Raw genomic sequence first — 57,671 nt, 5'->3', positions numbered from 1 at the left:
GTCGGCGCTGACGAATAGCGCGACCTTCGGCGTCACCCGTGCCACCAGCCCCAAACCCAGGTCCACGGTGGTGGAGTAGCGAGAGCTGGAGATCTTGTCCACCTGGTCCAGCTTCACTGTGTCGGCATTGCTGAAGTCGTACCAGACGTTGGTCCGCACATAGGGTTCGATCGGCATCCCGCGCACTTCGTAGCGACCCGACAGCTTGGCGCCGACCCGGCCGCTCCAGCTCGGCTGGCTGTCGAAGGCCTGCAAAGTCTCTTCCTGCGCCCGGTTGCTGGGGAAGAACTGCTGGTTGATCAACTGCGCCTGGGGCTCGATCACCCAACCGCCTCCCAGGCCGATGGGGTAGCCGCCTTCGACCGAGAAGGTCACCGCGTGGCCGCTGTCGTCCAAACGCTGGCCGTTCTCGCCGCGGCCATTGACGTCGATACGCGTGCCCATGGCCACGGCATCGACGTGCCAACCCTGTTCATGGGTCATGCTCCAGTACACCCCCAGGCTCTCGCCGCTGAGGTTGACGGCGTTCTTCTGTTTGTCGCCGAGCAGCCGGCGCATGCCGTTGAAGCTGGTCTGCAGGTTGTTGTGGCCGACGAAGAACCCGGCGCGGTGCACATGGCCTTCGCCGGTCTCACGCACGAACAGGTCCGGGCCGATCACCAATTGCTGGCTGGGCGCCTCCAATTGTGCCGGTACCTGGGCGCCGGGCCGGGTAGGCCCAGGGAAGAACTGCGCCCATTGGCTGGCAACCAGATCCGGAGCCGGTTGCCGGTGGCGTTCGCCCATGCGCTCGGAAAACGCGTTCAGTGTGCCCAGGCCCAGGCCGCCAACGGTCACTGGGTCCAGGGACAGCTGAGGTACCGCCGGCGGTTGCAGAAAACTGTCGAAAGGCATGCCCTCCTGCAGTTCGAGCGCGAAGGTTTCCACCGGGGTTGCCAGGAGCAGCGACGTGGAAACCGCGCAGAAAATCGCGTCGAAGCGCAAAGGGTTCGAGGGTCTTTTCATGGCGGATCTCCTTTTGTTGTTGTGTGGGTGTGTTGGGCTGCCCTAGCAATCCGGCCCGATTACCCTGTACGACACAAAACAGAAGGCGACCGAGGCCATCGCGCCCGCCATCACGCGTGCGCACAAAGGCGCGTGCTAGAGGGCCGGCACGAGTTTTTACGTCTTGTTATAGAGTTCAGCTAAGGAGAGGTCGCAGCTTGCGTCAAGAAACGGTGAAAGATCCGTGAAGACGATATCGCACGATCTAATGCATTGATTCGCAGGGAAATACTTGGGGGTATATCAGGCATTCTTCTTTCCCGGCGACCGGCTATGCCGAATCATTGCTAGAGCCGCACCTCCACGGCCAGTGGCAGGTGGTCCGACAGATGCGTCCACGGTTTGTGCCCAAGGATCCTGGGCGCATGGCTTTCGGCGTTGCGCAGGTAGATGCGGTCCAGGCGTAGCAAGGGCAGGCGCGCCGGGTAGGTGCGGGCGAGCAGGCCATGGTGGCGCTCGAAGGCCTCGTGCAGGTCGCGGTGGCGGCCCAGGGTACGGTTGCCACGCAACTGCCAGTCATTGAAGTCGCCGGCGATGATCACCGGTTCATCGGCCGGCAGGCTATCGAGCAGCCGGCGCAACAAGTGCAGCTGTTTCTGCCGGTGGCTTTCGAGCAGCGACAGGTGCACGCAGATGGCATGCACCGGGCGCTGGCCCGGCACATCGAGGATGCAGTGCAACAGGCCACGGCGCTCGGGGCCAGTGATCGACACGTCGAGGTTGCGGTGTTCGAGGATCGGGTATTTCGACAGCAGGGCGTTGCCATGGTGGCCGTCGGGGTACACCGCGTTGCGACCGTAGGCGAAGTCACTCCACATGCTGTCGGCGAGGAATTCGTATTGGGAGGTCTGCGGCCAGCCGGGGTAGCGGGCGGCGTGACGGTCGTGGCTGCCGAGCACTTCCTGGAGGAAGACGATATCGGCCTGGGTGCTGCGCACCGCCTCGCGCAACTCCGGCAGGATGAAGCGCCGGTTGAAGGCGGTGAAGCCTTTGTGGGTGTTCACGGTCAGCACCCGCACCCGATTCACGGTGGGGGCCTGGCTGACACTGACGAAACCTGGACCGCCGGCTTCGGGGTTCACGGCGTCTCCTGAAAAAATGCCTACCTTCGGATCACCACCGAACCCTGTGGGAGCGGGCTTGTCCCGCGATCGCGTCAGACCAGGCACCGAGGTTGCCCCTGTTGATGCAACCGCGGGACAAGCCCACAGGGTGGGTGATGGCTGTTCTAGAGTCTAGGACCGAACGGCGCGCTTGGGGTTCACTCTTCGTCGCGTTGCAACGCCATCAGCAACACCGAGCGCCCCTTGACCTCGAACACCGTGTCGAATGCCAGGTGCTGCGGCTTGCGCATCTGCGGCCGGTCGGTGTCGACCAGGCAGCTCCAGTAGTCGCCTTCGGGCACCGACGGCAGGTGGAACGGCACGGTGTCATGGTAGGCGTTGACGATCAGCAGCAAGGTCGCCTCGGCCCCTGGCCTGGCGATGCCGCTGACCTGGGCGCGGCCATCCATGAGCATGCCCAGGCAGCGGCCGTGGGGATCTTCCCATTGCGCCACGCTCATTTCGCTGCCGTCCGGAGCCAGCCAGGTGACATCCTTGACCCCGATCGCTTCGTTGTAGTCGCCGACCAGGAAGCGTGAGCGGCGCAGCACCGGGTAGGCCAGGCGCAGGCGGGTCAGGCGCTTGACGAAGGCCAGCAGCTCGGCGCCGTCCTGGTCCAGGTCCCAGTTGATCCAGCCGATCTCGCTGTCCTGGCAGTAGGCGTTGTTGTTGCCATGCTGGGTGCGGCTGAATTCGTCGCCGGCAACGATCATCGGCGTGCCCTGGGCCAGCAGCAGGGTAGCGAAGAAGTTGCGCATCTGGCGCATGCGCAGGGCATTGATGCCGGGGTCGTCGGTGGGCCCTTCGACGCCGCAGTTCCACGACAGGTTGTTGTCGGTACCGTCCTGGTTGTTCTCGTCGTTGTCTTCGTTGTGCTTGTCGTTGTACGAGACCAGGTCGCGCAGGGTGAAGCCGTCATGGGCGGTGACGAAGTTGACCGAGGCGTAGGGCCGCCTGCCGCGGTTGTTGAACAGGTCGCCCGAGGCGGTCATGCGTGCGGCGAAGTCGGCCAGCTGGCCCTCGTCGCCTTTCCAGAACGCCCGTACGGTGTCGCGGAAGCGGTCGTTCCATTCGGCCCAGCCCGGTGCGAAGTTGCCCACCTGGTAGCCGCCGGGGCCGCAGTCCCAGGGCTCGGCGATCAGCTTGACCTGGCGCAGCAGCGGGTCCTGGCGGCAGGCCACGAGGAAGCTGTGTCGCTCGCTGTAGCCCTCGTGGTAGCGGCCGAGGATGGTGGCCAGGTCGAAGCGGAAGCCGTCGACATGCATTTCCCCGGCCCAGTAGCGCAGCGAGTCGGTGACCAGCTGCAGCACGCAGGGGTGGCTCAGGTCCAGGGTGTTGCCGGTGCCGGAATCGTTGATGTAGTAGCGTTTGTCATCGGGCATCAGCCGGTAGTAGGAGGCGTTATCGATGCCGCGCATCGACAGGGTCGGGCCCAGTTCGTTGCCTTCGGCGGTGTGGTTGTAGACCACGTCCAGGATCAGCTCCAGGCCCGCGTCGTGCAGGTGCGCGACCATCTCCTTGAACTCGGCGATCTTGCCGCTGGCCAGGTACTTGGGGTGCGGTGCGAAAAAGGCGATGCTGTTGTAGCCCCAGTAGTTGTTCAGGCCTTTTTGCAACAGGTGCTGGTCGTTGACGAAGGCGTGTATCGGCAACAGCTCGATGGACGAGACACCGAGGTCCTTGATGTGCTTGAGCAATTCATCGTTGGCCAGGCCTGCGAAGGTCCCTCGGTGTGCTTCGGGCACGGCCGGGTGGCGCATGCTGATGCCACGGGTGTGGGCCTCGTAGAGGATGGTGCGCTCCCAGGGGATCTGCACGCGCTGGTCGCGGCCCCAGGTGAAGGCCGGGTCGATGACCTTGCATTTGGGCACGAACGGCGCGCTGTCGCGTTCATCGAACGAGAGGTCGCCATCGGGGTGGCCGATGGTGTAGCCGAACAGCGCCTCGGACCATTTCAGGCTGCCCACCAGTTGCTTGGCGTAGGGGTCGATCAACAGCTTGTTGGGGTTGAAGCGGTGGCCGTTTTCCGGCTCGTAGGGGCCGTGTACCCGGTAGCCGTAGACCAGCCCGGGGTGCGCGTCGGGCAGGTAGCCATGGTAGATCTCGTCGGTGTATTCGGGCAGCTCGATGCGTTCGAGTTCCTGTTCGCCGCTGGAGTCGAACAGGCACAGCTCGACCTTGGTGGCGTTGGCCGAGAACAGGGCGAAGTTGACGCCCAGGCCGTCCCAGTTCGCGCCCAGGGGGAAGGGTAGGCCTTCGCGGATGCGCGATGGGGCGACGGAGCGGGATTTCTTCGGAGTGCGGGGGCTCATGGCGGTCCTCTTCAAGCCGGGTGGACGGGCATCCTTCCTGATCTGGCCCGATCGCCGGCATGCCGGCTCCCACAGGTACGGTGGCCGGTGGGAGCCGGCTTGCCGGCGATTGGCCGGGGCAGATACTTCGGGTCGCAGGTCAACCCGCCGCCGGCTTCTTCACTGCCCGAGGTTTCTTTGCCGCCGCCGGCTTCTGCACCGGCGCCGTGCTCTTGGCCAGCTCGTCCTTGGGCTTGGCCGCCGCCTTCTTGCGCGGTGCGGCCTTGGGTGCCAGGGCTTCGGCCTCGGCGAGCTTGCGCGCCATGTCCCAATGGCGCTCCTCCTGGCCTGCAGGTTTACCCTCCGATTCCCAGATTTGGTAGGCGAATTCGCGGATACGTTTTTCATCGACGCTCATCATGACGCTCCTGGTGCTCAAGATTGTTGTATCAACAGGTTGACCGGAAACTCTGCCAGCACGGTGCTCAAACTCAGCTCCTTTGAAGGGCTGACAGCGGTGCTGGAAAAAAGTCCCGAGCAAGTGGCAGGTGACAAGGCGAACGGCAAGATCACCCGGGTGTCGTCCCAGTTCTGCGCCGGGATCAGCGGGAGGGAGGCGTTGCCCAGTAGCGTGCAGGTCAGGCGCGGCACCACTACGACGGCCTGGGCGTCTTCGCCCAGGCGGGCGAAGGCCAGGATCTTGTCGGCATGCCGGCCCTGCACGGCCAGTGGTAGGTAGGCGCCACGCTGGAACAGGTCGGAGTGGGCCTGGCGGCAGTCCAGCACCCGCGCGATCAGTGCCTGCTTGATGCGCCCGTCGCGCCAGTGCATCAGCAACTCGGCCAAGGACAGGCTGTCGCCCAGGCTGGCCCGTCGCGCGGCGTAGTCCACTGGGCGGCGGTTGTCCGGGTCGACCAGGCTCAGGTCCCAGAACTCGTTGCCCTGGTACAGGTCCGGCACGCCCGGGGTGGTCATACGCAGCAGGCACTGGGCCAGGCCATTGAGCGCACCTGGGCAGGCGATGCGTTGTGCGGCCTCGTGCAGGGCGTGGCGCAGTTGCTGGTTTTCAGGTGCCAGCAACAGGCCGTCGACATAGGCTGCACAGGCCTGTTCGTAGGCGTCGTTCGGCGCGCTCCAGCTGCTGCGCAGCTTGGCTTCGCGCAGGGCCTTCTGCTGCCACTGGCGCAGGCGTTCGGCGTATTGCTGCAGGGCTGTGGTGTCATGCAGGTCCAGGCCCAGGGGCCAGCTGCCTAGCAGGGTCTGGAACAGCAGCAGCTCGTCCGCCGGGCTCGGCGCCGGGCCATCGCCCAGGGCCTGGCGCAGCGGTGTGGCCAGCTCGCGCCAATGCTCGACCCGGCTGGCCAGCCAGGGCCCGAGTTCGCTGAGCACCGCCAGCCGCGCGCGACAGTCCTCGCCGCGCTTGTGGTCATGGGTGGCGGTGGCCAGCAGGTTGTCCGGGAAGTCCCGCAGGCGCCGTTGTGCCTCGTTGTGGAAGGCCTGCGGTGGTGCGCTGAAACGCTCGGCCTCGAAGCCCACGTCGTTGCGCGACAACAGCCGGCCGGAGCGGTAGAAGGCGGTGTCCTCCACGGCCTTGGCGGCGCTGGGGGCGGTCAGTTGCTGGAAGCGTACGCAGGCATGGCGCAGGTGCTTGCGTGGACGACCCGGCGGCAGCTGGCGCCAGGGTTGGCCGCCGAGCCAGCGCTCGAGGTGCTCGAGCAGCGGCCAGTCCGCCTCGGCCAGGCTTTGCCGGGCACCGGCCAGGGCCTGCTGGAAGAAGGCCTCGTCTTCGCTGGGGCGGCCGCAGGCATTGATGTAGGTCCGGTACACCGGGTAGTGCTCGACCAAGGCCTGCAAGGCCCGGCGGATGGCGCCCAGGGTCAGGTCGCGGGTCATCAGGTCGTCGCGCGCCACCTGCAGCAGGGCCTGGGCCACCGACTCGCAGTCGCCGGCCAGGCTGGCGTTGAGCACCAGGTGCCGGGCCTGGCGGACTTCCTCGGCAAAGTCCGGGCGTTCGCTCACCGTGCTCCACAGCTCGGTCAGGGGCGCTTCACCGGCCGGGTCGTGCTGCAGCAGCGAGACCTGGTTCATGAATTCGTAGCCGGTGGTGCCGTCGGTGCGCCAGTCGCGGTGCAGGTGTTCGCCGGCGCCGAGGATCTTCTCCACGTAGATCGGGAAGTGCTCGACGTCCGCTTGCAAGGGCCGGCGTGCCAGCAGGCTGTCGACCCGGCGGCGCAGCTTGCGGCAATACTGGCGCGGGTCGGCCAGGCCGTCGATATGGTCGATGCGCAGGCCGTCCACCAAGCCGCGCTCGATCAGCTCGAACAGCTTGGCGTGGGTGGCTTCGAACACCACCGCCCGTTCCACCCGCAGGCCGCCGAGCTCGTTGATGTCGAAGAAGCGCCGCCAGTTGATGTCGTCGGCAGCAGTGCGCCAACTGGCCAGGCGGTAGGTCTGGCGCTCCAATAGCAGGTGCAGGCGCTTGAAGCCCGCCTCGGTGCGGCTGTCGAAGGCGGCCAGGGCGCCGTCCAGGCTATCGCCCTGGCGTACCCGCCGCGCCAGTTCCGCCTGCAGGGGCAGGGCGTCGGCCAACGGGTCGGCGGCTTCGTGCAGGGCCGTGAAATGCTGCGCCAGGGCTTGCACCTGCGGGTGCTCGCTGTGGGCCAGGATGCGCCCGTAGTCCAGCGGGCAGATGGGGAAACGGTGCTCATAGTGCGCCACCTGCAACAGGCCCTGCTCGGGCTCGAAGGTCAGGGGCAGTTCGCCGTTCTGCAGGGCCACGCCATAGTCGCTGCCCAAAAATGGCAGCAGCAGTTGGCCGGCCAGCAACGGGTCGCTGGAGTGCCACTGGATATCGAAGAATTCGGCATAGGGGCTGCGTCGGCCCCAGGCCAGCAGGCTCTGCCACCAGGGGTTGTCGGCACCGCCCACGGCCATATGGTTGGATACCGTGTCCAGAATCAAGCCCATGCCGTGCTGGCGCAGGGCGGCGACCAGGCGCTCAAGCGCTGCCTCGCCGCCAAGCTCGGGGTTGACCTGGGTCGGGTCGACCACATCGTAGCCATGGCGTGAGCCGGCCCGGGCCTTGAGAATCGGCGAGGCGTACACATGGCTGATGCCCAGTTGGGCAAAGTAGGGCACCAGCGGCACGGCATCATCGAGGGTGAAGTCACTGTGCAGTTGCAGACGTACCGTGGCGGTCAACGGCTTCATCGGTCACGCTCCCAGGCTTGTTCGCGGGCCTGGGCCAGCAGCTCCAGGCGACGTGCGGCGTCTTCGTCGTCCAGCAGCTCGCGCACCGGGCGGGCGAAGCGGCGGCGCCAGTTGGGGTGGCCGTCGGTGGTGCCGGGCAGGTTGGGTTGCTCGTCGCAACCGAGCAGGTCCTCCAGCGGCACCAGCACCAGCGGGGCACGGGTATGGCCGACGTAGCGGATGGCGGCGTCGATCAGGGCATCGTCGTCAGCCAGTGCACCATAGTTCTGTTCCAGTGTACGGCGCAGGCCATCGCGCTCCAGCTGGCGGGTGTGCCGCCAGCGTAGTTCGGCGGCAGCATCGACCAGCTGCAAGCGGTGGCTCCAGTCGATGTCGCGGGCTTGCAGCCAGCCGGCCAGCGGCGCCAAATCATGGGTACCGGTGGTGGCCAGGGCATTGTCCGGCCAATCGAGGATGGGCTTGAAGTGCCCGGGCGGCTCCTGCTCGAACGGCAGTACGCGCATACCCAACACCGCCTTGGCAGCCAGGGTCTCGCGCAGGCCTTCCGGTACCGTGCCCAGGTCTTCGCCGAGGATCACCGCCTGGTGGCGTACCGATTCCAGGGCCAGCAGGCGCAGCAGGTCGTTCAGCGGGTAGTTCAGGTAGGCCCCTTCGCTGGGCCGGGAGCCGCGAGGGATCAACCACAACCGGCGCAGCCCCATGACATGGTCGATGCGCAGGCCGCCGGCGTGGGCCAGGTTGGCCCGCAACATCTCGATGAAGGCGCGGTAGCCGTTGCGCTTGAGGCCCTCCGGGGAGAATGCGCAGATGCCCCAGTCCTGGCCCAGGCGGTTGAGGATATCCGGGGGTGCGCCGACCTTGAGGTCGGCCAGCAATTCATCCTGGCGGCTCCAGGCCTGGCTGCCGGCGCCGTCGGCTCCCACGGCCAGGTCGGCGATCAGGCCCACGGCCATGCCGTTGCCGCGGGCGGCTTCCTGGGCACGCTGCAGGCCGCGCTCGGTGAGCCACTGGCAGAAGGCATGGAAATTCACCTGCTCGCGGTGGCTGTCGGCGAACGCCTCCACTTCGGGGTGGTAGGGGTCATGCCAGGCAGCTGGCCAGTTGCGCCAGTCGGCGCCCAGGCCGCGTGCGGCCGCCTCGGCCTGCAGTACCTGGAAACGGCAATGGTGCGCCAGGGCCTGGCCGCCGGCTTCGCGGAAGCTGTCGAAATCGCTATGCAGCGGGTGGTTGCCCTGGCTGAAGTCCCGGTACAGGGCTTGCAGCAGGCGGTGTCGGGCATCGGCCGCGCGGGGCCAATCCACCAAGGGCTGGCTTTGCAGCTCGTCCAGGGTCTGTTGCAGGTCGCAGGCCTCGATGGCCATGCGCACCTCGCGCTCTCCGAGCAGGGCTGCCGGGCTGGCATAGAGTTCGTTGAGCAGCAGGCGGCTGGAAGGGGAGTAGGGGCTGTAGTGACGCTGGTCCACTGCCGAGAGGGCGTGTATCGGGCTGATGGCCAGGGCGTCGGCGCCCCGTTCGGCGGCCGCGCGTGCCAGCTGCTCCAAGGCCATGCAGTCGCCATAGCCGCCGTCACCCGGGCGGCGCAGGCTGTACAGCTGCACCGATAGGCCCCAACAACGTGGTGGCGGCTGGTCGACGGCGTCTTCCAGGGCATGGCAGCGCGGTGGTGCCACGGCGAGGGTGAAGCGGTGCTCGCCTTGGCTGAGTTGGTGATAACCGATGGGGAGCTCGCCCGGCAGGCGGGCCTGGCTGTCCAGGGAGAGGGATCGCGTGCTCCCGTCTTCCAAGGTGCAGTTCAATGTGCTGCCTGGGTCGAAATAGCGTGCCAAGTCCAGGGGCTGGCCGAGGTCGGCGGTGAGCAGCGGTGGCAAGTGGTCGCGGTCTTCGGCCTGATCCAGGGCCAGCAGGCTGGCGGCGATGTCGGCTTCGTCGTCGGCCGGGTGGCCAAGGCCGGCGAGCACCTTGCGCAGCACGTCGTCGCTGACCTGTTGCGGGCGGGCGTTGGCGTCGATCCAGTCGCGGGCCAGGCCCACCCGGGCGGCCAGTCGATGCAGGGGTATGTCGCTCATGGCGTCTCCTGGCCGGGGGGCAGCAGGCTGGCCACGCAACTGTGCGCGGGCAGGGTGGTGTCGTGGTGCGCGGTGTCGCTGCTGTCGAACAGCCAATGCTGGACGGGCGGCAGGGCCACCGGTTGCGCCTGGGCGGCGAGGTTGAGGTCGATGCGCAGCTCGCTGCCATCGCCCAGCCGCCAGCGCGCGGTCAGGGCGTACTCGCCCAGCACCTCGGCACCCAGGGCGCGGCTGCCGGGCAGGTGCGGGACGATATGCCGATGGCGCAGGGCCAGCAGGCGCTGGTACAGCCCGTGCCAGCCGGCCAGCACGTCCTGTGCGGTGGGCCGCGAGGCGTCGAAGGTGGCCTTGGCGTTGGGGTCGGGAATGCGTGCGCGTGCTTGCGGGTCGGCGAAGGCGGCGAAGTGGGCGAACTCGGCACGGCGGCCTTCGCGTACGGCGTCGGCCAGTTCGTCGTGGTGGTCGGTGAAGAACAGGAACGGTTGCCGACTGCCTTCTTCGTCGCCCATGAACAGCAGCGGAATCATCGGCGCCAGCAGCAACAGGCCAGTGGCCGCGCGCAGGGCCTGGGGTGGGCACAAGCGGGTGAGGCGCTCGCCCAGGGCGCGGTTGCCCACCTGGTCGTGGTTCTGCAGGAACAGCACGAAAGCGCTGGGCGCCAGGTGGGTGCTGGGCTCGCCCCGGGGCGTACCATGACGGTTGGCCTGGCCCTGGAACACGAAGCCTTCGCTCAAGGCACGGGCGAGCTGTTCGATGGGGCGGTCTTTGTAGTCGGCGTAGTAGCCTTCGGTTTCGCCGGTCAGCAGGACGTGCAGGGCGTTGTGGCCGTCATCGTTCCACTGGGCGTCGAAGCCGTGCGTCAGGAGCGAGGCTTGGTTGTGCTCATTCTCGAGGACCAGCCAGGTATGGCGGGTGTCGGCCCCTGTCGCTGCCCGGACACGCGCCGCCAGCTCCACCAGGAAATCGGGCTGGTCGATGGCATGCACCGCATCCAGCCGCAGGCCGTCGAAGCGGTAGTCGCACAGCCACATCAATGCATTCTGGATGAAGTATTCGCGCACTTGGGGCCTGCGGAAATCGATGGCTGCGCCCCAGGGCGTGTGGCGGTCCTCGCGGAAGAATCCGCTGGCATATTCATGCAGGTAGTTGCCGTCGGGCCCGAAGTGGTTGTAGACCACATCGAGGATCACCATCAGGCCAAGGCCGTGGGCCTGGTCGATCAACGCGCACAGTTCGGCCGGGCTGCCATAGGTGTGCTGCGGAGCGAACGGCAGCACGCCGTCATAACCCCAGTTGCGTTCGCCCGGGAACTGCCCCACAGGCATCAGCTCGATGGCCGTGATGCCCAGTTCGGCCAGGCGCGGCAGTTGTCGGGCGACGCCGGCGTAGCCGCCGAGCAGGCCGACATGCAGCTCCTGGATCACCGCCTCGTGCCAGGGGCGCCCCTGCCAAGGGTGTTGCCAGGGGTAGCTGGCCACGTCCACCACCTGGCTGGGCCCATGGACCCCTTCGGGTTGGTAGCGCGACGCCGGGTCGGCTACTTCCAGTCGGTCGTCGATTCGATAGCGATAGCGGCTGCCCGCCTGGCAGGGGGCCAGGCCGGTGAACCAGCCATCCCCCTCCGGCAGCAGCTCGATCGCCGGTTGTCGTTCCAGCTGCAAGCTCACGCTGCGCGCATCCGGCGCCCAGAGGGCGAAGCGCGCCGACGTGGCGTCCAGCAAGTGTGCGCCATGCCTGTGCATCTTCGGTGCCCCCGCTCAGTAGTGGCCGACGTGGGCCTGGCAGACCAGCTCCTCGTACAGCCGGGCGTAGGGTTCCACCGCCTGGCACCAGTTGAACGGCTGGGTCATGGCCAGGCAGCGCATGGCGTTGAGCAGGTCCTTCTTGGCATATACATAGAAGGCCCGGGCCAGCGCCTCGCGGTAGCTGTCCACCGTGGACTCGTCGAACAAGAAGCCCGTGACGCCATTCTCGATGGTGTCCGCCAGGCCGCCGGTGTTGCGCGCCACCGGCAGCGAGCCGAAGCGCTGCGCATACATCTGGCTCAGGCCGCACGGCTCGTAGCGCGACGGCATGAGCAGGAAGTCGCTGCCAGCGAACATGCGCCGGGCGTCGGTTTCGTTGAAACCGATGCGTACGCCCACACGGCCCGGGTAGCGCAGGGCCAGCTCGCGCATGGCTTGTTCTTCTTCCGGTTCGCCACGGCCGATGATCGCGATCTGGCCTCCTTGGCTGACGATGTAGTCGGCCACGCCCAAGGTCAGGTCCAGGCCTTTCTGGTAGACCAGGCGCGAGACCACGGCGAACAACGGCCCTTCGGATGCCTCAAGTTGGAACAGCTCGCGCACTTGTTGTGCATTGCGCGCCTTGCCGTCCCAGTCGTTGAGGCTGAAGTTGTGCTCCAGATGCTTGTCGGTGGCCGAGTCCCAGCTCTCGTCGATACCGTTGGGGATGCCGCCTAGCAGGCCTTGCTGGGCCTTGCTGGCCAGGAAACCGTCCAGCCCGCAGCCGAATGCCGGGGTGGTGATCTCACGGGCGTAGGTGGCACTCACCGTGGTGATATGGCTGGAGTAGGCCAGGCCCGCCTTGAGGAACGACAGCTTGCCGTAGAACTCCATGCCTTCCTGTTGCAAGGCATGGTCGGGAATGGCCAGTTCCGGGCAGCAGCCGCGGCTGAACACGCCCTGGTAGGCCAGGTTGTGAATGGTGAACAGGGTCGGGGTGTTCAGGCCGCGCCAGTGCATGTAGGCCGGTGCCAGGCCTGCTGGCCAATCGTGGGCGTGCACCAGGTCGGGGCGCCAGTGGATCATGCCTTCGCCGGCGGCGATTTCCGCGGCGGCCAGGCCCAGGCGGGCGAAGCGGATGTGGTTGTCGGGCCAGTCACGGCCATTGTTGGCGCCATAGGGCGTGCCGTCGCGCTGGTACAGCTCGGGGCAGAGCAATACATAGATGACCAGGCCATCGGGCAGATCCATGCGCCCGATCTTGCACGGCGGCAGGGCCGCATGGCCGCCGAGTTCGCCGACGATATGGATGGGGTTGTCGCTTTCCACCACCTGGCGGTAGCCAGGGATCAGTACGCGCACGTCATGCAGGTGGGAGAGGGCCCGTGGCAGGGCCGAAGACACATCGCCAAGCCCACCGGTCTTGACCAGGTCGGCGATTTCCGAGGTTACGAACAGGATCTTGCGTTTGTGCAGGTTATGACGCCGCTGGGTACCAGGTGCCTTGGCTGTCGTGGCGAAGTCCGGCAGAAGCGGTTCGCGGTTGTCCGGGTTGAATGTGTCTACGTGAGGCTCGACAGCGGCACTGATCATACTTCTCTCCGTCCCTTGTGTCGGGTGGCTGGGCACCCTTTGCGTTATGTCGTGTTGGTTCTCTCTGGTTCGTACGTCTTCGTAGTGCGTTCCTTGCCCCGGAGCCGTGCGCGCAAGCACACCGTGCAATCGGCATTCCAGCCGAAGGCAGTTGGACTGTTTGGGGTGGGTGGGCCGAGGCTGGGGTCGTCCCGTTGCTCTGGCCTACTTAATTCCTGACCTGCCGCTTTATTGGAAAGTTTCGATTTTTTTCCATCCGGTTACCCAGACGGTTTGGCAGGCGGAATCCCGAGTGTAGGAGAGGTTGCGTTACAAATGTGACCCGCTGGTCACTTCAGTGACGACCGTAGGTCTGCGCAAACGTTGGCGGGTTGTTACGAGATGTGAATAGCTTGAGAGGGGGTTGCCTGGGAGATCGAGCGCCGCCCGCGCGGCGCATCGCGAGCTGCGCTCGCTCCTACGTTTGTTTCGGGCCAATTATTCCTGTGAGATTTTCGCGCGGACGCTTTGGCGTATGACGCAATATCGTGTCGTACCAACCAGGCGGTCGCGCGCGCCTGTCACAGGCGTTACTGGCCGTAAACAAATGTAGGAGCGAGCGCAGCTCGCGATGCGCCGCGCGGGCGGCGCTGGATCTCACCAACGCCGAAGCTGTTACGGTGGAAGAACCGTACTAGAAGTGGGAGCCCGAAAAGCCCCCACGCCAAGGGAGGGGATGACTCAGAGGCTGATGGCTTTGTCTTCGCAGCGCGCCTGCTCAAGCAGCAGGTTCAACTGGGCGACCTGCTGGCGCAGTTGGTCGCGTTCATCTTTCAGGCGGCGCAGTTCGTCACGGCGCACGGTGACATAGAGGGTCTGGGTTGGAGTAGCAGGCATCAATGTACCCATGTAAACACCTCGCAATTCTGGACGTTTTTTTGGGGAGCGGGCGAGCCCGCGCATGTGCCGGTGCTGGCAACAAACCGTTCTGGGTTGAACACGACTCCCTATCGACGAGTGTTCCTTACAAGGGTAGACGCTCGTGCGGCGGGCATTCTGAATTCTTTTCCTGGCCTTGGGAACTTTTTTGTTTATCGTTGTCGCCCCGTTCGTCGGTGAACCCTCGAGCGGAGTGCTGGACTAATCTGAACACCTGAACCGCGTTGTCATCCATTTACCAAGGGGAGCTTCGGCACATGCAACTGGGAATCGTCGGGCTGGGCCGCATGGGCGGCAATATCGCGAGAAGGCTGATGCTCGCAGGGCACCGGACCGTGGTGCATGACCGTAACCGCGATGCGGTCGTGGCATTGGAGGGCGAGGGCGCCCAAGGGGCCCACGACCTGGGTGCCCTGGTACAAAAGCTCAAGGCCCCGCGTGCCGTATGGGTGATGCTGCCGGCCGGCGAGCCCACCGAGCAGACCATCGCCCAGCTGGCCGAACTGCTGGAACCGGGCGACGCGATCATCGATGGCGGCAACACCTTCTACAAGGACGACATGCGCCGCGCCAGCGAACTGGCCAAGCGCGGCCTGCACTACCTCGACGTCGGCACCTCCGGCGGCGTGTGGGGCCTGGAGCGTGGATACTGCATGATGATCGGCGGCGAGAAAGCCGTATTCGAGCGCCTGGAGCCGCTGTTCAAGGCCCTGGCCCCTGGCGTGGGCGACATCCCTCGGACCCAGGGCCGCGAAGGCGAGCATGGCCGCGCCGAGCATGGCTATATTCACGCAGGCCCCGCTGGCGCCGGGCACTACGTGAAGATGGTGCACAACGGCATCGAATACGGCCTGATGCAGGCCTACGCCGAAGGCTTCGACCTGCTGCGCAGCAAAGGCGGCCCGGAACTGCCCGAAGACCAGCGTTTCGACCTCGACGTGGCCGAGATCGCCGAAGTGTGGCGCCGTGGCAGCGTGGTCACCTCCTGGCTGCTCGACCTCACCGCCGATGCTCTGGTGGCCGACCCGCAGCTGGCGCGCTTCAGTGGCTCGGTGTCCGACAGCGGGGAAGGCCGCTGGACCATCGACGCCGCCGTCGAACAGGCCGTGCCGGTGCCGGTGCTGTCCAGCGCGCTGTTCGCCCGCTTCCGTTCCCGCCAGCAGCAAGGGACCTACGGCGACAAGATCCTCTCGGCCATGCGCCTGGGCTTTGGCGGCCACGTCGAGAAAGGCAAATGAAGCCACAGAAGATTCCCGCCGCGCCGCCGTGCACCTTGTTCCTGTTCGGCGCCAACGGCGACCTGGTCAAGCGCCTGCTGATGCCGGCGCTGTACAACCTCAGCCGCGATGGCTTGCTGGACCGCAACCTGCGCATCGTTGGCGTTGACCACAACCCGGCCACCGCGCAGGCGTTCGCCGACCGCCTGCATGATTTCATGGCCGAGCGTGACAAAGGCGAAGGCGCCAATAAATGCCTGGATGACAGGCGCTGGGCACGCCTTGCCAAGCGCCTGGATTACCAGACCGGCGATTTCCTCGACCCCGCCACTTATGCAGCCATCGCCCGGCGCATCGACAAGACCGCCCACGGCAATGCCATCTTCTACCTGGCCACTTCGCCGCGCTTCTTCCCCGAAGTGGCGCAGCGCCTGGGCGATGCCGGCCTGCTGGACGAGTCCGGCGGCGGCTTTCGCCGGGTGGTGGTGGAAAAGCCCTTCGGCACCGACCTGGCCAGTGCCGAAGCCCTGAACGCCTGCCTGCTGGGTGTGATGACCGAGCGGCAGATCTACCGGATCGACCATTACCTGGGCAAGGAGACGGTGCAGAACATCCTGGTCAGCCGCTTCTCCAACGGCCTGTTCGAGTCGTTCTGGAACAACCACTACATCGACCATATCCAGATCACCGCCGCCGAAACCGTCGGCGTCGAGACCCGCGGTGCCTTCTACGACAACACCGGCGCCCTGCGCGACATGGTGCCCAACCACCTGTTCCAGTTGCTCGCGATGGTCGCCATGGAGCCCCCGGCCGCATTCGCCGCCGATGCCGTGCGCAGCGAGAAGGCCAAGGTGATCGGTGCCATCCGCCCCTGGTCGCAGAAGATGGCCCTGAAGAACTCCGTGCGCGGCCAGTACGTGGCCGGCAAGCAAGGCCGCAAGCGCCTGGCGGGTTACCGGCAGGAGCCAAACGTGGCCCCCGACAGCCGCACCGAAACCTATGTGGCCTTGAAGGTGATGATCGACAACTGGCGCTGGGCCGGCGTGCCGTTCTACCTGCGCACCGGCAAGCGCATGAGCGTGCGCGACACCGAAATCGCCATCTGCTTCAAGCCAGCGCCCTATGCCCAGTTCCGCGAGTCGGAGCTGGAGCGGCCCAAGCCCAACTACCTGAAGATCCAGATCCAGCCCAACGAGGGCATGTGGTTCGACCTGCAGGCCAAGCGCCCCGGCCCTGAGCTGGTGATGGAGAATGTCGAGCTGGGCTTCGCCTACAAGGACTTCTTCCAGATGACCCCGGCGACCGGGTACGAGACGCTGATCTACGACTGCCTCACGGGCGACCAGACCCTGTTCCAGCGAGCCGACAACATCGAGAACGGTTGGCGCGCGGTGCAGCCGTTCCTGGATGCCTGGGCCAGCGGCGGCGAGGTCCATGAATACGCCGCCGGCGAAGACGGCCCTGAAGCGGGCAACGAGCTGCTTACGCGTGACAAGCGGGAGTGGCATACCTTGGGTTGATGCGTTGCTCTTACCGGCCCGATCGCGGGACAAGCCCGGGGCGCCGGGCCTGTAGGAGCGGGCTTGTCCCGCGATCGGGGCGCATGGCGCCCCCGAATGCGCAGTCCAAAAAAGGAGTCCCCATGCCAGCCCCGATCGAAGACTACGCCCTGTTGGGCAACTGCCGCAGCGCCGCCCTGGTCAGCCGCGACGGCTCACTGGACTGGCTGTGCCTGCCACGTTTCGATGCCCCGGCAGTCTTCGCCGCGCTGCTGGGCAACGAGGAGAACGGTCGCTGGCGCCTGGCCCCCTGCGACTTGGTGGAAACCACCCACCGGCGCTACCTCGACGACACCCTGATCCTGGAAACCACCTACACCACCGCCAGCGGTCGTGCCCGGGTCCTGGATTTCATGCCGCTGGGCGAGCACAGCGCCGTGGTCCGCATCGTCGAAGGCCTTGCCGGCGAAACCAGCTTCGAGATGGACCTGGTGCTGCGTTTCGACTACGGCCGCAGCGTGCCCTGGGTGGAAAGGATCGACCCCCTGACCCTGAGTGCCGTCGCCGGCCCAGACCGCCTCATCCTGCGCAGCACCGAGCCCGTCCATTCCCACGACCACCACAGCGTTTGCCGCTTCCGCGTCCATGCCGGCCAACGCCAGGTGTTCAGCCTGCGCCATCAGCTTTCGCACCTGCCCCCGCAGCCCGACTTCGATGTCGACCAGGCCTTGGAAAACAGCCATACCCAATGGCAGGCCTTCGCCGCCCGCTGCCCCGACGTCGGCCCCTGGACGCCCCTGGTCCGCCGCTCCCTGCTGACCCTCAAGGCCCTGACCTACGCCCCTACCGGCGGCATGGTCGCCGCTGCTACCACCTCCTTGCCTGAGCGCATCGGCGGCGAGCGCAACTGGGACTACCGCTACTGCTGGCTACGCGACGCCACCATGACCCTGCTGGCGCTGATGAACCTCGGCTATTTCGACGAAGCCCAGGCCTGGCGCGAATGGCTGCTACGCTCGGTGGCCGGCAACCCGGAACAGATGCAGATCATGTACGGCCTGGCCGGTGAGCGCGACCTGCCGGAATTCACCCTGCCGTGGCTCAGTGGCTACGAACAGTCCCGGCCCGTTCGCATCGGCAACGCCGCAGCCCAACAGCTGCAATTGGATATCTACGGCGAGCTTGCCGACGCCATGACCCAGGCCATTCGTGGCGGCCTGCCCCGGCACCCGCGCAGCTCCGCCATCGCCCGCCTGATCCTGCCGTACCTGGAGCGCATCTGGCGCGAGCCTGACGAGGGTCTCTGGGAAGTGCGTGGCGGGCGGCAGCACTTCGTGCATTCCAAGGTCATGGCCTGGGTGGCCTTCGACCGCGCCGCGAGCCTTGCCGAAACCACCGAGGAGGACCGCGAGCGCGGGCGGCACTACCGGCAAGTAGCCGATGAGATTCACCGCGAAGTCTGCCAGCAAGGGCTCGACGCCAAACGCCAGTGCTTCGTGCAGGCCTACGGCTCGGCGGAGGTGGACGCCAGCTTGCTGCAGATCGCCTTGACCGGTTTCCTGCCGGCGGAGGATCCCCGGTTCCTGTGCACGCTGGCGGAAATCGAAAAACGCCTGCTGCGCAACGGCTTGCTGCTGCGCTACGACAGCGACCGCTGCAGTGACGGTCTGACACCGGGGGAGGGAACGTTCCTGGTGTGCTCGTTCTGGCTGGCGGATGTGTACGTGTTGCTCGGCCGCCAGGAAGAGGCGCGGGCGCTGTATGAGCGGTTGGCGGCGCTGTGCAACGACGTCGGCTTGCTGGCGGAGCAGTACGACCCGGTGGGCAAGCGCATGCTTGGCAATTTCCCTCAGGCGTTCAGCCATATCGGCATCATCAATACCGCGCTGAACCTGCACCGGGCGCAGTGTCCGGTGCGGGATCGGGCGAGTTGCAGCTGAACCTGCCGCACCGCCACTCACACACAAGGCTGGGGCAGCTCGACGGAACGACCCGGTTTCGCGTGTCGTCTGAACAGACAGGCATTCGAGACCAGGAGGAGTAGCCCCGTTCATGAACGTGTTCATCGGCTGTGCCGGTTGGAGCGTACCCAGCGCCTATGCCGAGGTGTTTGCGCAGGTGGGCAGCCATCTGCAGCGCTACGCCGCAAGGTTGGACGCGGTGGAGATCAACAGCTCGTTCTACCGCCCGCACAAGCCCCAGACCTACGCCCGCTGGGCTGCCTCGGTGCCCAGGCATTTTCGTTTCTCGGTGAAGATGCCCAAGGCGATCACCCATGAGCAGCGCCTGCACGCCAGCGATGCATTGCTCGATGCATTTCTCGAACAGTGCGGGGAGCTGGGCGAACGCCTGGGCTGCCTGCTGGTGCAGTTGCCGCCTTCGTTGCGATACGAACCACAGGTCGCCCGGCGCTTCTTCGAAGCTCTACGCAGGCGCCATGCCGGGCCGCTGGCGTTGGAGCCACGGCACGCGTCATGGCAGTCTGCCGAGCCGTTGCTGACCGATCTGCAGATCGCCCAGGTGGCCGCCAGCCCAGCGCGTTTCGAAAGCGATGCCAAGCCTGGCGGATGGCCAGGGCTGATCTATTGGCGTTTACATGGTGAACCACGGATCTACTACAGCGACTACGCCGAGGCCTACCTGCAGCGCCTGGCCGCAGAGCTTCGAGCGAGCCGCGCGGCGAACGTGCCGACCTGGTGCATTTTCGACAACACCGCCGGCGGTGCCGCTTTGGGGAATGCCCTGGCGCTGCAGGAACGCCTGGACATGTCCCGATGAACGACATGCCGCACAAGGTATTCACCGTGGGGCATTCGACCCGGTCGATCGAAGCCTTCGTCGCATTGATGCGCAGTTTCGGCGTGCAGGTGGTGGTCGACATCAGGACGGTTCCCCGCTCCCGTACCAACCCGCAGTACAACCTGGACGTGTTGCCTGGCTTGCTACAGCAGGAGGGCATGGATCACCGCCGGATCGCGGCGTTGGGCGGGCTGCGCAAGAAATCGAAGGCCGTTGCTCCGCACATCAATGGGTTGTGGCGCAACCGCAGCTTTCACAACTATGCCGACCATGCGTTGGGTGCCGAGTTCGCCGCGGGGCTGGATGAGCTGATCGAGCTCAGTGAAGCCCGGCGCTGCGCGATCATGTGTTCCGAGGCGGTCTGGTGGCGTTGTCATCGGCGCATCGTCGCCGATCATCTGCTGGTACGGGGAATCGAGGTCATGCACATCATGGACATCGGCAAGGCCACCCGGGCGCAGCTGACGCCAGGTGCCGAGGTTTGTGGCTCGAAGGTCGAATATCCGCTTTCATAGAACAACGCGCAGGACAAATGGGAGCAACTGTCTTGGGTTGCCTGCCCCGGCCCAATCGCCGGCAAGCCGGCTCCCACAGGTTCAGCGGTGTCTACAACAGCAGCGCAAGACAGGTGGGAGATTCTATGGTGCTAAACAAGCCAGCCGTGCAAATACGGCCCAGGCTCCGCGTGCTTGGTGGGAGCTGGCGGAGCCGGCGATGGGCCCAGCCTCAGCCAGCCAGGCTGGCGTTGTCGATCACGAACCGATACTTCACCTCGCCCCGCAGCATCCGTTCGTAGGCCTCGTTGATCTGCTCGGCACGTACCAGTTCGATATCCGCGACGATGCCATGCTCGGCGCAGAAATCGAGCATCTCCTGGGTCTCGGGAATGCCGCCGATCATCGAACCGGCCAGGGTGCGGCGCTTCATGATCAGGTTGAAGACGTTGGGCGAGGAATGTGGCGAGGCCGGCGCGCCCACCAGGGTCATCGCCCCGTCGCGCTTGAGCAGGACCAGGAACGCATCCAGGTCATGGGGCGCGGCGACCGTGTTGAGGATGAAGTCGAAACTCTTGGCATGGGCAGCCATCTGCTGTGCATCACGCGACACCACCACCTCGTCGGCGCCCAGCGCCAGGGCCGCTTCGCGCTTGTGCTCGGATGTGGTGAACGCCACCACATGAGCACCCATGGCGTGAGCCAGCTTGATCCCCATGTGTCCCAGGCCGCCGATGCCGACCACGCCGACCTTCTTGCCGGGCCCGGCGTGCCAATGGCGCAGCGGCGAGTAGGTGGTGATCCCCGCGCACAGCAGCGGCGCCACCGCGGCCAGTTGCGCCTCGGGGTGGCCGATACGCAGCACGTAGCGTTCATGCACGACAATGGCCTCGGCGTACCCGCCCAACGTCCAGCCTGGCGCATCCGGGGTCGGGAAGTTGTAGGTGCCGATCATGCCGTCGCAGTAGTTCTCCAGGCCTGCGTCGCAGTCATCGCAGTGCTTGCAGCTGTCGACGATGCAGCCCACACCGACCAGGTCGCCTGGTTTGAACGAGGCGACGTGGGCACCCACTGCCGTCACACGGCCGACGATTTCGTGGCCCGGGACGCAGGGGTAGTGCGTGCCTTCCCACTCGGAGCGCACCTGGTGCAGGTCCGAGTGGCAGATGCCGCAGAAGGCGATCTGGATCTGGACATCGTGGGCACCGGGTGTGCGGCGGGTGATGCGCAGCGGCTCCAGGGGTAGGTTGCCGGCATGGGCACCGTAAGCATTGACTTGCATGGTATGACCCTCGTGAAGTTCGTGAGGGGCATTGTCCAGGTGGCAAGGCGCTGACCAGTAGCGTGATCCGCTGGATTGCTTGCCTGATCCTGTTGAGCATGCCGGTGCCTGGTGCCATGGGTTCAATAGTTGAAATCATGCCCCAATTGACCCTGCACCCAGTCGAGGAACAGCCGCACCCTCGAAGTTTCGGCATGCCCGCGAGGGAACACCAGGTGGTGGGCGCTGACGGGGGTGGCCAGTTCCTGTGGGAAAACTGGCACCAGCTCGCCCCTGGCGATGTAGTCCTGGGCCAGCAGTGAACTTTCCAGGGCAAACCCATACCCATGGCCAGCGGCTTCCAGGCTCATGTAGGAGCGGTCGAAGCTCAGTGCGAACGGGGCCTGTGGCAATGTCACGCCTTGCTGGGCGAACCATTGAGGCCACTGGACGAGGGCCGCTTCCGAGAGGATCAGGTTTTCCCCCAGCAGGTCGCTGGGTTGCTTGATCTGCCGACGTGCGAGCAACTGTGGCGACGACAGTACCGTTGCACGTTCATGGCGGATGGTGCGTACCTCCAGACTCGGCCAGTTGGGGTAGCCATGTCGGATGTCCAGGTCGATCTGGTGACGGCCGAAATGCAGTGATTCGTAGGAGCACGATAGGTTGATCTGGATTTCCGGATGGCTGCTGCGAAAGTGTTCCAGGCGTGGCAATAGCCACAGCAGGCCGAAGCTGGGCGCCGAGTGCAGCCGCAGGCAATCGAAGCCGACCGCGCTTCCGGCACGCTCCGTGGCACTGGCCAGGCTCTGCAGGATACCCGCCACCTCACGCAGGTACTGCTCGCCGGCGGGCGTCAAGGACACGCCACGGGCCTCGCGAATGAACAAAGGGCGCCCGATCAGGGCTTCCAGGTTGGCGATCTGGTGACTGACCGCCGAGGGCGTGAGGTTGAGTTGTTCGGCGGCCCGAGCCACGTTGCCAAAACGCGCGACCTGCTCGAAGGCCTGAATCGCTTTCAGGGCAGGGATCTGTGGCGGCTTGCGGATCGTATCCTGGTTCACGGTCGCTCCCTGAAAAAGTCGCAGAGGACAAGAGTGTTTGTACTTTCGCGTCGTTGTCGACAGCAAGCAAGGGCTGAATTTTTTTCAGCAGCGGATGAGATGCACTGCGTTGCTGGCGATGCGTCCTGACATGAAGCTGTGCCCATCGGTTCACCCGGACCGCTGCCCACAACAATAATCATCCGGAGTGTTTCTCATGCTACTTGCAGGCAAATTCGCAATCGTGACTGGCGCAGCCTCTGCCCGCGGCATCGGCCGTGCAACCGCCCAGGTTTTCGCCAACCAGGGCGCCAAGGTCGCGATCCTTGACCTCGACGCCAGTGCAGCAGCCCAAGCCGCTGCTGAGCTGGGCGAAGGCCACATCGGCCTTGCCGCTAATGTCGCCGACCAGGCTCTGGTGCGCGATGCTGTGGCGCAGGTCCTGGCCCATTTCGGACGGATCGATGTGCTGGTCAACAATGCCGGCATCACCCAGCCGGTCAAGACCCTGGACATCACCGGGGCCGACTATGACCGCATCCTCGATGTCAACCTGCGCGGCACGCTGCTGATGTCGCAGGCGGTCATCCCAGCGATGCGTGCCCAGGGTGCCGGCAGCATCGTGTGCATGTCCTCGGTTTCCGCCCAGCGGGGTGGCGGCATCTTCGGCGGCCCTCACTACAGTGCCGCGAAAGCCGCTGTGCTCGGCCTTGCCAAGGCGATGGCCCGCGAGCTGGGGCCGGATAATGTACGGGTCAACTCGATCACCCCTGGCCTGATCCACACCGACATCACCGGTGGCCTGATGCAGGATGAACGACGCCACGCCATCATTGAAGGGATCCCCTTGGGGCGTCTGGGTGAAGCACGTGACGTCGCTAATGCGGCACTGTTCCTGGCCAGCGACTTATCCAGCTATCTGACGGGCATCACGTTGGACGTCAACGGTGGGATGCTGATCCACTGAGCAACCAGCCACCTACGTTCTGTATCTGAGCCCGGCCTGGCCCGGGCGGCCAATAACAACAAGAGATCAGATCGACATGACCACTTTGACGCTAGACGCGGCTTCGGCCACGCGCAGCAGTGCCTACCGCAAGACGGCCTGGCGCCTGATGCCTTTTCTCATGCTCTGCTACCTATGTGCCTACCTGGACCGGGTCAACGTCGGCTTCGCCAAGCTACAGATGATGGATGACCTGGCACTCTCCGAAGCGGTCTACGGGCTGGGCGCCGGAATGTTCTTCATCGGTTACTTCCTGTGCGAAGTACCGAGTAACATCATCCTGCACAAGGTCGGCGCCCGGCGCTGGATCGCGCGCATCATGATCACCTGGGGCATCATTTCGGCGATGTTCGCCTTCGTCGAGACGGCCTGGCAGTTCTATACCCTGCGCTTTCTGCTGGGGATCGCCGAAGCGGGCCTTGCCCCGGGCCTGCTGTTGTACCTGACCTACTGGTTCCCCTCTTATCGCCGGGCGAAGATGACAGCCTTGTGGTTCATCGCCATCCCGCTCTCGGGCATGGTCGGCGGCCCGCTGTCGGGGTGGATCATGGAGCGTTTCGCCGGGGTGCACGGTTGGGCCGGCTGGCAATGGATGTTCGTTTTGGAGGCGATTCCGACCGTGCTGGTAGGGATCCTCGTGCTGAGCTATCTCAAGGATGGCGTCGACCAGGCGCATTGGCTCAGTGATGACGAAAAAGCCTTGGTGCGCAGGGAGCTGGCCGAAGATGAGCAGCACAAGGTCAAGCACGGCTCGGTGGGCGACTTCCTGCGCGACCGTCGCCTATGGTTGCTGGCCGGGATTTACTTCTGTGTGGTCATGGGCCAGTACGCGATCACCTTCTGGCTGCCAACCCTGGTGCGCAATGCAGGGGTGAGCGATCCCTTGCACATCGGCCTGATGACCAGCGTGCCGTACCTGTGTGCCATCGTCGCCATGCTCCTGGCCGGGCGTAGCGGTGATCGCCACCAGGAGCGGCGCTGGCACCTGGCGATCCCCATGCTACTGGGCGCACTGGGCCTGAGTCTGGCCGCGGCGCTGGGCAGCAGCCTAATCTTGTCGATCCTGAGCCTTTGCCTGGCCGCTGCTGGCATCCTGTCCGCCTCGTCGCTGTTCTGGATGTTGCCCACCACGCTGCTCGGCGGCGTGTCGGCGGCAGCGGGTATCGCGGCGGTCAACAGCTTCGCCAACCTCGCCGGCTTCTGCTCGCCCTACCTGATCGGTTGGGTCACCACCGCCTGGGGCAGCAATGCCATCGGCATGTATCTCATCACCATTGTGCTGGTGTTCGGTGCCTTCCTGGTACTGCGCGTACCGGCCAACCTGGTCAATCGTTGATTCAACAAGGAGTCATTCCATGACTGCTGTGCCTAGCTATAACGAGGCGCTGCCCCTGGCCGTGCGCGCCCACAACATCCGTCGTCATGCCTTGCGCATGGGGCAAGTACAGGGACAGGGCTATATCGGCCAGGCCTTGGGTGCCGCCGACCTGCTCGCCGTGGCCTATTTCCATGCATTGCGTATGGATCCGGGCAATCCCGAATGGGAAGGCCGCGACCGCTTCTACCTGTCCATTGGGCACTATGCGATCGCTTTGTACGCGGCGCTGATCGAAACCGGGGTCATTCCCGAAGAGGAACTGGAGACCTACGGTAGCGACGACAGTCGCCTGCCCATGTCCGGCATGGCCGCGTATACACCGGGCATGGAAATCACCGGCGGCTCGCTCGGGCATGGTTTGGGCATCGCCGTTGGCGCATGCCTGGGGCTCAAGCGCAAGGGTTCGGCCAGTTGGGTGTACAACCTGCTGTCGGACGGTGAGTTGAACGAGGGCTCGACCTGGGAGGCGGTGATGTCCGCCAGCCATTGGCGGCTGGACAACCTCATCGCCCTGGTCGATGTGAACAATCAGCAGGCCGATGGTCATTCCAGCGAAGTGCTGGCGTTCGAGCCGATCGTCGACCGTTGGCAGGCGTTTGGCTGGTTCGTGCAACGGGTCGACGGCAATGACCTCGATGCATTGGTCCGTGCCTTCGACCAGGCCCGTGCCCACCCGGGCGCCCAACCCCGGGTGATCATTTGCGATACCCGCATGGGCAAGGGCGTTCCCTTCCTCGAAAACCGCGACAAAACCCATTTCATTCGTGTCGATGAACACGAATGGGACCTCGCCCTGCAAGCACTGGACGCCGGGAGCCAAGCATGAGCACTGTAAGCGCACCGAAAAAACGCCTGACCACCTCGGCGATGATCGCCTCCATCGCCGCCGAAGGCCAGCCAACCCGTCCGGCGCCGTTCGGTCACGCCCTGGCGACGCTGGCTGAGCAGCGTCAGGACATCGTTGGCCTGAGTGCCGACCTGTCCAAATACACCGACCTGCACATCTTCGCCAAGGCCCACCCGGACCGTTTCTACCAGATGGGCATGGCCGAGCAGTTGCTGATGAGCGCCGCCGCCGGCATGGCCCGCGAAGGCCTGACGCCATTCGCCACTACCTATGCGGTATTCGCCTCGCGACGGGCCTATGACTTCATCTGCATGGCCATCGCCGAGGAAAACCTCAATGTCAAGATCGTCTGCGGCCTGCCTGGCCTGACCACCGGCTACGGCCCCAGCCACCAGGCCACCGACGACCTGGCGATCTTGCGCGCAATGCCGAACCTGATGATCGTCGACCCTTGCGATGCGTTGGAGATCGAACAGGCCGTGCCAGCCATCGCCGAGCATCAGGGCCCGGTCTACATGCGTTTGCTACGCGGCAACGTGCCCTTGGTGCTGGATCGCTACGACTACCGGTTCCAGTTGTGCAAGGCACAGGTGCTGCGCGGTGGTCGGGACGTGCTGGTGATCGCCAGCGGGTTGATGACCATGCGCGCCCTGGAAGCGGCCGAGCAGTTGCAAAGGGATGGCGTGGATGTGTCGGTGCTGCACGTGCCGACCATCAAGCCGCTGGATGAACAGACGATCCTTGCCGAGGCTCGCAAGTCCGGCCGCCTGGTGGTGACGGCGGAGAACCACTCCATCATTGGTGGGCTGGGGGAGGCGGTCGCCGGTGTGCTGCTGCGCAATGGCGTGACACCGACCTTCCGTCAGATCGCCTTGCCGGATGCCTTCCTCGATGCCGGGGCCTTGCCGACCCTGCATGATCGCTACGGTATTTCCACCGAGGCGGTGGCGCGGCAGATCAAGATGTGGCTGTAGCGCTTGGCTAGGTGTTCAGTCCCAGGGAGTCATTGTGCATCCTTAACCCCTCAGCAGGAGGATGCATTTTGGAAGGACGTATCCATGACTCAGCCCGAACGGCGCCAGACAGTTGGTGGTGCAGGAGGCGCGGAGACCATGCGGTGCAAGGCCGGGGGCGACAGGTGTTGGCTGCCCCCTCACTACCTTCAGCGCGCCCTTTTCCGACTTGCCTAGTCGGCGTTACCCCTTGGTCAGGTCAACCAACGGCGTCTGCCGCACCTCGGTTTCGCGCCCACCCTGGATCTCGCTCACCCGTTTCAAGGCCTGGTCCACAGCCGTTTTGTCCGCCAATAGGCTGTAGCTGATGTGGAACTGCCGGCGTTGCTTCGGTCCGATTGTCGGCACCAGGTTCAGTGGCCGCTGGTAACGGCGGTTATAGGAAAAACTCGTTCCTGGCTCCAATCCCGTGACATAGCCCTGGCCTTGGGTATCGGTATTCTTCCACAAGGAAAACACAGGCAGTGTCCGAGTGTTGAAACCGACCGAGACGCCCAGGGTGCCGGCCTTGTTATGCAACACGGCCAATGTATCGCCCCTGGCATCGGCATACGGCACCACGTTATAGACCGTTTCGTCATAGTCCTTGGTGGGGGCGCGGTAGGTTTGCCAGTCGGGCAGGTCGCCCCTGGCCTTGTCGTTGAACGGCGACACCTGTTTCACCGGCGCGGCGAAACGAGCGCCCTGCTCCAGGAATGGGGTGCTGAAGTTACTGTGATACAGCGCCTGGTATTCCTTCGGATAATCGCCGTTGTTGGTGAGGGTGTCGTTGAGGGTGAACACCACGCTGCCGGGTTCGGTAACCACTTCGGTCGCGATGGAGAAGTCGACCTTCTTGAATGCCTGCTCTTTCAGTTCGCCACGCAAGGTGATGGCGTACGGTGGCTTCTCATCGATGTGCAGGGTGACGTTGTTCGCAGGAATGTTGGCGGCCCGACCGTGCAGGGTCAGCAGTTCGCCATTGTCGATGCCGGGGTGGCCGACCCACTCGTAACCGCAGCGGGTGACCAGCTCGTTGAAACCTTCCAGCCAGCCTAGGCCATTGCGCCCATTGAGTTCGATGAAGGAGGGGTTGACCACTTCCTTGACCGGCGAGTCCCAGCCCATGCGCACATTACCGACCGAGGCCTGCAAGACGTTCATGCCGCGAGTCGGCACCACCGAAAGTTTCATCGTGCCGTTATCGATGTCGACGATGCTGACACCCTCCTGCCGACCGCCGTGCAAGGTGCGCAGGGTGACGCTGAAGGGCTTGTCGGTTTTTATGCCAAGCTGCTGGCTGGTGATCTTCCAGTTCTGGGCGGGTTTGTCGGTGTCGAGCAGGACGTAGTCCCAGGCCATGGCCTGGGAGGTCGCGAACAGGGTGCTGAAAGCAACGAAGCGTTTGAGAGCGGGCATGGCGGCAGCCTTTTGTTGGAGTTGTGCCTTTTTTATAGAGTTAGAGAAACGTTTCAGCAAGTTGGATTAATGATGCTTCCGGCAAATGTACGAAATCATTTGCTATCCGTTGGCGCCGATTCTTTAATTCGCTTGTTGGTTATTGGCCATGTGCCACTACTTTTGCCCAATCCGTCCTCGTCGCCACCGCCAAAGGATTGAGTCATGGATTCGTTTGCAAGATCCTGCCTGTATGCTGCACTCCTTGCCGGTACCGTTGTTCTGCACGGCTGTTCCAGCTGGAAGCCTGCCGGGGCCTACAGTATCGAATCCGCTGTCCGGGATTCCGAGGTCAGCGCCTTGCCCAAGTCCCAGGCACAAGCTGTGGTATTCATCGACCCCTCTCAGCTGGGTACTGCCATCGACAAGTCGGCTGAAGGATTTGCCGGAAGCGCCTGTGAAGTATCCTTCCGCCTCTATCCAGAGCTGTATGCGCAGTCATTCCAGAAGCTTTCCATGGTTTATCGGCGTGTGGATCTGAAGCCTTTGGGCAGTTCTGCGGCCGGGTACGATCTGGCGGTATTGCCGCAACTCGAGGATGTTCAATGGAGCGCTGACGGGCCGAGTGCCAATATGGCGGCGGTAAAAGTGCTGTTCACTTTGATGGCGGGCGGCACACCGAAGCACAGCTTCGAAGCCTTCCAGATGGCACGTGGCGACCTGGGGCGCTGGCACCAGGGCTGCCCGGACGCAACGAAGTCCTCCTCAAAGGCGGCGCAAGAGGCGGTCGGCCTGGCGGTGAACCGGATCGTCCGGGAGATGGCGGCCCAGCCCATTCGTGCAGGCGGGGCCTCGATTCCCCCGTCCGGCGAGCAACAAAGCCTGCTGCTGATGCAGATCCAGGGCCTGCGAGGCAATGCTGGGGTGCTCAATCACGAAACGGACTACACCCCAGTCATTGCGGCCGGCCTGGACGTCACGGCGGCGGCCTACAACCTGAAGGGCAGAAGCGCCGAAGCAACGACCGCACTGAACCTGGCCAATCAGTTGAGAGCAGGGGCCAGCGCAGCGACGGGTGAAGGCGCTGCCATGGCTGCTGTCGCAGCAAGCGACGGCATCCCGGTGCCTGCCGCGGCTTCATCAGCCAGTTGCAGCGGCGACTACAGCTTCCTGGCGCCACAGCTGCGAGCCTATCAGGACCCTTCATTGTCCGAGGTCCGCTCCAGCTACCTGAGGCAGCCTATCTCCAACAACGTCGAGTTCCTGCGCGGTAAAGGGCTCGACAAGCAGAGTGCGATCAACGTGATGCTGCAGAATGCCGCGCTGGACGAGCAGACCGCTCGTGAGGCCGCACAGCAGGCGCGAGACTCTGACGGGCATGGCGATGTCAGCATTCCACAGGCGCAAAGCGATCAGCTGCGCCTGGATTTCCCGTGCGATCAGGCCAGCATCCATGCGTCGGGTGTCTGCACGTACATCCGCCATAGGTGGACCAGTCTCTATGAGCGCACTACAGCTGAGCTGATAGAACGGTGCTGGAACTAAGCCCTCACCGCCCCTTGGAGGCAGCCGGCTTTCCCCCTGCTCAGAAGCGGTTTATCCGCCAAGCGTGCGACGGGCAGGGAAAGCCGGCAGGGGCCTGAAAGGCGCCGGCTAGCGGGCCAAGGCTTCTCGGCTGTATTCCCCATCGACCAATCGCAGCAGGCCCAGTGGGTTGGCATTCTGCAGCGCGGGGGGGAGCAGTTCGTCGGGGTAGTTCTGGAAGCACACCGGCCGCAGGAACCGGTCGATGGCCAAGGTCCCCACGGAGGTGCCGCGGGCATCGGAAGTGGCGGGATAGGGGCCGCCGTGCACCATGGCATCGCAGACTTCCACACCGGTCGGGTAGCCGTTGAGCAACAGGCGGCCGACCTTTTCCTGCAACAGCTCACTCAACCAGCCGTGAGCCAGCAGTTCGGCGGGCTCGCCGATGAGGGTGGCGGTCAGCTGGCCGCGCAGGGCCTTGACCGCATCGGCCAGTTGGGCCTGGTCTTGGACCTCGACCACCAGGGTCGCGGGGCCGAAAACCTCTTCCTGCAACAGGCCATCGCCTTCGAGCAGCAGGCTGACGTCGGCTTGGAACAGTTGTGGCTCGGCGTGTTGCGCACCCTGCGCCGCGCCTGCCAGGTGGCGGATGCCTGGGTGGGCGTGCAGGTGCTCCAGCGCTTGGCGGTAGCTGGCCAGGGTGCCGACATTGAGCATGGTCTGGGCCGGTTTGTCGGCCATCTGGGCTTTGAGCTGCTCGATGAAGGCGCTGAACGCAGGCGAACGCAGGCCCAGGACCAAGCCTGGATTGGTGCAGAACTGCCCACAGCCGAGGGTGACCGAGGCGCTCAGTTCCCGGGCAATCGCCTCGCCGCGAACCTTCAGTGCAGCTGGCAGGACGATCACCGGGTTGATGCTGGACATCTCGGCGAACACGGGAATCGGCTGTGGGCGCTCGGCGGCCATGCGGCACAAGGCGCTGCCACCTTTGAGCGAGCCGGTGAAGCCAACCGCCTGGATCGCTGGATGCTTGACCAACCACTCACCGACACCGCTGCCATAGACCATGTTGAACACACCAGCCGGCATGGTGGTGCGTTCGGCTGCGCGCAGGATGGCATCGGCCACCCACTCGGCGGTGGCCATGTGGCCGCTGTGCGCCTTGAACACCACCGGGCAGCCAGCGGCCAGGGCCGATGCGGTGTCGCCGCCGGCGGTGGAGAAGGCCAAGGGGAAGTTGCTGGCGCCGAACACGGCGACCGGCCCGACGCCAATACGGTACTGGCGTAGGTCCGGGCGTGGCGCGGGCTGGCGCTCGGGCAGGGCGTGGTCGATACGTGCACCAAGGAAGTCGCCACGGCGCAGTACCTTGGCGAACAGGCGCATCTGCGCACTGGTCCGGCCGCGCTCCCCCAGGATGCGGGCGCTGGGCAGCGCCGTTTCGCGACACACGGTGGCGATGAAGTCGTCACCCAGGGCATCCAGTTCGTCGGCAATGGCGTCCAAAAACTCCGCACGTCTGCTCGCGGGCAGGTTGCGATAGCTCGGGAAGGCCGTGGCGGCCGCCTTGGCCGCCGCATCCGCCTCCGCTTCGGTGGCTTGGCTGAACAGGCCGGGCAAGGGTTCGCCGGTGGTGGCGTCCAGGCTCTGGAGCTGGATGCTGCCTTGGGCCGAGCGTTGGCCGCCGATGTAGTTGTGACCGAGGATCCGGGTCATGGAGGGCTCCTGTAAGGGTAAACAAGAAGGTCAGGTGATGGCGCCGATCTGCCACGGCACGAACTCGTTCTGGCCATAGCCGTGCTGCTCGCTTTTGCTGCGTTCGCCCGAGGCAATGCGCAGCATCAGCTGATAGATATGCTCGCCACGCTCTGCGATGGTCATGCTGCCGTCGGCAATACCGCCGCAGTTCACATCCATGTCTTCTTCCTGGGTTTCCCAGAGGCGCGTGTTGGTGGCCAGCTTGATCGAGGGGGAGGGCGCACAGCCGTAGGCCGAGCCACGTCCAGTGGTGAAGGCGATCAGGTTGGCACCACCTGCAACCTGGCCGGTGGCCGAGATCGGGTCGTAGCCGGGGGTGTCCATGAACACCAGGCCGTGGGCGCGCACCGGCTCGGCATACTCGTAGACGTCCATCAGGTCGCTGGAGCCGGCCTTGGCCACGGCGCCAAGGGACTTTTCCAGGATGGTGGTCAGGCCGCCGGCCTTGTTGCCGGCAGAAGGGTTGTTGTTCAGCTCGGCCCCCATGCGCTGGCAATAGGCCTCCCACCACTGGATGCGGGCGATCAGTTTCTCGCCGACGTGCTGGCTCACCGCACGGCGCGTCAGCAGGTGCTCGGCGCCATAGATTTCCGGGGTTTCCGACAGGATTGCAGTACCGCCAGCGGCCACCAGGCGGTCCACGGCATTGCCCAGGGCCGGATTGGCGGTGATGCCCGAATAGCCATCCGAGCCACCGCATTGCAGGCCTACGGTGAGGTGTCGCACGCTGACGGGCTGGCGTTCGACGCGGTTGGCCTCTTCGAGCAGCGATTCGACCTGGGCGATCCCGCTGGCGATGGTCTTGGACGTGCCGCCGGAGCCCTGGATGGTGAAGGTGCGCAGGGTGTTGCAACTTTCCAGGCCCTGGGCGGCAAGCAGGTCAGGGATCTGGTTGGTTTCGCAGCCCAGGCCGATCAGCAGCACTGCGGCGAAGTTGGCATGCACGGCGTATCCGCCCAGGGTCCGGCGCAGCATGGCCAACGCCTCGCCAGTGGGGTCGACGGCGCAACCGACGCCATGGGTCAGGGCGACCACGCCATCGACGTTGGGGTAGGGCGCCAGGGCTTCGGGGTGGATGTCGCGGCGGAAATGATCGGCGATGGCGCGAGCCACGGTCGCCGAGCAGTTCACCGAGGTCAGGATGCCGATGTAGTTGCGCGTGGCGACCCGGCCGTCCGGGCGTACGATGCCCATGAAGGTGTCTTCGGTGGGGGCCTGCACGCCCCGGGCATCGACGCCGAAGGCATAGTCGCGGGCGAAGTCGCCCATCGCCAGGTTGTGCACGTGCACATGTTGGCCGGCCTCGATGGCCTGGCTGGCGAAGCCGATGATCTGCCCGTAGCGGCGCAGCGGCTGGCCGGCCTCGAGGTCGCGGGCGGCCACCTTGTGGCCGGCGGGGATCGGTTCGAGCACCCGTACGCCTTCATCCAGGTGCAGGCCCTTGGGCAGCGGCTGGCGAGCGATCAGCACGTCGTCCAGTGGGTTGAGTCGGATCACCGCATTGGCAGCGTTTTCACTGCCTGTCTTTGTAATCAGTTGCATGACATTCACCTCAAAGGGACGCGGCCATCAGGCCAGGCCGCGTTCGCGATAATCGATCAGGCCGGAGAACAGCATCAGGCCGAACGCCATGACCACGAAGAAGATCAGGGCCAGGAAGTAGGAGCCGGTGAACTGCACGATCAGGCCGATCAGGATCGGGACCAGCACACCCACCATGTTGCCGCAGAAGTTCATGCTGCCGCCCAGCACGCCGGCTTTGGACTTGCCGCCGAGGATGGCCGGCAGGCACCAGTACATTCCGCACCAGCGAATGAAGAACAGTGCGACGCAGAGCAGGGCGATCACCTTCGCGGCATCCGGGGTATAGGCCACCAGCAGGATGCACAGGGCGGCCACGGCTGCCGAGCCTGCGAACATGCTGCGCATCACGGTGTTGGGTTGCCCGCCGTTGGTCTTCCACTTGTCGGCGATCCAGCCGCCGACCAGCTCGCTGACGAAACCGCACATGAAGATCAGGAAGGTCGCGCCGCCCATGGCCTTGATGTCCAGGTCATGAGCCTTGTGCAGGTAGCTTGGCATCCAGGTCAGCAAGCCATAGAACACGCTGTTGTAGCAGGCATATCCTGCGAACATGCACAGTACCGAGCGGCTCTTGAGTAGCTCCTTGAGCACGGCCTTGCGGTTGCCGTTGTGCTTGCTGGCGGCTTCGTTGGCCTGGGTGATGTAGGACAGCTCGGCCGCGTTGACCTGCGGGTGTTCGCTTGGGTGGTTGCGGATATACCACCAGGCCCAGATACCCACCACGATGGTGCCGACGCCGGCGATGATGAACGCGATGCGCCAGGAGTCGAACCAGGTGATCAGGCCCGCGATGATGATCGCGCCGAGCGCCGTGCCCAGCGGGGCACCACCATCGACCAAGGTCGCCCCGCGACCGCGTTCGTTCGGCGTCAGCCAGGCGCCGTTGAGCTTGGCGCCTGCCGGCATGATCGGCGACTCGGCCACGCCCAGGCCGACTCGGGTGATCAGCAGGGTGATCCAGTGATGGGCAAAGCCGCCCAGCGCCTGGAAGGCTCCCCAGCCGACCGTGGCCACGCCGATGATGTTGCGCACCTGGAAACGGTCCAGCAGCATGCCGCTGGGGATCTGCATCAAGGCGTACGACCAGAAGAAGGCGCTGAGTATCAGGCCTTCCAGCGCCGGGGTCAGTTCGAACTCGGCTGAAATCAACGGCAGGGCTACCGACAGCGAGGCCCGGTCGATGTAGTTGATGGCGGCCAGCAACAGCAGGATCAGGAAGATCCGCCAGCGTACGCTGGTCGGGCGGGTGCTGTCGGCACAGGCCACGGCCGATGTGGAGGCCGCTGTGCTAGGGCTGTTCTTCATGCTCATCTCTCTTTTATGGTTGTTATGAAATGCCGGGGCGGCGCGGCCATGCACCGCCGTCGGGTCAGAGCGACGTCACCTCTCCGGGTGCGAAGGTCGCTGGCGCCAGGGCAATGCCGTTGCGCAGCGGGGCGCCGAATTCCGGCAGGCTGATTTCGAAGACATCGCCGGCGGCCGTCCTGACCTGGTCGGCGAACGACAGGGTCGCGGTGCCGAAGAAGTGAATGTGGACATCGCCAGGGCGCAGGAACTGCGCATACTTGAAGTGGTGATACTCCAGGTTTTCCAGGGAGTGGCACATGTTGTCCTCGCCACTGAGGAACGCCTTTTCCCAGATGACGTCATCGCCTCGGCGGATCCGGCTGACGCCATTCAGGTGGCGGGGCAGCTCACCGATGCGCAGCTCCGGGCCGAACGAGCAGTTGCGCAGTTTGGAGTGAGCCAGGTACAGGTAGTTGCGCCGTTCCATCACGTGGTCGGAAAACTCATTGCCGATGGCGAAGCCCAACCGGTAGGGTCGGCCATCAGCGCCGATGACATAGAGCCCGGCCAGCTCAGGCTCCTCGCCTGCATCTTCGGCAAAGGGCGGGCTCTGGAAGGCCTGGCCTGGGCGCACGACGATCGAACCGTCACCCTTGTAGAACCATTCAGGCTGTACGCCGACGGTGCCAGGGGTAGGGCGCCCCCCTTCGATGCCCCATTGGAAGATGCGTGCTGTGTCGGTCAGGGCGGCGGCATCGTCGATTTTCTGCTGATGCATCTTGTCGCGTGTCGAGGCGCTGCCCAGATGAGTCAGGCCGGTGCCGCTGACCAGGCAATGGGCGGGGTCTTCGTGGTCCAGCGGTGGCAATACCCGGCACGCCTCCAGAAGCTGGGCGTAGCGCTCATCGTAGCTGTGCAGGCCTCGTGCGATGACTTCCGCGCTCAGGCTGCGCTGGTTGCCAATGGCCGCCAGGGCCAGTTCGCGCATGTGGGTGGTATTGCTCACGACCTGGATCACGTCGCCTTCCACCACGCCGACATGGCGCTGGGCATGGACGGTTTCGAATTGGATCAGACGCATGCTGGCTCCTGGTTGTTCTTGTAAGGATCAAGTGGCGGCCACTTTATTTCTCCCAGTCGATGCTGCCTAATGAGAGCTGCTGACATCGCGATAACTTTTAGTGATCCCCTATGCTTCCATCCTTGACTTCCATGGCTTCGCGCCTTCGGCTCCGTCAGTTACGTTTGCTGATCAGCCTCGATGAACTCGGCTCGATCCACAAAGCGGCCGAGGCGATGTCCATTACCCAGCCTGGAGCGACCAAGGCGCTCAACGAGATCGAGTCGACGCTCGGCGCGGTGCTGTTCGACCGTACCAGCAAGGGGCTGGAGGCCAATGATTTGGGGCGTTGCGTGGTGCGCTACGCACGCTTGATCAACACCGACCTTGCCCACCTGCGCGAAGAGATGCTGGGGATCCTCCAGGGGCACGGCGGGCGCCTCTCGGTAGGCACCATCATGGGCGCGGTGCCGATGCTGGTGGAGGGGCTGGCGAGCTTGCGCGAGGCTCAGCCAGACCTGTCGGTCACCGTCGTCGAGGACACCAGCGACCGTTTGCTCAGCCTGCTCGACCAGGGCCGGCTGGACGTGGTGATCTGCCGGACCAGCGTCAGCCGCCGCCCGGCGGCGTATGAAAGCCGGGTCAAGCACCAGGAACAACTCGTGCTGGTAGCCAACCCGGCGCATCCTCTGGCCGGCAGCCAATCGCTGAACTTGTCGCAACTGACCGACTCGCGCTGGGTGGTGTTTCCTGTGAACATGCCCTTGCGCCTGACACTCGAGCGTGAGTTTCGCGAGGCCGGGTTGAGCTTCCCGCAGTACCCCATCGAAACCTCCTCGACCTTCACGACCTTGTCGATGCTGAGGCAGGATCCCGGTCTGCTCGCCGTCATGCCGTGGGATGTGGCCAAGGTGGCCGTGGACCATGGCATGCTGGTGCGTCTGCCGTTGCAGCTGATGTCACGCAGTGAGCCTTACGAAGTGGTTACCCGACGAGGTGTCGAATTGAGCAGCCCCGCCCGGCTGCTCATCGATATCCTGATGGCATGAACCTGGAGCGGGAAGACCATGTGGCAGTTTGATCCGGTATCGTTGAGGCTCTTCATCGCCGCGTGCGAAGAAGGCAGTATCGCTGCGGCGGCAACGCGTGAGTTCATTGCGCCTTCAGCGGTGAGCAAGCGCATCTCGGACATCGAGTCGGCCTTTGCCACCGCGCTGTTGGTACGCAGCAAGAAAGGCGTGGCGCCAACGCCGGCAGGGCAGGCCTTGCTCCGCCATGCGCGCAAGTTCATGCGCGACATCGAGCGCCTGCAGGGCGAGTTGAGCGAATATGCCGAGGGCGCTCGCGGACATGTGCGGGTGCTGGCCAATGTATCATCGCTCATGGAGTTCCTTCCCGAGGAGCTTGCCCGCTTTCTGGCCGAGAACGAGCATATCCAGGTCGATGTCGAGGAACGCTTCAGCTCGGATGTGGTACGCGGTATCGAGGAAGGGCATGCCGACATCGGTATTTGTCGCCAATCCATGGCTGAAGGGGACCTTGAGTTTCATCCGTACCGTACCGACCATCTTTCGGTGGTGGTCAACACCCGCCATCCCCTGGCCGGGCGCGAAAGCATCAGCTTCGTGGAAACACTGGATTTTCATCACCTCAACATTTCCGCTTTTTCCACCCTCGGCACCCAGATGCAGAAACTGGCCCGTGCCGCGGGCAAGGACTTGCAGTACCGGACGTGCGTCTCGTCCTTCGATGCGGCCCTTCGCCTGGTGGAAGCAGGCATGGTGCTGGCCATCTTTCCGCAGGAGGCGGTGGCGCGTTATGTCGAATTGTTCGGGCTGCGGGTCATTCCTCTGACCGATGATTGGGTGCGTGGCCAATTCGTGATCTGTGTCCGGGATAGCGCCAGCCTCTCGCTCGCGGCCAAACGCCTGCTTGACCATCTGCTGGCCGCACCGGCCTGCGCATAGGGTTTATCCATCTCCAACGCAGATGGTTGGCCCCGTCAAAAACGTCTTTTCGGCATCTCCCGGGCTACTTAGGCTGGCGGCAATTCCTCTTTCCGGGTAGCCGCATGAACACCCTGGTGCTGAATGAAGTCGGTATGCGCGACGGGCTGCAGAGCCTTCGCAGCATCATGCCCACCGTAGCGAAGCGAAAATGGATCGACACGGCCTACGAGGCGGGTGTGCGGTACATGGAGGTCGCGTCGTTCGTTCCGGCGAAGCTGTTGCCGCAAATGGCCGATGCCGCTGAAGTGGTGGCCCATGCCCTGACGTTCCCGGACCTTACGGTCACTGTGCTGGCGCCGAACCTGCGCGGCGCTCAGGACGCGCTTGCCTCGGGTGCTCATCGCATCATGGTGCCGGTGTCCGTCAGTGCGGCCCACAGTCAGGCGAACGTGCGTTGCACCCCTGAGCACATGGTGGAGACGTTCGCCCGCATGTGCGAGTTGCGCGACCAGGCCGGGCACCCGGTGACGATGATCGCCGGCATGTCGACGGCGTTCGGCTGCACCCTGCAAGGCCATGTCCCCCTCGACGACCTGCTGGCATTGACCTCAAAGGTCCTGCTCGCCGGTTGTGACGCCGTCTCCCTGGCTGATACCACCGGCTATGCCACGCCCGGCCAAGTCGCACAGACCCTGCAGGCGGTGCGGGCCATCGCGGGCGACAAGCTGCAGTCGGCCCATTTTCACGATACCCGCGGGCTGGCCCTGGCCAACGCCTTGGTCGCCGTGCAGCACGGTATCGCAGAGCTGGATGCGTCGCTGGGCGGTATCGGCGGATGCCCATTCGCCCCTGGCGTTTCGGGCAATGCAGTCACCGAAGACCTGGTGTTCATGCTCCAGGGCATGGGGGTGCGCACCGGTATCGATATCGAACGGTTGCTGGTGTGTCGGGCGCTCGTGCAGTCAGCGCTGCCTGGCGAACTGTTGTATGGCCATATCGCTCGCGCTGGCCTGCCCAGACAGGTTCAAAGCCTTGTTTGATTCCACTAGGGCATGAATGTTTGTAACGGAGTCCATCGCATGTCAACGCTACCGCTTGAGGGTATCCGTGTCATCGAGCTGTCCCACATGGTGATGGGGCCTGCCTGTGGCATGGTATTGGCCGACCTGGGCGCTGAGGTGATCAAGGTAGAGCCGGTCAAAGGGGACGGTACGCGGCACCTTCCCGGGGCCGGCGCGGGTTTTTTCAGGATATTCAACCGCAACAAGAAAAGCCTTGCCGTCGACCTGGACAGCGAGGCCGGCCGAGAGGCGGTCCTTGCCCTGGTCGACACCGCCGACGTATTCATCGAGAACTTCAAGCCTGGGCGCATGGGGCAGCTCGGGCTGGACCATGACACACTCCGCGCACGCAATGCCGAGCTGATATACGTCTCCCACAAGGGTTTCCTGAAGGGGCCTTACGAGAATCGCCTGGCCTTGGATGAAGTCGTGCAGATGATGGGCGGTCTCGCCTACATGACAGGCCCTGTGGGGCAGCCATTGCGAGCGGGAAGCTCGGTGAACGACATCATGGGCGGCATGTTCGGTGCGATCGGTGTATTGGCGGCCTTGCACGAGCGCAGCCGAACGGGAAGAGGCAAGGAGATCCACAGCGCCCTGTTCGAGAACTGCGTACTGCTCAGTGCCCAGCACATGCAACAGTACGCCGTGACCGGACACGCCCCGGCGCCGATGCCCAGCAGGATCAGTGCATGGTCGATCTACGACGTTTTCAGCTTCGCAGGCGGTGAACAGATGTTCGTTGCGGCGACCGGCGACGGACAATGGTCAGCCCTGTGCAGGGTCCTGGGGCAGGAGGCGCTGCTAGGCGACCCCAGCCTGGCGAGCAATACGGCGCGCGTGGAGCAGCGCCCCCGCTTGCTGGCCCATCTTGCCGAGGTCTTCGCCACCTTGGATGCGAAGGCACTGGCTGTCGAACTGGAGCGTAACGGCATTCCATTCGCAGCGATTCGCCGGCCTGAAGAGCTGTTCGATGATCCTCACCTGAAGGCAAGCGGTGGATTGGCGCCCTTGCAGCTGGATGACGGTGCCCAGACCGTGGTGCCGTTGTTGCCATTGAGCTTCGATGGGGGGCGTTTCGGGCCACGTCTACCCTTGGCGCGCGTGGGCGAGCATACCGCAGAAGTTCTGCAAGGCCTCGGCTATGACGCTGCCCGGATCGAGCGGCTGCGGGCGGCGGGGCTTTGCAGGATGGTGGACAAACGCGATGCGCCGCAAAACCTGAGCGTGCCCCGATGAGCTGATGGTACTGCCAACTTTCAGTACGTTCCCTTACATCATGCAAGGAAAGGAGGGCGTATTGCCTTCTCATCTCCAACAACTAGAAGAACCGGAGAAACCAATGGTCACCGTTACCAATGCTTCGGCCAACCAAGCCTCGAACGAGGATCAGCTCAAAGAGTTGCTGCTCTACCGTCGTGTGGCTTGGCGTATCGTCCCGCTAGCGATCATCTGCTTCCTTTTTTCCTATTTCGACAGGATCAACATCAGCTTCGCCAAGGCGCAGATGCAAGCTGAACTGGGCCTGAGCGATACGGCCTATGGCCTGGCCGCAAGCATGTTTTTCGTCGGTTACGTATTGTTCGAGGTGCCCAGTGGCCTTGGCTTGAGAAAGTACGGTGCGCCCGCGTGGATCTGTCGCATCATGATCTCCTGGGGGCTGGCGACGGCTGCACTGGTGTTCGCCTACTCGCAATACACCTTGTATTTCCTACGCTTTCTCATCGGGGTCATGGAGGCGGGGTTTGGACCGGCCATTCTTTTCTACATGGCATGCTGGTTCCCGAAGAAGCAGCTGGCCAGTATCAACGGTATCTGGTTTCTCGCCATTCCCCTGTCGGGCGCCATTGGTGCGCCACTCGCTGGGCTTGTGCTCAATGGCATGGACGGTTTCCTCGGCTTGGCGGGTTGGCATTGGCTGTTCGTGCTCTCGGGCCTGCCGTGCTGCTTGATGGGGCTTGTCGTCCTCTGGAAACTGGACCGCGACATCCAGTCCGCCAAATGGCTTTCCCAGGATGAAAAGGATCTGCTGGAGAAGAACGTGGGCGTCGGGCGCGAGAACGTGCCTGCAAGCCACGCTTCGTTTTGGCGGGTGCTGGTGACGCGCGAGGTGGCTGTGTTCGCGTTCGTCTATTTCGGCATCAAGATGGCCAGCTATGGCCTTAACTTCTGGATGCCACACCTGATCGCCCAGTCGGGCGTCAAGGACATGTTCTATGTGGGCGTGCTGACGGCCTTGCCCTACGCTGTCGCATGTGTGGGAATGGTCTGGATGACACGCCGCTCCGATCGCACGGGAGACCGCAAGACCTACCTGCTGCTGTGCATGCTCGCCTCGACGGTTGGCTATATCCTGGCCTGCTGGTTCTTCGACAACCCCGTGATGCTGATGACTGCGTTGGTGCTTGCCACTGCCGGGTCGTTCATCGCGATACCGATCTTCTGGTGCCTGCCGCAATCGACGTTCTCCGGAATCGCCATCGCCAGTGCCGTGGCGGCGGTCAATTCCGTGGGGCAACTGAGCGGGATGATCGCGCCGGCCATGGTGGGTTTCATCAACGACCTCACGGGGCAGACCTACATGGGCATGTTGGCGATCGTGCCGGTGCTGATTGCCAGTTGCTATGTCATTGCCCGCTACGTGCGCGACCCGGCACAGAGTGGCTCGAGGTCGGTGTGAAGCGCTGGGTGGGTGATCGAAAAGGGGGGATGTCCTAATGCCGGTAAGCCTTATCGGCTGCACGAGGGGTGCTTCGCAGCCCATCGCCGGCAAGCCGGCTCCCACTGTGACAGTGCCGTTCTCGAGGCTGGCGTGTTACGGGAGCCGGCTTGCCGGCGATGAGTGTGCAGCGCCCCGCGTCATTAACTGACAGACACTGAAAGGCACGATGGCGCGCGAAGCCTCGCCATCGTGCCTTGTCTTCAAAGCGTCTCGCCGACCGTCTTGGCGGCGACTTTGTTGCGCCCTCCGAGCCAGACCAGCAGCAGGCCACCCGCAGCCAGCAAGCCACCGGCGACCGGCACCGCGGCGTAGCCGAGGTTCAGGCTGATGACGCCACCGCCCAGTGCCGCACCCACGGCGTTGCCGAGGTTGAAGGCACCCACGTTGATCGAGGAGGCCAGGCCCGGGGCCTCGGCGGCAGCGATCATCACGCGCATCTGCAGGGGCGGTACCACGGCGAAGGTGAACACTCCCCATACCAGCAGGGCCAGGGCGGCGCCGACGTGGGTGCCGAGCACCAGCGGCATCAGCACCATGATCAGGGCCAGCACGCCGAGGAAGATACGCGCCGAGCCGTCCAGCGACCAGTCGGCCAGGCGCCCGCCCAGGCTGTTGCCCAGGGTGAAGCCGACACCGATCAGCACCAGGCCCAGGGTGACGAAGCTGTCCGAAGCACCGGTCAATTCGGCGAGCACCGGGGCCACGTAGGTATACAGGGTGAACATGGCGCCGGCACCGAGCACGGTAGTGGCCATGGCCAGCAGGACGTTCGGCCGGGCGATCACGGCCAGTTCCCGGCGTACATGGGGCACGCTGCCGCGTTCACCCTTGGGCAGGGCATACCACAGCGCGGCCATGGCCAGGATGCCGAGCACTGCGGTACCGGCGAAGGCCAGGCGCCAGCCGACCTGCTGGCCGATCCAGGTGGCGGCGGGCACGCCGCCGATATTGGCGATGGTCAGGCCCATGAACATCGTGGCGATGGCGCTGGCCTGTTTTTCGCGAGGTACCACGCTTGCGGCCACCACCGCACCCAGGCCGAAGAAGGCGCCGTGGTTGAGGCTGGTGATCAGGCGCGAGGCGAGCAGAGTGCCATAGCCTGGCGAGAGGGCCGAGAGCAGGTTGCCCAGGGTGAAGATGGCCATCAGCGCGATCAGCGCGCCGCGCTTGCCGAAGCGGCTGAACAGCAAGGTCATGATCGGTGCACCGACCATCACGCCGACGGCGTAGGCGGTGACCAGCATGCCGGCGCTGGGGATGCTGACATCCACCCCTTCGGCGATGACGGGCAGCAGGCCCATGGGAGTGAATTCGGTGGTGCCGATGCCGAAGGCGCCGATGGCCAAGGCTAGCAGGACGTGTCCGGGTTTCATTGCATAGGCTCCTTCGAGCGTTGCGAATTAGGTAGGTGCGCAGTATGGCGGGGGCAGGGGGTGGGATTAAGTCACGATTGCGCTAATGACCTTTGATCTGGAGTCATTAATAGAGGGGAGGGACGGAGGGGGAACTGGAGCTTGTGTAGATCGGGGCTGCGCTGCAGCCCATCGCGGGACAAGCCCGCTCCTACAGGAGGGCGTTTTCAGCCTGCGGGAGCGGTTGGAGCGGTCAGTCGTGGTGCTTGTGCTTATGCTTGTGCTTGTGTTTCTTGCCGGAGTTGTGGCTGCCGTGGTGGTGGTCGTCATCAGCCATGCTATTGCCGATGGCGCTGCCTGCCGCACCGCCGAGGCCGGCACCGATGGCGCCGCCGGTGGAACCACCGACCTTGTTGCCGATCACCTGGCCGCCGGCCGCGCCGAGGCCGCCACCAATCGCTGCCTCGGTCTTCTTGCCATGCTTGGCCGACACTGCGCCGCCTGCCGCACCGCCCACACCGGCACCGATCGCGGCACCTGTGCTGCCGCCGATCGCCTGGCCGACCACGCTACCCAGGGCACCGCCGACACCGCCGCCGACAGCGGTATTGGTGGTTTCACCGGCGAGGGTGTAGGGGGCCGACATCAAGGTGAACAGTGCAATTACAGGAAAGGACTTACGCATTTCTATCAATCTCTGGATGGAACGAAGGTGCGAAGTCTGCTGGGTGCGAGGGGGGCGGTCAATGGAAGCTTGTCGGGGAGCCTGGTTCAGGGCCACTGTGTGGCCCATCACAGGGCAACGGCTATTTGAAACTCAGTGGATAGCCACCGGGTTGATGTTGACCTGGGTCGAGCCCTTGTACAGCGGCTGGCCCAGCACGAACAGGAACTCGTAGGCCTTGTCACGCACCAGGGCACGGGTGTCGATCAGCTCCAGGTTGTAGATGCCGCGCTTGGCCAGCATGAACTGGTTGACCGGGAACTCTTCGCCGGTGGGGTTGGGGTAGACCTCCGAGGCCCAGGTGTCACCGCCGAAGGCTACGATGCCCTGGTCGGCCAGCCACTGGGCGGCCGGCAGGTCGATGCCGGGCTCGGTGGCGAGGAACTGCTGGTTGTCCTTGCCGATCAGTTCCAGCCAGCCGGTGTTGAACAGCACCACGTCGCCTTTGCGCAGGGTGATGCCTTGCTTCTTCAGCACAGCCTTGACGTCATCGACGGTGAACGAAGTGCCGCCGGGTACGATGGCCTTGCCGTAGTAGGCGGTCATGTCCAGCACTACGCCGCGGGTGACCATCGGCGGAACCTTCTCGACCCCAAGCTTGGTCACGCCTTCGACGGTGACGAAATCGGCGGCCTTGTTGCCATTGTAGTAGACGTTGTCGATACCGATGTGGCCGATGCCGTTGAGCTGGGTGCCGACGCCGGTCCAGCCGTTGACCAGCTCGTCGTTGAAGCTGAACTTGTTCTTGCCCAGGGTCTGGCCGGCCTGTTCGCCGGGCTGGATGTTGTAGAGGTGGAAGCTGCGGTGGCGGAAGGCAGGCAGGTCCTTGCTCACAGGCACGGCGAGAGGGTAGGTCTTGCCGGTCTTGACCAGGCCGACGGCTTGTTTGACCACTTCGGGGGTAAGCAGGTTGGCCGCGCCGATCTCATCGTTGTGGCCATAGGGGGATTGCTGCCAGTCGGCGGCCAGGGCGACCTGGGTGGTGGCGGCCAGGGCAGTGGCGAGCAGCAGGGGTTTGAAATAGTTCATCGGGTTTCTCCTGAAAGCGGTGTGATGTCAGGAGCCGATTCTGGGCGGGGATGGGTGGGGGAAAAAGCGGGTCGGGGGACAATGACATTTGTTCTGGGAACAAAGATGAGCGCTTGATCATGGAGTGGGGGGCGCTTTTGGCGCCCCCATTCGCGGGGCAAGCCCGCTCCTACAAGGGCCCGACAGCAGGCCGAGGCGGTCACTCGAGCGTGGCCACCCACTTCCCGGAGGAGCTGCCTTCCTTGAGCTGGCGCAGCGCCGCCGGCAGCGTTTCGAAGGCAAAGTCCAGGCGCTGCGGGGGCAGCAGTTGACCCTCGGCAACCTTCTGCAGCAAACGCTCACCGGCCATCTTCAAGGCCTGGCGATCGACCAGGCGGCCATGGGCGTGGATGCTGTTGAGGGCCACTTCATGCAATGAGATCGCCGTGCTGAAGGCAGGCAGCGGCGCGTTTTCCTGGCGATCCTGAATGCACACCAGGTGGCCGTTGTAACCCAACAGGTGGGCCAGGCTCGCGGCATGGGCGCCACTGACGGTGTCGAACAGCGCATGCAGCGGGCGCTCGCCCAGGGCGGCCTGCAGGTGTGCCTGCCAGTCGCCGTTGCGGTAGTCGAATACCCCGACCACACCCAGGGCCTTGAGGCGGGCGTGGTGCTTCTCGCCCGCCGTGGCCCAGACCCGCAGGCCCTGCTGCACGGCGAGCTGGACGAGATAGAACGCCACCGCGCCGCCGGCACCGATCACCAGCACATCGCGGGAGGCGCCGTCGGCGACCTTGGCCAGGGCCTGCCAGGCAGTGAGTGCGGGACAGGGCACGGCAGCCGCAGCGGCGATGTCCAGGTTGGCCGGGATGTGCATCACCAGGCTGGCATCGAGCAGGCAGTATTCGGCAAAGCTGCCATCGCGAGACAGCGACTGGTGGTAGGCGACGCGGGCGCCCATTGGCAGGTCGACCCCGTCACCGACGGCAACGACGACTCCGGCGCCGTCCACACCCGGCACGGTGCCCTGGTGCCAGTCGGCATGGCCCCATTCGCAGATTTTCCAGTCCACCGGGTTGAGGGCGATGGCACGGTTGGACACCAGCACTTGGCCAGGGCCGGGTTGGGGCACGGGTTTGTCGATGAGTGCCAGGCCGTCCAGGCCGGCGCCCGGGGTCCAGCCCCAGGTACGATGAGTGGTGGGCATGGGTAATCCTCTTGGCAGCAAGAGGGGAAGGGTAACGAGGTGCAGCGAGGGGAAACAGCGGGGGTCGGGCAAAGGTGTATTGAACACAGGTCATCAATGGCCAGGGGCCGCGGCGCGGCCCCTGGGTGTCCCTCAACCCAGGCTCTTGGCCAGGGCCTGGAGGCCACCTTCATAGATGCCCTTGAACAGCGCCACGGCTTCGTCGTCGCTCACGCCGACCGGGGTGAACTCCCCCAGCCATTCCACCAGGCTGCCCTGGCCGTCAGCCTTGACACGCAGGGTCGACAGGTAGCCGGTCACCGGGAACGGGCTGGTCAGGATCGAGTAGCTGTAGCTGCGCTGCGTTTCATCGAAGGCCATCAGACGCTCGACGATGCTGTTGCCGTCCGGGTCTTTCAGCGAGCGCACGCGGCCGCCTTCACTGGACAGGCTTTCAGGGATGAATGGCAGCCAGTCGGGCAGGCTGTCGAAGCCGCCGATAAGGGCCCAGACGTGTTCAGGGCTGTGGTTGGTTTTCAGGGAAGCGTAGGCGTTTGCCATGATGGAAATCTCCAGTTGAATTCAGATAGCGAGGCTGTCGACCACACCGCCGTCGACCCGCAGGGCGGCGCCGGTGGTGGCGGAGGAGTAAGGGGAGGCGAGGTAGACCACCAGGTGGGCGACTTCGTCGACGTCGGCGGCACGCTGGATGATCGAGCTCGGGCGCGCGGTGCGCACGAAGTTGTCCGCCTCGTCACGGATGCTACGGCCGGAGGCCTTGGCGGCATCGGCGACCAGGGCGGCGACGCCGTCGGTCATGGTCGGGCCAGGCAGCACCGCGTTGACGGTGACGCCAGTGCCGGCCAGGCGCTTGGCCAGACCATGCGATACCGCCAGGTTGGCAGCCTTGGTGACGCCGTAGTTGATCATGTCCGCCGGGATGGCGATGCCCGATTCCGAGGAGATGAACAGGATCCGACCCCAACCTTTCTCGACCATGCCCGGGGCATAGTGACGGGCCAGGCGTACGCCGGAGAGGACGTTGGTGTCGTAGAAGCGGGCCCACTCGCTGTCGGGGACTTCGAAGAAGTCGACATCGTCATAGATGCCCAGGTTGTTGACCAGAATGTCGGCCTTGGGGTGGGCGGCGAACAAGGTGTCGGCACCGGCGGCGGTGCCCAGGTCGGCGACCACGCCGTGAACCTGGCCACGCCCACCTTGGGCGCGCAGTTCGGCGAGGGCGGCATCAACCGATTTCTGGCTACGGCCGGCGATGACCACGTCGGCATGGGCGCGGGCCAGGCCGCGGGCGATGGCCAGACCAATACCGCCGGTCGAGCCGCTGATGATGGCGGTACGTCCGCCGAGGTCGATGTTCATGGAATGGCTCCTGTGGATGAGTTGCATCGATGGGAGCCATGCTAGTGACGCGCGCCAAGACTGTAAAAGACATAATTCGACTGAGTTCAGACCTCTGCGGTCTTTTCTGCCAATGCCAGCACCTGCTCGCGGAAAATCCCCACAATAGGTCGCAGGTCCACCTGGTGCCAGGCCGCCCACAGCTTCACGCAAGGCCGGAACCAGTCCAGCTCGCGCAGCACCACGGTCGGGCCGGCGCTGGTCGAGAGGCTGCTTTGCACCATGGCCAGGCCAAGGCCTGCAGAGACCAGGCCGAGTACGCTCAGCGGGTCGGAGGCTTCCAGCGCCAGGCGCGGGGTGAAGCCGGCATCGCCGCAGCGGGCGATGAAGTCGTCGCGTTTGTTGATCTGGTCCGGTTGGCCGCCAGTGATGATCCACTCCTGTTCATGCAGGTCGGCGGGCGTGAGTGTAGCCTTGGCCGCCAGCGGGTGCGCGGCGGGGATTGCCAGCAGCATCGGGTCGTCCAGCACTGATTGGGCGCGCAGGTCAGGGTCGTGTTCGGGGGGCGGTTCGCAGACCAGGGCAATGTCGATGCTGCGTTGGCGCAGGCCTTCGAACTGCTCGCGCGGGGTCATGTTGTACAGGACGATGTGGATCTGCGGGCGCTCGCTGCGGATCGCCCGCACCGCCCCCGGCAGCACGCCGGCGTGGATGGCATGGTTGACGTAGCCGATGCACAGGCCGCCTTCCTCGCCACGGCCCAGGCGCTTGCCCAGCGACTCCAGGCGCTCGGCATGCTTGAGCAGGCCGCGGGCTTCGGACAGAAAGGTACGCCCGTCGTTGGTCAGGAACAGCCGCTGGTTGCGACGCTCGAACAGGGCCAGGCCCAGGTGCTCTTCCAGCTGGGCGATCTGCCGGCTCAGGGGAGACTGCGAGATATGCAGCTGCTCGGCGGCGCGGCCGACGTTTTCACATTCGGCGACGGCGACGAAGTAGCGCAGTTGACGTAGATCTTGCATAAGACCTCCAGGGGCTTAACTTCTGCAAATTATGCTCGCTGAGGTCTGGGTCTGCCAGCGCTTTGCACTGGCTCCCACAGGGGCAGCATTGGCCGCTTGTTCTCTGCGCGACAGCGCAGCCCGAAGGGCTGGGTAATCTCCCACCGAGATTGTGCCGCTCTCAAGACTTGCGAGGTCCCTGTGGGGGCGGCTGGTGGAGGGTTCGGTTAATCGCCCAGCGGTACGAGCCGCCCATCGCGCCCCATGTGGTAACGCTGCAGGTCCTTGGCCAGGATCAGGTTGCCGCTGTAGTGCGCCATCGCTTCGGCGCGCACATCCTCGATGGATGGGCTGCGCCGCGGGTTGGGCTGGTAGCGCGCACTGAAGTGCGTGAGCACCAGGTTGCCGATGCCGGCCGCCTCTGCGAACTGCGCCACGGCCGCAGCGGTGCTGTGGCCGAAGGTCACCTGGGTGCGCTCGACGATCGGCTGGGTGAAGGTCGCTTCGTGCACCAGCACATCCACGTCCTGGGCGACGTCTGCGAGCAATTGCGGGGTGTCGTTGTCGCCACAGACGATGATCCGCCGTGGCGGGCGCGACGGGCGTAGGTAGTCCAGGGCGTTCAGTGCGCGGCCTTCATGCTGCACCGGGTTGCCGTGGGCCAGCTCGCCCCACAATGGGCCGCGGGGGATGCCGTCGGCCTCCAGGCGCGCGATGTCCAGGCGTGGTTCGGGGTTGATCTCGGTGAACACGAAACCATGGCTGGGTACCCGGTGCGACAGCGGCACGGTGCTGACCTGGATATTGTCGTTGCGCCAGGTGCCGAGGTCTTCGAGGGCCAGCAGGCGCAGTTCGAATGGCAGGTAGGTGTGGCTGACGGCCAGGCCCAGGCGCAGCCAGTCGTGCAGTGCGGCAGGCAGGATCAGGTCCAGTGGCTGGGTACGCCCGGACATGCCGGCACTGGCCAGCAGCCCCGGCAAGCCGAAGCAATGGTCGCCATGCACGTGGGTGATGAACACGCCGCGCAGGTCGCGGATCGACAGGGAGGTATGCAGCAGCTGGTGCTGGGTGGCCTCGCCGCAGTCCACCAGGTACCAGTGGCTGCCCGTGGCTTCGATGACGGCGGTGCCGGTGACATTGCGGGCCTTGGTGGGCACGCCGGCGGAAGTGCCCAGAAACTGCAGGTCCATTGGCTGGCTCCTTTGCGGGTCGCAGGTCGGGTTATTGTACGACCATGCGCACGGGCAGGAAGTCAGTCGTTGTCGGTGTTGGCCCTATCGCCGGCTTGCCGGCGATAGGGCCAGGACATCTCAACCCAACACTTTCCCCGCCACTTCATCCACCGCTGCCTTGGTGATGGCCACGATGCGCTCGGCATCTTGCTTGTCCAGCACCAGCGGTGGGGCAAAGCCGAGGATATCGCCGTGGGGCATGGCGCGGGCGATCATGCCGCGTTCCAGGCACGCTGCCGACACCTGCGGGCCCACCTTCAGCGCCGGGTCGAACGCAGTGCGGGCCTCGCGGTCGGCCATGAATTCCACCGCGCAGAGCATGCCGTCGCCGCGCACCTCGCCCACCAGCGGGTGGCCCTCGAAGGTTTCGCGCATGCGCTGATTGAGGTAGGCGCCGACCACCTCGGCGTTGCCGGTCAGGTCCTCGCGCTCGAGAATGTCCAGGTTGGCCAGGGCCGCCGCGGCGCAGATCGGGTGGCCCGAGTAGGTCCAGCCGTGGCCCATGGGGCCCGCCTTCTGCGAGCCTTCCTCGATCACGCTCCATACCTTCTCGCCGACGATCACTGCCGACAGCGGTGCATAGGCGCTGGTCAGCCCCTTGGCGGTGGTGATCAGGTCCGGGCGGATACCGTAGCGCTGGCTGCCCATCTTCGAGCCCAGGCGGCCGAAGGCGCACACCACTTCGTCGGCGATCAGCAGCACGTCGTAGCGGTCCAGCACGGCCTGGATCGCCGCCCAGTAGCCCTTGGGCGGGACGATGATGCCACCGGTGCCCATCAACGGTTCGCCGATGAAGGCGGCGACCGTGTCGGGGCCTTCGGCGAGGATGAGCTTTTCCAGCTCGTCGGCGCAGTAGCGCACGAAGGCCTGCTCGTCCATGCCGGCGGGGGCCTTGCGGTACCAATGCGGGCAGACGGTGTGGGTGACGCCCGCCACCGGCAGGTCGAAGTGCTGGTGGAAGCTGGGCAGGCCGGTGAGGCTGCCGGTCATGATGCCCGAGCCATGGTAGCCACGGTCGCGGGAGATGATCTTCTTCTTGTTCGGGCGTCCGAGGATGTTGTTGTAGTAGCGCACCAGCTTGACCTGGGTCTCGTTGGCGTCGGAGCCGGAGAGGCCGTAGTAGACCTTCTTCATGCCCGCAGGCGCCCAGTCGATGATGCGGCTGGAGAGCTCGATGATCGCCTCGGTGGAGTGGCCCACGTAGGTGTGGTAGTACGCCAGCTCCTTGGCTTGGCGATGGATCGCGTCGGCCACTTCGATGCGGCCGTAGCCGATGTTCACGCAGTACAGGCCGGCGAAGGCGTCGATCAGTTCGCGGCCTTCGTGGTCACGCAGGCGGATGCCCTCGGCGCCGGTGATGATCCGCCCCTTGAGCGCGCCGCTGGCATGGTCATGGGCGTGGGTGGACGGGTGCATGAAGTGGGCACGGTCTTGCTCGAACAGCTGGTTGTATTCGGGGTTCATGGCAAACACTCCTTAGAATTGACCTTGGTGGTGCACGCAGAAATATTTGGTCTCGACGAAGGGCTCGAAGCCCTCGATGCCGCCTTCGCGGCCCAGGCCCGAAGCCTTCATGCCGCCGAACGGGATGGGATGGCCGGTGAACTTCACGCCGTTGACCGCGACCATGGCGTGGTCCAGGCGGCGGATCAGCGGGTGCACCACGTCCAGGCGGTTGGAGCAGATGTAGGCGGCCAGGCCGTACTCGGTGTCGTTAGCCATCTCGATGGCCTGTTCCAGGGTTTCGAAGGGCATCACCCCGGCGATGGGCGCGAAGTTTTCTTCCTGGTAGATGCGCATGGCCGGCGTCACGTCCGCCAGCACGGTGGGCTGGTAGAACCAGCCGCCCAAGGCATGGGCCTCGCCGCCCACCAGGCGGCGGGCGCCCTTGGCGATGGCATCCTCGACCCGCGCCACCGTGGCGTCGAAGGCGCCCTGGTGCATCAGCGGGCCGACGTCGGACGGGGTCTCCTGGCCGTCGACCATCGCCGGCCCCACGCGCAGGGCCCGCACCGCCTCGGCGAAGCGCACGAGGAAGGCCTCGTACAGTGGGCGCTGGACCATGATGCGGTTGGCCGCGCAGCAGTCCTGGCCGGAGGTCTGGAACTTGGCGGCCACGGCGACCTTCACCGCCAGGTCCAGGTCGGCGTCGGCGCAGACGATGAAGGGGGCATTGCCGCCCAGCTCCAGGGCGACCTTCTTCACATCATGGGCCGCTGCCTGCAGCACCAGCTTGCCGACCCGGGTGGAGCCGGTGAAGCTGACCGAGCGCACCCGCGGGTCGCGCACCAGGGTTTCCATGGCCATCTGCGGCTCGCCGATAACTACGTTGAACACGCCCGGCGGCAGGCCTGCGTCCTCGGCCAGCTGGGCCAATGCCAGGGCCGAGTAGGGCGTCTCGTGGGCCGGCTTGACCACCACGGTGCAGCCGGCGGCCATGGCCGCGGCGGCTTTGCGGGTGATCATGGCGCTGGGGAAGTTCCAGGGCGTGAGCAGCGCGCACACACCTACCGGTTCCTTCACCGTGCCAAGGTCGGCGCCGGGGATATGGCTGGGGATGGTCTGGCCGTACAGGCGACGCGCCTGTTCGGCGAACCAGGGAATGAAGCTGGCGGCATAGGCGATTTCACCGCGTGCCTCGGCTAGGGGCTTGCCTTGCTCCTGGCTGAGGATGCGCGCCAGGGCCTCCTGGTGTGCGAGGATCAGTTCACCCCAGCGGCGCAGCAGCGTCACACGTTCCTCCAGGCGCAGGTTGCGCCAGGGTGTGAAGGCGCGCTGGGCGGCGTCCACCGCAGCGACGATCTGCTCGTGGTCGAGCAGCGGCACATGGCCGATGGTCTGGCGGTTGGCCGGGTCGAGGACGGCGATGCTGCTACCGCTGGTGCTGTGCAGCCATTGGCCGTCCACGTGGCACAGTTGCTTGAACGGGTATTCGTCTGACATGAGCTGTTCTCCCATACCTCTTGTTGTCGTTGCGTCCGCTGGGGCTAGGCCAACACGTCGGCAATCACCGCCAAGGTGTCGCCGCACTGCACCAGCCCGGGGAAATGCCGGGCGGCCAGCAGGCCGTCGCGGCGTGCGCGGTATTCCACTGGTGCGCTGCCGGTGCGGCGAATGTCATGGATGCGGGCAATCACTTCGCCTTGGTGCACCTGCTCGCCCAGATCGCGGCACATTTCCAGCAGGCCGTCGTGCTCGCAGGCGATGAAGCAGTCGCCGTCGGGCATGTCGAGCATGATCGACTCGGCGGGCGTCACTTCGCCCTGGAGGATGCCGGCGTGCACCAGCAGGTTGCGCACGCCGCGCTCGGCCAAGGCGATGCTGCGTGCGGTCGAGGTGCCGCCGCCGCCCAGTTCGGTGGTGACGAACACCTTGCCCTGGGCCTCGGCGGCAGTGTCGTACATGGCCTGGGCGTCGAGTTCGAGCATGCGCATGGCATAGGGCGCGGCGAATGCCCGCATGCCCGCTTCGCAGCGTGCCTGCTGGGCCTTGTCGGGCAGCACGTGGCAGGCAGCGAACGGCAGGAAGTCCAGGGTGCGGCCGCCGGAGTGGATGTCCAGCACCACGTCGGCCAGGGGCAGCAGGGTGCGCCGGAAGTAATCGGCGATCTTCTGCGTGACCGTGCCGTCGGGCTTGCCCGGGAAGCTGCGGTTGAGGTTGCCCTGGTCGATCGGCGATGTACGGGTGCCGGCATGGAACGCCGGGGTGTTCATGAACGGCACGATGATCACCCGACCCGAAATCGCTTCGGCGCGCAGCTGCTGGGCCAGCTTGCACAACGCCACCGGGCCTTCGTACTCATCGCCATGGTTGCCGCCGGTGAGCAGGGCGGTAGGCCCTGCGCCGTGCTTGACCACGGTGATGGGGATCATCACCGCGCCCCAGGCCGAGTCGTCGCGCGAGTAGGGCAGCTTGAGGAAGCCGTGCTGTACGCCGTCGCGAGTGAAGTCCACGGTGCTGCTGATCGGGTTGGCCACCTCGGTGGCGGTGTCCGTGAATGCGTTCATGGCGTTAGTCCTTGACGAACAGCTGGCGCGGCACGTTGCACAGGGTTTCTACCCCGGTCTCGGTGATCAGGATGCTTTCGGTGATCTCCAGGCCCCAGTCGTCCATCCACAGCCCCGGCATGAAGTGGAAGGTCATGCCCGGTTGCAACACGCTGGTGTCGCTGGGGCGCAGGCTCATGGTGCGCTCGCCCCAATCCGGCGGGTAACTGATGCCGATCGGGTAGCCGCAGCGGCTGTCCTTATGGATGCCGAACTTCTCCAGCACCTTGAAGAAGGCCCGGGCGATGTCGCCGGTGGTATTGCCGGGGCGGGCTGCTTCCAGGCCGGCGGCGATGCCCTCGACCACGGCCTTCTCGCCGTCGAGGAAGTGCTGCGGCGGCTTGCCCAGATACACCGTGCGCGACAGCGGGCAGTGGTAGCGTTTGTAGCAGCCGGCGATCTCGAAGAAGGTGCCGGCGCCGCGGGTGAAGGGCGAATCGTCCCAGGTCAGGTGCGGGGCGCTGGCGTCGGCGCCGGTCGGCAGCAGGGGCACGATGGCAGGGTAGTCGCCGCCATGGCCGTCCACGCCGAGGATGCCGCTGCTGTAGATCTCGGCCACCAGTTCGTTCTTGCGCATGCCCGGTTCGATACGCTCGAGGATGCGCCCGTGCATCTGCTCGACGATACGCGCGGCGATGCGCATGTATTCGATTTCCTGGGGCGACTTCACCGCCCGCTGCCAGTTGACCAGCCCGGCGGCGTCGTTGAAGGTCGCCTGGGGCAGCTGCCGGTACAGGGCCTGGTAGGCCGCGGCGCTGAAGTAGTAGTTGTCCATCTCCACGCCGATGTTGAGCGCCCCCCAGCCCTTGGCCAGGATCACTTCCCGGCACAGGTAGTCCATCGGGTGACGTTCGCGCGACTGCACGTAGATGTCCGGGTAGCCGACGATATTGTCGTGGTTCATGAACACCGTGCGCTTGGCGCCGTTGGCGTCCTGGCCGCGGCCGAACCAGATCGGCTCGCCGTCCAGCGCCAGCAGCACGCACTGGTGCACGTAGAACGACCAGCCGTCATAGCCGGTGAGCCAGGCCATGTTCGACGGATCGGTGACCAGCAACAGCTCCAGGCCCTGCGCCTGCATGGCGGCGCGGGTCTTGGCCAGGCGCTGGGCGTACTCTTGCCGACTGAACGGCAGGTTGACCACTGACTGAGACATTGCAATGCCCTCTGATGAGTGGGGTGGGGAGGTTCAACTGTTGAATGCCAGGCCCTTGCCTGCGGCGCGGGCGCGCTGGAAGGCGAGGTTGGCGATGGCGGTGTCCTGGGCGCCGGTGCCGGTCAGGTCGCACAGGGTGACCTGGCTGGCATCGGTGCGGCCGGGTTGCTGGCCGGCGACCACCTGGCCGAGTTCGCACAGGGCGGCCTCGTCGGTGACCGTGCCGGCGCGCAAGGCGTGGTGTAGCTCGCCCAGTACGCGGGTCTGGCCGAGGCGGTCGGCGACATAGCGGTCGACCTGGGCCAGCACTTGCGGGGCGATCTCGTTCTTGTGCTCGGCGTCCGACCCCATGGCGGTGATGTGCAGGCCCGGTTGCAGGTGACGGGGCTGGATCAGCGGTTCGCGGCTGGGCGTGCAGGTGAGCGCGATGTCCACGCCCTGCATGGCCTGGTCGATGCTGTCGCACAGCGCCAGTTGCAACGTGCCGTCGCGGCCCAGTTCATCGGCCAGCGCCGCGGCCTTGGCCGGGTCGCGGGCCCACAGCTGCACCCGCTCGATCGGCCGCACCAGGCGCAGCGCCTGCAGTTGCAGGCGGGCCTGCTCGCCACTGCCGATCAGGGCCACGCAGCGGCTGTCCTCGCGGGCCAGCCAGCGCGCCGCCACCGCGCCCGCCGCGGCGGTGCGCACGGCGGTGAGGTAGCCGTTGTCCAGCAGCAGGGCGTCGAGCAGGCCGGTGCGTGCCGAGAGCAGCATCATCATGCCGTTGAGGCTGGGCAGGCCAAGGCTGGGGTTGTCGAAGAAGCCCGGGCTGACCTTGATCGCGAAACGCTCGATGCCCGGCAGGTAGGCGGTCTTCACGTCCACCTCACCGTTGTGCTCGGGCACGTCCAGACGCAGGATCGGCGGCATGGCTACGTTGGCCGTGGCCAGCAGGGCGAAGGCCTGCTCGACGGTATCGACTGCGGCGCGGTCGAGGGTGATGCAGTCTCGCAGGTCGGCTTCGTTGAGCAAGGTGATGGCCGGCATCGGTGAACCTCCAGTGAGCGAAAAGGGAAAACCTCAGGCGTTGTCGCCGTTCATCACCCGCAGGTGCTGGGCGGTGTCGACGTTGCGCCCGCTGACCACCACCACGATCGGCCCGCGCGCCGGCACCAGGCCGTCGAGCAGGGCGGCGATACCCACCGCGCCGGCCCCTTCTAGCACTTGGCGCTCCTGGTGGTAGGCATGGCGCAGGCCCGCTGCGATGGACGCTTCCTCGAGCAGGTGCAGATGGTCGAGCAGGCGCTGGGTGAGGGCGAAGGTATGGCGGTTGTCCAGGCCTATGCCGCCGCCCAGGGAGTCGGCCAACGTCGGCAGCTCCTGCACCTCGAGCGGATGCCCGGCCTGCAGGCTGGCGTGCATGGCGGCACCCCGGCGCATGCTGATGCCATGGGTGGTGATGGCCGGGTTGAGACCCTTGAGGGCCAGGGCCACGCCGGCGAACAGGCCGCCGCCGGAGAGGGGCACCAGCACCTGGCTGACGTCGGGCAACTGTTCGATGATCTCCAGGCCCAGGGTGCCCTGGCCGGCAATGACGGCAGGGTGGTCGAAGGGCGGCACCAGCGCGGCGCCCTGTTCCTCGGCATGACGCTGGGCGGCGTGCTGGGCGTCGTCCTGGGAGAGGCCGACGATGCACACCTCGGCGCCCAGGTCGCGAATCGCCTGGACCTTGTTGGCCGGCACCAACTGCGACAGATAGATGGTCGCCTGCACGCCCAGTTGCGAGGCCGCGAAGGCCAGCGCCCGGCCATGGTTGCCGGTGGAGGCGGTGACCACGCCGCGTGCCCGTTGCTGTTCACCCAGGCAGGCCACGGCGTTGCTCGCGCCGCGCAGTTTGAAGCTGCCGGTGAGCTGCTGGGATTCGAGTTTCAGGTACACCGGCACGCCGACCAGGCGGCTCAGGCTCGGCGAATGTTCCAGCGGCGTGCGACGCACGAGCCCCTGGATGCGCTGGTGGGCAAGGTGGATATCGTGAAGCGAAAGCTCTGACATGACCGCATCCCAACGAGTGACCGGGTGTTGGGCGGAGTCTAAGAGCGGCAAATTGTCGTGATGAATGTACTAGGTCAATTTGCCGGACATTTTTTTGGACCGCCGTCGGCAGCGATCGCAGCACCCTGTGGGAGCGGGCTGCATTGGCCGCTTGTTCTCTGCGCGACAGCGCAGCCCGAAGGGCTGGGTAATCTCCCACAGGCCTCTGATAAATCAATGGGTTATATAGGCCGCAGCGGCCCTGGTCACAGTTCATGGATCTGCGGGTATTGCCCGAACAGTTCATGCATGTCGGCCAACGCCTGGCGCATCTTGGCGTCCGAGCACTCGGCGCCTACGCACAGTCGCACCGCCCGTGGCCGCGGCGTGCCGCGCACCAGGAACGGCTCCGGCGGGGTCACCGCGATGTGCCGACGGCGCAATGCCCGCACCAGGCTGTCCACCTCCCAGTGCGCGGGGATCCCCAGCCAGGCCCCCAGCGCCTGGGCCGGGTTGCCCAGCAGGTAGTCGCCCAGGTGCTCGCGCAGCATCGCCTGCCGCCCACTGATCAGCTTGCGCTGCAATTCGGCCAGCTGCGCCGCGCGCCCATCGTTGATCCAGCGTGTGGCGATCTCCGCCACCAGCGGCGTGGCCATCCAGCTGTTGACCCGCAGGATGCTCTCGGTGCGCAGCGCCAGGCGCTTGGGCATGGCCAGGTAACCGACCCGCAGCCCGGTGAGCACCGATTTGGTCATGCTGGTGCAATAGAACGACAGCTCCGGCGCATAGTGGCTGATCGGCCGGGCGCGGCGTTCGCCCAGCAGTGGCCCGTACACATCGTCCTCGATGATGTGCACACCAAAGCGGCGGGCGATGGCTGCGATCTCCCGGCGGCGGGCGTCGGGCATCAGGCTGGTGGTGGGGTTGTTGAGGTTCGGCGTGCACACCAGTGCGGTGACCCGCTCGTTGCTGCAGATATCCTCGAAATGCTCCGGGTCGATGCCGTCGCGGTCCATCTCCAGGCCCTTTAGAGTGAACCCCAGCACCTGGGAGTTGCCGATCACGCCGTGGTCGGTCAGGCCTTCGCAGAGCACCACGTCATCGGGCCCGGCCAGCGAGGCCAGGGCCAGGAAGATGGCGTGGGCCGCGCCGTTGGTGACCAGCACATCGTCGCGCTCCACCGTCATGCCCAGGCCCGCCAGCCAGCGCACCGCTGCCTCGCGATGGCTTTCGAAGCCGGCGATGGGGCGGTAGGCGTGGATCCACGGCTGCTCCTCCTCCACGCTGAGCTCGGCGCAGGTCTCGCGCCAGATCCGCTCGTGCACCTGGGTGTGCAGGATGCGCGTAATGGAGAAATCCACCAGGGTGCGCTCGGGCAGGTCGATGATGTCGTCGGCCACCCGGTCGCTCATGCGCCGACTGACGAAACTGCCGCGGCCGATCTCGCAGCGTACCAAGCCCTGGCGCTCCAGTTCCTTGTAGGCATTGGTCACCGTCTGCACGCTGATCTCCAGGGCATCGGCGACATGCCGCTGGGGTGGCAGGCGCTGGTCGTGCACCAGTTCGCCGCGTTCGATTTCCCCGGTGATGGCCTGCACCAGCAGTTTGTACTTGGACTCGCCGATGCGTGCCGAATCGAGGACTTTCTTCCAGTTTTCCATGGGTATCGCTTCGCTGGCCGGGACTGCGCACAGCATCGCCTGTGCAGGATCTTCGGGCAATTGTCCTAGTGCAATGCCATCGCTGTTGAGGCTTTTGTATGCTCCGGCCCA

At 65.1% G+C, this 57,671-nt stretch carries 46 protein-coding genes (1 of these 46 running past the window's edge); 15 read left to right on the top strand and 31 right to left on the bottom strand.

Going from position 1 to position 57,671, the window contains the following annotated elements; all coding sequences use genetic code 11:
- The 9 genes from ACNFCI_RS13555 to ACNFCI_RS13515 form a co-directional block, all read right to left on the bottom strand.
- Positions 1-1,005, bottom strand: partial view of an autotransporter outer membrane beta-barrel domain-containing protein gene (locus ACNFCI_RS13555; protein ID WP_324816861.1) — the 5' portion only. 72 nt of this gene lie to the left of the window's left edge; only the first 1,005 of its 1,077 coding nucleotides appear in the window; it begins with the start codon at positions 1,003-1,005; its stop codon lies off the left edge, out of view.
- Between the two features lie 326 nt (positions 1,006-1,331).
- Complete coding sequence (locus ACNFCI_RS13550) at positions 1,332-2,126, bottom strand: endonuclease/exonuclease/phosphatase family protein (protein ID WP_084855783.1); 795 nt, start codon at positions 2,124-2,126, stop codon at positions 1,332-1,334.
- A 179-nt stretch (positions 2,127-2,305) separates the two neighbouring features.
- On the bottom strand, positions 2,306-4,459 hold the full coding sequence (glgX, locus tag ACNFCI_RS13545; protein ID WP_084855782.1) for a glycogen debranching protein GlgX: 2,154 nt from the start codon (positions 4,457-4,459) through the stop codon (positions 2,306-2,308).
- 139 nt (positions 4,460-4,598) lie between these two features.
- Positions 4,599-4,859, bottom strand: coding sequence for a DUF2934 domain-containing protein (locus tag ACNFCI_RS13540; RefSeq protein ID WP_084855781.1), 261 nt, complete (start codon positions 4,857-4,859; stop codon positions 4,599-4,601).
- A gap of 14 nt (positions 4,860-4,873) precedes the next feature.
- Positions 4,874-7,648: a malto-oligosyltrehalose synthase gene (locus tag ACNFCI_RS13535; RefSeq protein ID WP_368829849.1), complete on the bottom strand. Its 2,775-nt coding sequence runs from the start codon at positions 7,646-7,648 to the stop codon at positions 4,874-4,876.
- Positions 7,645-9,714: a 4-alpha-glucanotransferase gene (malQ, locus tag ACNFCI_RS13530; protein WP_324816849.1), complete on the bottom strand. Its 2,070-nt coding sequence runs from the start codon at positions 9,712-9,714 to the stop codon at positions 7,645-7,647. Before malQ ends, ACNFCI_RS13535 begins: the two co-directional genes overlap by 4 nt.
- Positions 9,711-11,456: a malto-oligosyltrehalose trehalohydrolase gene (gene treZ, locus ACNFCI_RS13525; RefSeq protein ID WP_084855778.1), complete on the bottom strand. Its 1,746-nt coding sequence runs from the start codon at positions 11,454-11,456 to the stop codon at positions 9,711-9,713. The genes malQ and treZ overlap by 4 nt, the downstream gene beginning before the upstream one ends.
- A gap of 15 nt (positions 11,457-11,471) precedes the next feature.
- Positions 11,472-13,031 carry a glycogen synthase GlgA gene (gene glgA / locus ACNFCI_RS13520; protein WP_084855777.1) on the bottom strand — a complete coding sequence of 520 codons (1,560 nt, stop codon included), beginning with the start codon at positions 13,029-13,031 and terminating at the stop codon, positions 11,472-11,474.
- 720 nt (positions 13,032-13,751) lie between these two features.
- A complete protein-coding gene (locus tag ACNFCI_RS13515; protein ID WP_172402987.1) occupies positions 13,752-13,919 on the bottom strand; it encodes a DUF6026 family protein in 168 nt (55 codons plus the stop codon).
- Between the two features lie 263 nt (positions 13,920-14,182).
- Between ACNFCI_RS13515 and gnd the strand changes: the two genes are divergently transcribed.
- The 5 genes from gnd to ACNFCI_RS13490 all read left to right on the top strand — a co-directional run bounded on the left by gnd (position 14,183) and on the right by ACNFCI_RS13490 (position 19,979).
- A complete protein-coding gene (gene gnd / locus ACNFCI_RS13510; RefSeq protein ID WP_368830258.1) occupies positions 14,183-15,187 on the top strand; it encodes a phosphogluconate dehydrogenase (NAD(+)-dependent, decarboxylating) in 1,005 nt (334 codons plus the stop codon).
- The gene (gene zwf, locus ACNFCI_RS13505) at positions 15,184-16,686 is read left to right on the top strand and encodes a glucose-6-phosphate dehydrogenase (RefSeq protein WP_416768016.1); all 1,503 of its coding nucleotides are present in this window, start codon (positions 15,184-15,186) and stop codon (positions 16,684-16,686) included. The genes gnd and zwf overlap by 4 nt, the downstream gene beginning before the upstream one ends.
- A gap of 122 nt (positions 16,687-16,808) precedes the next feature.
- On the top strand, positions 16,809-18,605 hold the full coding sequence (locus ACNFCI_RS13500) for a glycoside hydrolase family 15 protein (protein ID WP_368830256.1): 1,797 nt from the start codon (positions 16,809-16,811) through the stop codon (positions 18,603-18,605).
- A gap of 112 nt (positions 18,606-18,717) precedes the next feature.
- Positions 18,718-19,443, top strand: a complete 726-nt coding sequence (locus tag ACNFCI_RS13495) for a DUF72 domain-containing protein (protein WP_368830255.1) — start codon at positions 18,718-18,720, stop codon at positions 19,441-19,443.
- Positions 19,440-19,979 carry a DUF488 family protein gene (locus tag ACNFCI_RS13490; protein ID WP_368830254.1) on the top strand — a complete coding sequence of 180 codons (540 nt, stop codon included), beginning with the start codon at positions 19,440-19,442 and terminating at the stop codon, positions 19,977-19,979. The genes ACNFCI_RS13495 and ACNFCI_RS13490 overlap by 4 nt, the downstream gene beginning before the upstream one ends.
- Before the next feature lie 211 nt (positions 19,980-20,190).
- Here the strand turns inward: ACNFCI_RS13490 and ACNFCI_RS13485 are convergent, their stop codons facing one another.
- A complete protein-coding gene (locus ACNFCI_RS13485) occupies positions 20,191-21,240 on the bottom strand; it encodes an NAD(P)-dependent alcohol dehydrogenase (protein ID WP_368830253.1) in 1,050 nt (349 codons plus the stop codon).
- 122 nt (positions 21,241-21,362) lie between these two features.
- Entirely contained in the window at positions 21,363-22,283 is a 921-nt protein-coding gene (locus ACNFCI_RS13480; RefSeq protein WP_084855771.1) for a LysR substrate-binding domain-containing protein, read from the bottom strand.
- A gap of 196 nt (positions 22,284-22,479) precedes the next feature.
- Between ACNFCI_RS13480 and ACNFCI_RS13475 the strand changes: the two genes are divergently transcribed.
- The 4 genes from ACNFCI_RS13475 to ACNFCI_RS13460 all read left to right on the top strand — a co-directional run bounded on the left by ACNFCI_RS13475 (position 22,480) and on the right by ACNFCI_RS13460 (position 26,467).
- Positions 22,480-23,229, top strand: a complete 750-nt coding sequence (locus ACNFCI_RS13475; RefSeq protein WP_084855770.1) for an SDR family NAD(P)-dependent oxidoreductase — start codon at positions 22,480-22,482, stop codon at positions 23,227-23,229.
- A 76-nt stretch (positions 23,230-23,305) separates the two neighbouring features.
- Complete coding sequence (locus ACNFCI_RS13470; protein ID WP_084855769.1) at positions 23,306-24,604, top strand: MFS transporter; 1,299 nt, start codon at positions 23,306-23,308, stop codon at positions 24,602-24,604.
- 19 nt (positions 24,605-24,623) lie between these two features.
- Complete coding sequence (locus ACNFCI_RS13465; RefSeq protein WP_324818774.1) at positions 24,624-25,472, top strand: transketolase; 849 nt, start codon at positions 24,624-24,626, stop codon at positions 25,470-25,472.
- Positions 25,469-26,467 (top strand): transketolase family protein, encoded by a 999-nt coding sequence (locus tag ACNFCI_RS13460; protein WP_084855767.1) that lies wholly within the window; start codon positions 25,469-25,471, stop codon positions 26,465-26,467. The genes ACNFCI_RS13465 and ACNFCI_RS13460 overlap by 4 nt, the downstream gene beginning before the upstream one ends.
- Positions 26,468-26,689: 222 nt before the next feature.
- Here the strand turns inward: ACNFCI_RS13460 and ACNFCI_RS13455 are convergent, their stop codons facing one another.
- A complete protein-coding gene (locus ACNFCI_RS13455) occupies positions 26,690-27,904 on the bottom strand; it encodes an aldose 1-epimerase family protein (protein WP_368830252.1) in 1,215 nt (404 codons plus the stop codon).
- A 204-nt stretch (positions 27,905-28,108) separates the two neighbouring features.
- On the opposite strand from ACNFCI_RS13455, the gene ACNFCI_RS13450 reads away from it, so the two are divergent.
- Positions 28,109-29,428 carry a hypothetical protein gene (locus tag ACNFCI_RS13450; RefSeq protein WP_368830251.1) on the top strand — a complete coding sequence of 440 codons (1,320 nt, stop codon included), beginning with the start codon at positions 28,109-28,111 and terminating at the stop codon, positions 29,426-29,428.
- A gap of 108 nt (positions 29,429-29,536) precedes the next feature.
- Here the strand turns inward: ACNFCI_RS13450 and ACNFCI_RS13445 are convergent, their stop codons facing one another.
- From ACNFCI_RS13445 to araD1, 4 genes are read right to left on the bottom strand one after another with little or no spacing between them, the layout of a single operon-like run.
- Complete coding sequence (locus ACNFCI_RS13445; protein WP_084855764.1) at positions 29,537-31,123, bottom strand: aldehyde dehydrogenase (NADP(+)); 1,587 nt, start codon at positions 31,121-31,123, stop codon at positions 29,537-29,539.
- A 30-nt stretch (positions 31,124-31,153) separates the two neighbouring features.
- Entirely contained in the window at positions 31,154-32,707 is a 1,554-nt protein-coding gene (locus ACNFCI_RS13440) for a UxaA family hydrolase (protein ID WP_368830250.1), read from the bottom strand.
- 27 nt (positions 32,708-32,734) lie between these two features.
- Positions 32,735-34,060 carry an MFS transporter gene (locus tag ACNFCI_RS13435; protein WP_416768015.1) on the bottom strand — a complete coding sequence of 442 codons (1,326 nt, stop codon included), beginning with the start codon at positions 34,058-34,060 and terminating at the stop codon, positions 32,735-32,737.
- A 58-nt stretch (positions 34,061-34,118) separates the two neighbouring features.
- A complete protein-coding gene (gene araD1, locus ACNFCI_RS13430) occupies positions 34,119-35,117 on the bottom strand; it encodes an AraD1 family protein (protein WP_084855761.1) in 999 nt (332 codons plus the stop codon).
- A 110-nt stretch (positions 35,118-35,227) separates the two neighbouring features.
- On the opposite strand from araD1, the gene ACNFCI_RS13425 reads away from it, so the two are divergent.
- The 5 genes from ACNFCI_RS13425 (at position 35,228) to ACNFCI_RS13405 (ending at position 40,786) form a co-directional block, all read left to right on the top strand.
- Positions 35,228-36,145: a LysR family transcriptional regulator gene (locus ACNFCI_RS13425; protein WP_368830249.1), complete on the top strand. Its 918-nt coding sequence runs from the start codon at positions 35,228-35,230 to the stop codon at positions 36,143-36,145.
- An 18-nt stretch (positions 36,146-36,163) separates the two neighbouring features.
- Positions 36,164-37,063, top strand: coding sequence for a LysR substrate-binding domain-containing protein (locus ACNFCI_RS13420; protein ID WP_084855759.1), 900 nt, complete (start codon positions 36,164-36,166; stop codon positions 37,061-37,063).
- A gap of 104 nt (positions 37,064-37,167) precedes the next feature.
- Complete coding sequence (locus ACNFCI_RS13415; protein WP_084855758.1) at positions 37,168-38,085, top strand: hydroxymethylglutaryl-CoA lyase; 918 nt, start codon at positions 37,168-37,170, stop codon at positions 38,083-38,085.
- 39 nt (positions 38,086-38,124) lie between these two features.
- Positions 38,125-39,345: a CaiB/BaiF CoA transferase family protein gene (locus ACNFCI_RS13410; protein ID WP_084855757.1), complete on the top strand. Its 1,221-nt coding sequence runs from the start codon at positions 38,125-38,127 to the stop codon at positions 39,343-39,345.
- 4 nt (positions 39,346-39,349) lie between these two features.
- On the top strand, positions 39,350-40,786 hold the full coding sequence (locus ACNFCI_RS13405) for an MFS transporter (protein WP_253249320.1): 1,437 nt from the start codon (positions 39,350-39,352) through the stop codon (positions 40,784-40,786).
- 242 nt (positions 40,787-41,028) lie between these two features.
- Here the strand turns inward: ACNFCI_RS13405 and ACNFCI_RS13400 are convergent, their stop codons facing one another.
- The 15 genes from ACNFCI_RS13400 to ACNFCI_RS13330 form a co-directional block, all read right to left on the bottom strand.
- On the bottom strand, positions 41,029-42,201 hold the full coding sequence (locus ACNFCI_RS13400; protein WP_368830248.1) for an MFS transporter: 1,173 nt from the start codon (positions 42,199-42,201) through the stop codon (positions 41,029-41,031).
- Positions 42,202-42,433: 232 nt separating this feature from the next.
- Entirely contained in the window at positions 42,434-42,865 is a 432-nt protein-coding gene (locus ACNFCI_RS13395; protein WP_368830247.1) for a glycine zipper domain-containing protein, read from the bottom strand.
- 132 nt (positions 42,866-42,997) lie between these two features.
- The gene (locus tag ACNFCI_RS13390) at positions 42,998-43,933 is read right to left on the bottom strand and encodes a cyclase family protein (protein ID WP_084855753.1); all 936 of its coding nucleotides are present in this window, start codon (positions 43,931-43,933) and stop codon (positions 42,998-43,000) included.
- Between the two features lie 199 nt (positions 43,934-44,132).
- Positions 44,133-45,119 (bottom strand): alcohol dehydrogenase catalytic domain-containing protein, encoded by a 987-nt coding sequence (locus ACNFCI_RS13385; RefSeq protein WP_368829158.1) that lies wholly within the window; start codon positions 45,117-45,119, stop codon positions 44,133-44,135.
- Positions 45,120-45,251: 132 nt separating this feature from the next.
- Positions 45,252-45,659 (bottom strand): SRPBCC family protein, encoded by a 408-nt coding sequence (locus ACNFCI_RS13380; RefSeq protein WP_084855751.1) that lies wholly within the window; start codon positions 45,657-45,659, stop codon positions 45,252-45,254.
- 21 nt (positions 45,660-45,680) lie between these two features.
- The gene (locus ACNFCI_RS13375) at positions 45,681-46,478 is read right to left on the bottom strand and encodes an SDR family NAD(P)-dependent oxidoreductase (protein ID WP_084855750.1); all 798 of its coding nucleotides are present in this window, start codon (positions 46,476-46,478) and stop codon (positions 45,681-45,683) included.
- An 86-nt stretch (positions 46,479-46,564) separates the two neighbouring features.
- Entirely contained in the window at positions 46,565-47,476 is a 912-nt protein-coding gene (locus tag ACNFCI_RS13370) for a LysR substrate-binding domain-containing protein (protein ID WP_084855749.1), read from the bottom strand.
- A 206-nt stretch (positions 47,477-47,682) separates the two neighbouring features.
- Positions 47,683-48,645 (bottom strand): ribonuclease Z, encoded by a 963-nt coding sequence (locus ACNFCI_RS13365; RefSeq protein WP_368829157.1) that lies wholly within the window; start codon positions 48,643-48,645, stop codon positions 47,683-47,685.
- A 120-nt stretch (positions 48,646-48,765) separates the two neighbouring features.
- Positions 48,766-50,151 carry an aspartate aminotransferase family protein gene (locus tag ACNFCI_RS13360; RefSeq protein ID WP_368829156.1) on the bottom strand — a complete coding sequence of 462 codons (1,386 nt, stop codon included), beginning with the start codon at positions 50,149-50,151 and terminating at the stop codon, positions 48,766-48,768.
- A gap of 12 nt (positions 50,152-50,163) precedes the next feature.
- A complete protein-coding gene (locus tag ACNFCI_RS13355; protein WP_368829155.1) occupies positions 50,164-51,630 on the bottom strand; it encodes an NAD-dependent succinate-semialdehyde dehydrogenase in 1,467 nt (488 codons plus the stop codon).
- 44 nt (positions 51,631-51,674) lie between these two features.
- Positions 51,675-52,694, bottom strand: a complete 1,020-nt coding sequence (gene doeB, locus ACNFCI_RS13350) for a N(2)-acetyl-L-2,4-diaminobutanoate deacetylase DoeB (protein ID WP_368829154.1) — start codon at positions 52,692-52,694, stop codon at positions 51,675-51,677.
- 4 nt (positions 52,695-52,698) lie between these two features.
- The gene (doeA, locus tag ACNFCI_RS13345) at positions 52,699-53,889 is read right to left on the bottom strand and encodes an ectoine hydrolase DoeA (protein ID WP_368829153.1); all 1,191 of its coding nucleotides are present in this window, start codon (positions 53,887-53,889) and stop codon (positions 52,699-52,701) included.
- Between the two features lie 33 nt (positions 53,890-53,922).
- Positions 53,923-54,915: an ectoine utilization protein EutC gene (gene eutC / locus ACNFCI_RS13340; protein WP_368829152.1), complete on the bottom strand. Its 993-nt coding sequence runs from the start codon at positions 54,913-54,915 to the stop codon at positions 53,923-53,925.
- A 33-nt stretch (positions 54,916-54,948) separates the two neighbouring features.
- Positions 54,949-55,920 (bottom strand): hydroxyectoine utilization dehydratase EutB, encoded by a 972-nt coding sequence (eutB, locus tag ACNFCI_RS13335; RefSeq protein WP_084855742.1) that lies wholly within the window; start codon positions 55,918-55,920, stop codon positions 54,949-54,951.
- 245 nt (positions 55,921-56,165) lie between these two features.
- A complete protein-coding gene (locus ACNFCI_RS13330) occupies positions 56,166-57,560 on the bottom strand; it encodes a PLP-dependent aminotransferase family protein (RefSeq protein ID WP_084855741.1) in 1,395 nt (464 codons plus the stop codon).
- Positions 57,561-57,671 lie beyond the last annotated feature (111 nt).

The organism is Pseudomonas sp. NY15356 (assembly GCF_048068175.1).
In the GTDB taxonomy this organism is placed as follows: domain Bacteria; phylum Pseudomonadota; class Gammaproteobacteria; order Pseudomonadales; family Pseudomonadaceae; genus Aquipseudomonas; species Aquipseudomonas putida_K.
This window is presented reverse-complemented; position numbering and strand designations above follow the sequence as displayed.

Excerpts from the sequence above, each read along its gene's own strand:
- ACNFCI_RS13370 (WP_084855749.1), bottom strand. The coding sequence starts at position 47,476 with ATGCAAGATCTACGTCAACTGCGCTACTTCGTCGCCGTCGCCGAATGT.
- ACNFCI_RS13515 (WP_172402987.1), bottom strand. The coding sequence starts at position 13,919 with ATGGGTACATTGATGCCTGCTACTCCAACCCAGACCCTCTATGTCACC.
- ACNFCI_RS13435 (WP_416768015.1), bottom strand. The coding sequence starts at position 34,060 with ATGAGCATGAAGAACAGCCCTAGCACAGCGGCCTCCACATCGGCCGTG.
- ACNFCI_RS13465 (WP_324818774.1), top strand. The coding sequence starts at position 24,624 with ATGACTGCTGTGCCTAGCTATAACGAGGCGCTGCCCCTGGCCGTGCGC.
- ACNFCI_RS13360 (WP_368829156.1), bottom strand. The coding sequence starts at position 50,151 with ATGAACCCCGAATACAACCAGCTGTTCGAGCAAGACCGTGCCCACTTC.
- ACNFCI_RS13535 (WP_368829849.1), bottom strand. The coding sequence starts at position 7,648 with ATGAAGCCGTTGACCGCCACGGTACGTCTGCAACTGCACAGTGACTTC.
- ACNFCI_RS13425 (WP_368830249.1), top strand. The coding sequence starts at position 35,228 with ATGCTTCCATCCTTGACTTCCATGGCTTCGCGCCTTCGGCTCCGTCAG.
- ACNFCI_RS13445 (WP_084855764.1), bottom strand. The coding sequence starts at position 31,123 with ATGACCCGGATCCTCGGTCACAACTACATCGGCGGCCAACGCTCGGCC.
- ACNFCI_RS13485 (WP_368830253.1), bottom strand. The coding sequence starts at position 21,240 with ATGCAAGTCAATGCTTACGGTGCCCATGCCGGCAACCTACCCCTGGAG.
- ACNFCI_RS13470 (WP_084855769.1), top strand. The coding sequence starts at position 23,306 with ATGACCACTTTGACGCTAGACGCGGCTTCGGCCACGCGCAGCAGTGCC.
- ACNFCI_RS13475 (WP_084855770.1), top strand. The coding sequence starts at position 22,480 with ATGCTACTTGCAGGCAAATTCGCAATCGTGACTGGCGCAGCCTCTGCC.
- ACNFCI_RS13385 (WP_368829158.1), bottom strand. The coding sequence starts at position 45,119 with ATGCCCACCACTCATCGTACCTGGGGCTGGACCCCGGGCGCCGGCCTG.
- malQ (WP_324816849.1), bottom strand. The coding sequence starts at position 9,714 with ATGAGCGACATACCCCTGCATCGACTGGCCGCCCGGGTGGGCCTGGCC.
- glgA (WP_084855777.1), bottom strand. The coding sequence starts at position 13,031 with ATGATCAGTGCCGCTGTCGAGCCTCACGTAGACACATTCAACCCGGAC.
- ACNFCI_RS13395 (WP_368830247.1), bottom strand. The coding sequence starts at position 42,865 with ATGCGTAAGTCCTTTCCTGTAATTGCACTGTTCACCTTGATGTCGGCC.
- ACNFCI_RS13420 (WP_084855759.1), top strand. The coding sequence starts at position 36,164 with ATGTGGCAGTTTGATCCGGTATCGTTGAGGCTCTTCATCGCCGCGTGC.
- ACNFCI_RS13450 (WP_368830251.1), top strand. The coding sequence starts at position 28,109 with ATGGATTCGTTTGCAAGATCCTGCCTGTATGCTGCACTCCTTGCCGGT.
- ACNFCI_RS13410 (WP_084855757.1), top strand. The coding sequence starts at position 38,125 with ATGTCAACGCTACCGCTTGAGGGTATCCGTGTCATCGAGCTGTCCCAC.
- ACNFCI_RS13390 (WP_084855753.1), bottom strand. The coding sequence starts at position 43,933 with ATGAACTATTTCAAACCCCTGCTGCTCGCCACTGCCCTGGCCGCCACC.
- ACNFCI_RS13460 (WP_084855767.1), top strand. The coding sequence starts at position 25,469 with ATGAGCACTGTAAGCGCACCGAAAAAACGCCTGACCACCTCGGCGATG.
- ACNFCI_RS13380 (WP_084855751.1), bottom strand. The coding sequence starts at position 45,659 with ATGGCAAACGCCTACGCTTCCCTGAAAACCAACCACAGCCCTGAACAC.
- treZ (WP_084855778.1), bottom strand. The coding sequence starts at position 11,456 with ATGCACAGGCATGGCGCACACTTGCTGGACGCCACGTCGGCGCGCTTC.
- ACNFCI_RS13440 (WP_368830250.1), bottom strand. The coding sequence starts at position 32,707 with ATGCAACTGATTACAAAGACAGGCAGTGAAAACGCTGCCAATGCGGTG.
- ACNFCI_RS13455 (WP_368830252.1), bottom strand. The coding sequence starts at position 27,904 with ATGCCCGCTCTCAAACGCTTCGTTGCTTTCAGCACCCTGTTCGCGACC.
- ACNFCI_RS13355 (WP_368829155.1), bottom strand. The coding sequence starts at position 51,630 with ATGTCAGACGAATACCCGTTCAAGCAACTGTGCCACGTGGACGGCCAA.
- araD1 (WP_084855761.1), bottom strand. The coding sequence starts at position 35,117 with ATGCGTCTGATCCAATTCGAAACCGTCCATGCCCAGCGCCATGTCGGC.
- eutC (WP_368829152.1), bottom strand. The coding sequence starts at position 54,915 with ATGCCGGCCATCACCTTGCTCAACGAAGCCGACCTGCGAGACTGCATC.
- glgX (WP_084855782.1), bottom strand. The coding sequence starts at position 4,459 with ATGAGCCCCCGCACTCCGAAGAAATCCCGCTCCGTCGCCCCATCGCGC.
- eutB (WP_084855742.1), bottom strand. The coding sequence starts at position 55,920 with ATGTCAGAGCTTTCGCTTCACGATATCCACCTTGCCCACCAGCGCATC.
- ACNFCI_RS13365 (WP_368829157.1), bottom strand. The coding sequence starts at position 48,645 with ATGGACCTGCAGTTTCTGGGCACTTCCGCCGGCGTGCCCACCAAGGCC.
- ACNFCI_RS13400 (WP_368830248.1), bottom strand. The coding sequence starts at position 42,201 with ATGAAACCCGGACACGTCCTGCTAGCCTTGGCCATCGGCGCCTTCGGC.
- zwf (WP_416768016.1), top strand. The coding sequence starts at position 15,184 with ATGAAGCCACAGAAGATTCCCGCCGCGCCGCCGTGCACCTTGTTCCTG.
- ACNFCI_RS13415 (WP_084855758.1), top strand. The coding sequence starts at position 37,168 with ATGAACACCCTGGTGCTGAATGAAGTCGGTATGCGCGACGGGCTGCAG.
- doeA (WP_368829153.1), bottom strand. The coding sequence starts at position 53,889 with ATGTCTCAGTCAGTGGTCAACCTGCCGTTCAGTCGGCAAGAGTACGCC.
- ACNFCI_RS13540 (WP_084855781.1), bottom strand. The coding sequence starts at position 4,859 with ATGATGAGCGTCGATGAAAAACGTATCCGCGAATTCGCCTACCAAATC.
- doeB (WP_368829154.1), bottom strand. The coding sequence starts at position 52,694 with ATGAACGCATTCACGGACACCGCCACCGAGGTGGCCAACCCGATCAGC.
- ACNFCI_RS13500 (WP_368830256.1), top strand. The coding sequence starts at position 16,809 with ATGCCAGCCCCGATCGAAGACTACGCCCTGTTGGGCAACTGCCGCAGC.
- ACNFCI_RS13330 (WP_084855741.1), bottom strand. The coding sequence starts at position 57,560 with ATGGAAAACTGGAAGAAAGTCCTCGATTCGGCACGCATCGGCGAGTCC.
- ACNFCI_RS13490 (WP_368830254.1), top strand. The coding sequence starts at position 19,440 with ATGAACGACATGCCGCACAAGGTATTCACCGTGGGGCATTCGACCCGG.
- ACNFCI_RS13405 (WP_253249320.1), top strand. The coding sequence starts at position 39,350 with ATGGTACTGCCAACTTTCAGTACGTTCCCTTACATCATGCAAGGAAAG.
- ACNFCI_RS13495 (WP_368830255.1), top strand. The coding sequence starts at position 18,718 with ATGAACGTGTTCATCGGCTGTGCCGGTTGGAGCGTACCCAGCGCCTAT.
- ACNFCI_RS13375 (WP_084855750.1), bottom strand. The coding sequence starts at position 46,478 with ATGAACATCGACCTCGGCGGACGTACCGCCATCATCAGCGGCTCGACC.